The 56,974-nt window shown below is 65.7% G+C and carries 50 protein-coding genes, 1 tRNA gene and 1 pseudogene (1 of these 52 cut by a window edge); 41 read left to right on the top strand and 11 right to left on the bottom strand.

Going from position 1 to position 56,974, the window contains the following annotated elements:
• The 4 genes from ACW4E8_RS17785 to ACW4E8_RS17770 all read left to right on the top strand — a co-directional run.
• A protein-coding gene (locus ACW4E8_RS17785; RefSeq protein ID WP_456805712.1) for a DUF305 domain-containing protein crosses the window boundary here: on the top strand, positions 1-88 show its end. The gene continues 368 nt to the left of window position 1, outside the view; the window shows 88 of its 456 coding nt (coding positions 369-456); the start codon falls outside the window, past its left edge; its stop codon occupies positions 86-88.
• 15 nt (positions 89-103) lie between these two features.
• Positions 104-1,576: a YncE family protein gene (locus ACW4E8_RS17780; protein WP_456805711.1), complete on the top strand. Its 1,473-nt coding sequence runs from the start codon at positions 104-106 to the stop codon at positions 1,574-1,576.
• A gap of 103 nt (positions 1,577-1,679) precedes the next feature.
• Positions 1,680-2,201, top strand: a complete 522-nt coding sequence (locus tag ACW4E8_RS17775) for an RNA polymerase sigma factor (protein WP_456805820.1) — start codon at positions 1,680-1,682, stop codon at positions 2,199-2,201.
• Entirely contained in the window at positions 2,198-2,995 is a 798-nt protein-coding gene (locus ACW4E8_RS17770) for an anti-sigma factor family protein (protein WP_456805710.1), read from the top strand. Before ACW4E8_RS17775 ends, ACW4E8_RS17770 begins: the two co-directional genes overlap by 4 nt.
• Positions 2,996-3,207: 212 nt before the next feature.
• Here ACW4E8_RS17770 and ACW4E8_RS17765 read toward each other — a convergent pair whose 3' ends face one another.
• Together ACW4E8_RS17765 and ACW4E8_RS17760 are read right to left on the bottom strand one after the other, a co-directional pair.
• Positions 3,208-3,993: an alpha/beta fold hydrolase gene (locus tag ACW4E8_RS17765; RefSeq protein ID WP_456805709.1), complete on the bottom strand. Its 786-nt coding sequence runs from the start codon at positions 3,991-3,993 to the stop codon at positions 3,208-3,210.
• Positions 3,994-4,057: 64 nt separating this feature from the next.
• Positions 4,058-4,807 (bottom strand): alpha/beta hydrolase, encoded by a 750-nt coding sequence (locus tag ACW4E8_RS17760; RefSeq protein WP_456805708.1) that lies wholly within the window; start codon positions 4,805-4,807, stop codon positions 4,058-4,060.
• Between the two features lie 169 nt (positions 4,808-4,976).
• Here ACW4E8_RS17760 and ACW4E8_RS17755 point away from each other — a divergent pair, with 169 nt between their 5' ends.
• On the top strand, positions 4,977-6,533 hold the full coding sequence (locus ACW4E8_RS17755; RefSeq protein WP_456805707.1) for a winged helix-turn-helix domain-containing tetratricopeptide repeat protein: 1,557 nt from the start codon (positions 4,977-4,979) through the stop codon (positions 6,531-6,533).
• A 51-nt stretch (positions 6,534-6,584) separates the two neighbouring features.
• Here ACW4E8_RS17755 and ACW4E8_RS17750 read toward each other — a convergent pair whose 3' ends face one another.
• The 3 genes from ACW4E8_RS17750 to ACW4E8_RS17740 are packed head-to-tail and all read right to left on the bottom strand — an operon-like array spanning position 6,585 to position 25,367.
• The gene (locus tag ACW4E8_RS17750) at positions 6,585-6,902 is read right to left on the bottom strand and encodes a hypothetical protein (protein WP_456805706.1); all 318 of its coding nucleotides are present in this window, start codon (positions 6,900-6,902) and stop codon (positions 6,585-6,587) included.
• Positions 6,903-6,940: 38 nt separating this feature from the next.
• A complete protein-coding gene (locus ACW4E8_RS17745; protein WP_456805826.1) occupies positions 6,941-17,152 on the bottom strand; it encodes a Tc toxin subunit A-related protein in 10,212 nt (3,403 codons plus the stop codon).
• 49 nt (positions 17,153-17,201) lie between these two features.
• On the bottom strand, positions 17,202-25,367 hold the full coding sequence (locus tag ACW4E8_RS17740; RefSeq protein WP_456805705.1) for a SpvB/TcaC N-terminal domain-containing protein: 8,166 nt from the start codon (positions 25,365-25,367) through the stop codon (positions 17,202-17,204).
• 148 nt (positions 25,368-25,515) lie between these two features.
• Between ACW4E8_RS17740 and ACW4E8_RS17735 the strand changes: the two genes are divergently transcribed.
• Positions 25,516-25,626, top strand: coding sequence for a helix-turn-helix domain-containing protein (locus ACW4E8_RS17735; RefSeq protein WP_456805704.1), 111 nt, complete (start codon positions 25,516-25,518; stop codon positions 25,624-25,626).
• A 61-nt stretch (positions 25,627-25,687) separates the two neighbouring features.
• Positions 25,688-26,299, top strand: coding sequence for a DUF3016 domain-containing protein (locus tag ACW4E8_RS17730; RefSeq protein WP_456805703.1), 612 nt, complete (start codon positions 25,688-25,690; stop codon positions 26,297-26,299).
• Here ACW4E8_RS17730 and ACW4E8_RS17725 read toward each other — a convergent pair.
• Positions 26,229-26,957 (bottom strand): TetR/AcrR family transcriptional regulator, encoded by a 729-nt coding sequence (locus tag ACW4E8_RS17725; RefSeq protein WP_456805702.1) that lies wholly within the window; start codon positions 26,955-26,957, stop codon positions 26,229-26,231. The genes ACW4E8_RS17730 and ACW4E8_RS17725 overlap by 71 nt on opposite strands.
• A gap of 219 nt (positions 26,958-27,176) precedes the next feature.
• Between ACW4E8_RS17725 and ACW4E8_RS17720 the strand changes: the two genes are divergently transcribed.
• The 8 genes and pseudogenes from ACW4E8_RS17720 (at position 27,177) to ACW4E8_RS17685 (ending at position 37,943) form a co-directional block, all read left to right on the top strand.
• Complete coding sequence (locus ACW4E8_RS17720; RefSeq protein ID WP_456805701.1) at positions 27,177-29,066, top strand: FAD-dependent monooxygenase; 1,890 nt, start codon at positions 27,177-27,179, stop codon at positions 29,064-29,066.
• Positions 29,063-30,997 carry an FAD-dependent monooxygenase gene (locus tag ACW4E8_RS17715; RefSeq protein ID WP_456805700.1) on the top strand — a complete coding sequence of 645 codons (1,935 nt, stop codon included), beginning with the start codon at positions 29,063-29,065 and terminating at the stop codon, positions 30,995-30,997. Before ACW4E8_RS17720 ends, ACW4E8_RS17715 begins: the two co-directional genes overlap by 4 nt.
• Positions 30,994-31,590 carry a VOC family protein gene (locus tag ACW4E8_RS17710; protein ID WP_456805699.1) on the top strand — a complete coding sequence of 199 codons (597 nt, stop codon included), beginning with the start codon at positions 30,994-30,996 and terminating at the stop codon, positions 31,588-31,590. Before ACW4E8_RS17715 ends, ACW4E8_RS17710 begins: the two co-directional genes overlap by 4 nt.
• Before the next feature lie 13 nt (positions 31,591-31,603).
• Complete coding sequence (locus ACW4E8_RS17705) at positions 31,604-32,566, top strand: fumarylacetoacetate hydrolase family protein (protein ID WP_456805698.1); 963 nt, start codon at positions 31,604-31,606, stop codon at positions 32,564-32,566.
• Between the two features lie 71 nt (positions 32,567-32,637).
• Complete coding sequence (locus ACW4E8_RS17700; protein WP_456805697.1) at positions 32,638-33,963, top strand: OmpP1/FadL family transporter; 1,326 nt, start codon at positions 32,638-32,640, stop codon at positions 33,961-33,963.
• A 112-nt stretch (positions 33,964-34,075) separates the two neighbouring features.
• On the top strand, positions 34,076-37,537 hold the full coding sequence (locus tag ACW4E8_RS17695; protein ID WP_456805696.1) for an indolepyruvate ferredoxin oxidoreductase family protein: 3,462 nt from the start codon (positions 34,076-34,078) through the stop codon (positions 37,535-37,537).
• 36 nt (positions 37,538-37,573) lie between these two features.
• Positions 37,574-37,669 (top strand): annotated as a pseudogene (locus ACW4E8_RS17690) (3-keto-5-aminohexanoate cleavage protein); the annotation flags it as partial.
• A gap of 198 nt (positions 37,670-37,867) precedes the next feature.
• Positions 37,868-37,943: transfer RNA gene (locus tag ACW4E8_RS17685), tRNA-Met, on the top strand.
• Positions 37,944-38,024: 81 nt separating this feature from the next.
• On the opposite strand, the gene ACW4E8_RS17680 is transcribed toward ACW4E8_RS17685, so the two are convergent.
• Positions 38,025-38,171 carry a DUF3096 domain-containing protein gene (locus ACW4E8_RS17680; protein WP_078196252.1) on the bottom strand — a complete coding sequence of 49 codons (147 nt, stop codon included), beginning with the start codon at positions 38,169-38,171 and terminating at the stop codon, positions 38,025-38,027.
• Positions 38,172-38,461: 290 nt separating this feature from the next.
• Entirely contained in the window at positions 38,462-38,713 is a 252-nt protein-coding gene (locus ACW4E8_RS17675; RefSeq protein ID WP_456805695.1) for a hypothetical protein, read from the bottom strand.
• A 653-nt stretch (positions 38,714-39,366) separates the two neighbouring features.
• Between ACW4E8_RS17675 and ACW4E8_RS17670 the strand changes: the two genes are divergently transcribed.
• The 3 genes from ACW4E8_RS17670 (at position 39,367) to ACW4E8_RS17660 (ending at position 44,698) form a co-directional block, all read left to right on the top strand.
• Entirely contained in the window at positions 39,367-42,627 is a 3,261-nt protein-coding gene (locus ACW4E8_RS17670) for a BTAD domain-containing putative transcriptional regulator (protein ID WP_456805694.1), read from the top strand.
• A gap of 121 nt (positions 42,628-42,748) precedes the next feature.
• Positions 42,749-44,134: an FAD-binding oxidoreductase gene (locus tag ACW4E8_RS17665; protein ID WP_456805693.1), complete on the top strand. Its 1,386-nt coding sequence runs from the start codon at positions 42,749-42,751 to the stop codon at positions 44,132-44,134.
• A 210-nt stretch (positions 44,135-44,344) separates the two neighbouring features.
• Positions 44,345-44,698, top strand: a complete 354-nt coding sequence (locus ACW4E8_RS17660; RefSeq protein ID WP_456805692.1) for a hypothetical protein — start codon at positions 44,345-44,347, stop codon at positions 44,696-44,698.
• On the opposite strand, the gene ACW4E8_RS17655 is transcribed toward ACW4E8_RS17660, so the two are convergent.
• On the bottom strand, positions 44,646-45,053 hold the full coding sequence (locus ACW4E8_RS17655; RefSeq protein WP_456805691.1) for a DUF2889 domain-containing protein: 408 nt from the start codon (positions 45,051-45,053) through the stop codon (positions 44,646-44,648). The two genes, ACW4E8_RS17660 and ACW4E8_RS17655, sit on opposite strands and share 53 nt — an antisense overlap.
• A 180-nt stretch (positions 45,054-45,233) precedes the next feature.
• Positions 45,234-45,560 (bottom strand): helix-turn-helix domain-containing protein, encoded by a 327-nt coding sequence (locus ACW4E8_RS17650; RefSeq protein ID WP_456805690.1) that lies wholly within the window; start codon positions 45,558-45,560, stop codon positions 45,234-45,236.
• 239 nt (positions 45,561-45,799) lie between these two features.
• Here ACW4E8_RS17650 and ACW4E8_RS17645 point away from each other — a divergent pair, with 239 nt between their 5' ends.
• The 23 genes from ACW4E8_RS17645 to ACW4E8_RS17535 all read left to right on the top strand — a co-directional run bounded on the left by ACW4E8_RS17645 (position 45,800) and on the right by ACW4E8_RS17535 (position 56,095).
• Positions 45,800-46,150, top strand: coding sequence for a hypothetical protein (locus ACW4E8_RS17645; RefSeq protein ID WP_456805689.1), 351 nt, complete (start codon positions 45,800-45,802; stop codon positions 46,148-46,150).
• Positions 46,147-46,269, top strand: a complete 123-nt coding sequence (locus tag ACW4E8_RS17640) for a hypothetical protein (RefSeq protein WP_456805688.1) — start codon at positions 46,147-46,149, stop codon at positions 46,267-46,269. The genes ACW4E8_RS17645 and ACW4E8_RS17640 overlap by 4 nt, the downstream gene beginning before the upstream one ends.
• 3 nt (positions 46,270-46,272) lie before the next feature.
• Positions 46,273-46,449 (top strand): hypothetical protein, encoded by a 177-nt coding sequence (locus ACW4E8_RS17635; RefSeq protein ID WP_456805687.1) that lies wholly within the window; start codon positions 46,273-46,275, stop codon positions 46,447-46,449.
• Between the two features lie 2 nt (positions 46,450-46,451).
• A complete protein-coding gene (locus tag ACW4E8_RS17630) occupies positions 46,452-46,580 on the top strand; it encodes a hypothetical protein (RefSeq protein WP_456805686.1) in 129 nt (42 codons plus the stop codon).
• Positions 46,581-46,582: 2 nt separating this feature from the next.
• The gene (locus ACW4E8_RS17625; protein ID WP_456805685.1) at positions 46,583-46,750 is read left to right on the top strand and encodes a hypothetical protein; all 168 of its coding nucleotides are present in this window, start codon (positions 46,583-46,585) and stop codon (positions 46,748-46,750) included.
• 4 nt (positions 46,751-46,754) lie between these two features.
• Positions 46,755-48,764 carry a replication endonuclease gene (locus ACW4E8_RS17620; protein ID WP_456805684.1) on the top strand — a complete coding sequence of 670 codons (2,010 nt, stop codon included), beginning with the start codon at positions 46,755-46,757 and terminating at the stop codon, positions 48,762-48,764.
• Positions 48,761-48,895 (top strand): hypothetical protein, encoded by a 135-nt coding sequence (locus ACW4E8_RS17615; RefSeq protein ID WP_456805683.1) that lies wholly within the window; start codon positions 48,761-48,763, stop codon positions 48,893-48,895. Before ACW4E8_RS17620 ends, ACW4E8_RS17615 begins: the two co-directional genes overlap by 4 nt.
• Positions 48,892-49,170 carry a hypothetical protein gene (locus tag ACW4E8_RS17610; RefSeq protein WP_456805682.1) on the top strand — a complete coding sequence of 93 codons (279 nt, stop codon included), beginning with the start codon at positions 48,892-48,894 and terminating at the stop codon, positions 49,168-49,170. The genes ACW4E8_RS17615 and ACW4E8_RS17610 overlap by 4 nt, the downstream gene beginning before the upstream one ends.
• 4 nt (positions 49,171-49,174) lie before the next feature.
• Complete coding sequence (locus ACW4E8_RS17605) at positions 49,175-49,435, top strand: hypothetical protein (protein WP_456805681.1); 261 nt, start codon at positions 49,175-49,177, stop codon at positions 49,433-49,435.
• Positions 49,423-49,908, top strand: a complete 486-nt coding sequence (locus tag ACW4E8_RS17600; RefSeq protein ID WP_456805680.1) for a hypothetical protein — start codon at positions 49,423-49,425, stop codon at positions 49,906-49,908. The genes ACW4E8_RS17605 and ACW4E8_RS17600 overlap by 13 nt, the downstream gene beginning before the upstream one ends.
• A 1-nt stretch (position 49,909) precedes the next feature.
• Positions 49,910-50,656, top strand: a complete 747-nt coding sequence (locus tag ACW4E8_RS17595; RefSeq protein WP_456805679.1) for a hypothetical protein — start codon at positions 49,910-49,912, stop codon at positions 50,654-50,656.
• 343 nt (positions 50,657-50,999) lie between these two features.
• Positions 51,000-51,824, top strand: coding sequence for a major capsid protein P2 (locus tag ACW4E8_RS17590; protein WP_456805678.1), 825 nt, complete (start codon positions 51,000-51,002; stop codon positions 51,822-51,824).
• A 10-nt stretch (positions 51,825-51,834) separates the two neighbouring features.
• Positions 51,835-52,152, top strand: a complete 318-nt coding sequence (locus ACW4E8_RS17585; protein ID WP_456805677.1) for a hypothetical protein — start codon at positions 51,835-51,837, stop codon at positions 52,150-52,152.
• 24 nt (positions 52,153-52,176) lie between these two features.
• A complete protein-coding gene (locus ACW4E8_RS17580; RefSeq protein ID WP_456805676.1) occupies positions 52,177-52,485 on the top strand; it encodes a hypothetical protein in 309 nt (102 codons plus the stop codon).
• Entirely contained in the window at positions 52,482-52,886 is a 405-nt protein-coding gene (locus tag ACW4E8_RS17575; protein ID WP_456805675.1) for a hypothetical protein, read from the top strand. The genes ACW4E8_RS17580 and ACW4E8_RS17575 overlap by 4 nt, the downstream gene beginning before the upstream one ends.
• A complete protein-coding gene (locus ACW4E8_RS17570; RefSeq protein ID WP_456805674.1) occupies positions 52,883-53,356 on the top strand; it encodes a hypothetical protein in 474 nt (157 codons plus the stop codon). The genes ACW4E8_RS17575 and ACW4E8_RS17570 overlap by 4 nt, the downstream gene beginning before the upstream one ends.
• A gap of 2 nt (positions 53,357-53,358) precedes the next feature.
• The gene (locus ACW4E8_RS17565; protein ID WP_456805673.1) at positions 53,359-54,117 is read left to right on the top strand and encodes a hypothetical protein; all 759 of its coding nucleotides are present in this window, start codon (positions 53,359-53,361) and stop codon (positions 54,115-54,117) included.
• Positions 54,117-54,752, top strand: coding sequence for a glycoside hydrolase family 24 protein (locus ACW4E8_RS17560; RefSeq protein WP_456805672.1), 636 nt, complete (start codon positions 54,117-54,119; stop codon positions 54,750-54,752). Before ACW4E8_RS17565 ends, ACW4E8_RS17560 begins: the two co-directional genes overlap by 1 nt.
• Before the next feature lie 28 nt (positions 54,753-54,780).
• The gene (locus ACW4E8_RS17555; protein WP_456805671.1) at positions 54,781-55,191 is read left to right on the top strand and encodes a hypothetical protein; all 411 of its coding nucleotides are present in this window, start codon (positions 54,781-54,783) and stop codon (positions 55,189-55,191) included.
• Between the two features lie 4 nt (positions 55,192-55,195).
• The gene (locus tag ACW4E8_RS17550; protein ID WP_456805670.1) at positions 55,196-55,609 is read left to right on the top strand and encodes a hypothetical protein; all 414 of its coding nucleotides are present in this window, start codon (positions 55,196-55,198) and stop codon (positions 55,607-55,609) included.
• An 8-nt stretch (positions 55,610-55,617) separates the two neighbouring features.
• Positions 55,618-55,785, top strand: coding sequence for a hypothetical protein (locus ACW4E8_RS17545; protein WP_456805669.1), 168 nt, complete (start codon positions 55,618-55,620; stop codon positions 55,783-55,785).
• Entirely contained in the window at positions 55,785-55,922 is a 138-nt protein-coding gene (locus ACW4E8_RS17540) for a hypothetical protein (RefSeq protein ID WP_456805668.1), read from the top strand. Before ACW4E8_RS17545 ends, ACW4E8_RS17540 begins: the two co-directional genes overlap by 1 nt.
• Positions 55,919-56,095, top strand: a complete 177-nt coding sequence (locus ACW4E8_RS17535; protein WP_456805667.1) for a hypothetical protein — start codon at positions 55,919-55,921, stop codon at positions 56,093-56,095. The genes ACW4E8_RS17540 and ACW4E8_RS17535 overlap by 4 nt, the downstream gene beginning before the upstream one ends.
• A 275-nt stretch (positions 56,096-56,370) precedes the next feature.
• Here the strand turns inward: ACW4E8_RS17535 and ACW4E8_RS17530 are convergent, their stop codons facing one another.
• Positions 56,371-56,718 carry a hypothetical protein gene (locus ACW4E8_RS17530; RefSeq protein WP_456805666.1) on the bottom strand — a complete coding sequence of 116 codons (348 nt, stop codon included), beginning with the start codon at positions 56,716-56,718 and terminating at the stop codon, positions 56,371-56,373.
• Positions 56,719-56,974 lie beyond the last annotated feature (256 nt).

Here is a 56,974-nt window from a genome sequence, read left to right as displayed (position 1 = left end):
TTCCGAGCCGGCGCCTACTCAGGCAACTGGCTCCAGTCAATCCCTCCCGCAACCGGTCTCCCACGACCATTCCGCGCACACGCACTGACAGCAAGGCCAAGCCATGAATCGAAACCCTTTCAGAAATGCCCTGTACCTCACGCTCCTTCTCGGCGTGGCCGGGCCAACGTTCGCCGGGCAAGCGCCAGGCGCATTAAGCGCCCCGGATGTGCCCGTCAGCCACCGGGACCGCATCTATGCTGCCGAGCAATTCTCAAATACTGTTTCGGTCACGGATCCGGCTGACAACAAGCTCCTGGGCGTCATCCGGCTGGGCGACCCCGCGCCGGGCAATTTCAGCCCGCTGTACCGCGGCCAGGTCCTCGTCCATGGTATGGGCTTTTCGCCCGACCACCGGACTCTGGCGGTTGTGTCCATCGGGTCCAACTCAGTTTCCTTCATCGACACGGCCAGTAATGCCGTCAAGCATGTGACCTATGTGGGGCGCTCGCCCCATGAGGCGTTCTACACCCCGGATGGCAAGGAAGTCTGGGTAACGGTTCGCGGCGAGAACTACATTTCCGTCATTGACGCCAAGACCTTTGAGGAGAAGACTCGCATCACTGTTGCCGCGGGTCCAGGCATGCAGATCTTCTCGCCAGATGGCAAGTACGGCTACATCTGTTCGTCGTTCAACCCGGAAACATCCGTCGTGACCGTCGCCGACCACAAGGTCGTGGGCCTTGTGAAGCAGGAAAGCCCCTTCTGTCCCAATATCGCTGCCACGCCTGACGGCAAACAGGTATGGTTCACCCTTAAGGACATCGGCAAGGCCCAGGTTTTCGAAGCCCGGCCCCCGTTCCGCCTGATCAAGACCCTCGAAACCGGCCCTATTACCAACCATGTGAACTTTGCGCACACGGCAGCGGGCACGTTTGCTTACATCACTGTCGGAGGCTTAAATCAGGTCAAGGTCTTCCGTACGGATGATTTTTCGCAGGTCGCGACCATCCCTGTAGGAAGCCTGCCACATGGAGTCTGGCCCTCCGGCGACGGGACCCGTGTTTACGTCGGTCTTGAGAATGCGGACAACCTTGCCGCCATTGACACAGCCACCAACAAGGTGATTGCCAATGTACCGATAGGTCAAGCACCACAAGCCATTGCCTATGTTCCCAATGCTGTTCCCGAAGGGACGGGGACCCAAGGTCTTCAGCCGCTGGGTGTGGCGGGACAAACCACACAGTTGAAGCTGGTGCATGTTGCCGATGGCAAGCCAGTGGTCACAGACAACCCTCCAACGAGTGTTACGCTGTTTGATCAGGGCTTGCTCCAGGTGCTACAGGCGTCCGCTAGCGGGCTGCAACCTAAACAACCTTATGTGCTCGCGCTAAGCAGCCGGTCCGACGGTGCCAGCACGTTGGAGCCTCTCGCCACCTTCATGACGAACCCGGCGGGCTCGGCCATCGTCAATGCGATCGGCCCCATCCGGCAGATCGTACAAGGGGTTGCGAGCGCCGAATCGCGGCGCTACCTGGTCATCGCCCCGTCTGAGAACGGCAAGCCCGCGGCCCCCGTCCAGGTGCAGGCGTTGTAATCGATGGACCGTCCGCGCGGCAGGCTGCGAAGGTATGATGCGCGGACGCCGTATTGCCACCCGTTGGCTACACGTAACGGAAAAGGACATCGCAGTGAAGGACATGTTGCTCCAAGTCGAGCCGATGATCCCGGCGCTGCGCCGCTATGCGCGCGCACTGTTGCGCGACACGACCGCCGCCGATGATTTGGTGCAGGACTGCCTGGAGAGAGTCATCACCTACTGGAACAGCCGCCGCAACAACGATGACACGCGTAGTTGGGTCTTTGCCATCCTGCACAATCTGGCAATGACTGCCTTGCGCAAGCATGCCGGCACCCAGGGCATGCACGTCGCCATTGACGACGTGGCCGAATCCCAGATGGTCGCGCGCGCCACTCAGGAGGACGCGCTGCACTACCGTGACCTCATGAGCGCGCTCGACGCCCTTCCTGCGGAGCAGCGTAGCGTCCTGTTGCTGGTCTCGGTAGAAGACATGTCGTACGCGGATGCTGCCCGCGTGCTGGACATCCCCATTGGCACCGTGATGTCGCGCCTGTCGCGCGCGCGGGAAAAGCTTCTGAGAATCATGGCTGCCGGTGTGCCAGCGGCAGCCCCTATGTCAGTATTGCGGAGGGTCAAATGAGCGAGAATCGGCCCGTGCAGGAAGAAGACCTGCAGGCCTATGTGGACAACGCTCTGGACGACACACGTCGACGCGAGATCGAAGTCTACATGCGCCATCATCCGGACGTCGCTGGTCGCATCGAGGGCTATATCGCGCAGCGCGAACAATTGCGTGCGTCGCTTGCCCCGATCGTCCACGAGCCCATCCCGCCGGAACTGAACTTGCGCCACATGCTCGAGGCTCGCCGCACACGGTCCGGCGGCCCCTGGCGAATGGCAGCTTCCGTCCTTGTCGCCCTCTGCATAGGCGGCGTGGGCGGCTGGATCGGGCGCGGTGCAACCGAGCCAGCGCCCGGCGGCATCGCTGCCCTCGCGCGCGAAGCCACGGCCAGTTACCAGGTCTTCGCCTCTGACACTACCCGGCCAGTGGAGCTTAGCGCGGATGACAGCGCTGCGCTGGTCAGTTGGGTATCCACGCGCCTGCGGCGTCCGGTCTCCCTGCCGGATCTCAGTAAGGCTGGCTATCACTACATGGGTGGGCGCCTGGTGGCAACTGAGCATGGGCCGGCCGGCCTCTTCATGTATGACGACGGACACGGGACGCGACTGGCCATGCTGGTGCGCCCCATGCAGGTCGAACGGGACATGCCCATGAAGGCGCACGAACAGGCCGGCGTTGCGGGATACTCATGGGCAGACCAAGGGCTGGGCTACAGCCTGGTCGCATCCGCTTCCACCAGCGGGCTGCATCCACTGGCCGATGAAATGCGGCGGCAGATTGACCAACAGGCCGCAAAGGCGGCGCCTACCTGAGAAGGCGAATGGGAATATTGCGCGCAAGGTAGCGCGAATCGTCCGCATTCGTCAGGACACATTCTGTCGCCTGCATGTTTTCGCGCAGACGCCGATCAGAATGAGCGGGAACCTGCTTTCGTGAGGGAGCGATCGGACCCACCAGGCAAAACGCCCTTCAAGCCTGAGCTCGAAGGGCGTCATGCGCTTTGCATGACGCGCCTGGCAGGCGCTTAGTTCTTCGATGTGGCGGCCTTCTCGATGAGCGCCGCAACGGCAGCTGGCTTCGACTCATACACGGCATGGCTGCCCGGAGATTCCACTACCGTGGCGCCGGCACGCTTGGACATCGCGCGCTGGGCGTCCGGTGGAATCATCTTGTCGTTCTTGGCGACCAGGTACCAGCTCGGCTTCGCACGCCAGGCAGGGGAGGTGACTTCACCCGCCAGCGCTTCCACGCCCCATGGCACTTGTGCGTTCGCCAGGAAGGCGGCCCGTTCAGCTTTCACGTCGCCGGCGAAGGCCGCAGCAAACTTCGCCTTGTCCAGCATCAGGAAGCCATTGACCGGCGGCAGGATTGGCGGAACCGGAGCGCCAGGAGCGGGATTCGCGATGAGTTTTTGAACGGATTCGCCTTGGTCCGGGGCGAACGCCGCAATGTAGACCAGGCGCGAGACTTTGGCGTCGTTGCCGGCCTCCGTGATGACCACGCCCCCGTACGAATGACCCACCAGAACCACGGGGCCGTCTTGCGCGTCCACCACCGCTTTGGTGGCTGCCACGTCGGCCGCGAGCGACGTCGTGGGATTTTGAACGACGCTGACGTTGTAGCCCTTGGCCTTCATGAGCTTGTAAACGGCTTCCCAGCCACCACCGTCGACGAAGCCCCCGTGGACGAGCACCACATTGTTGACACGCTCAGCGGCTGCCGGGCTTGGCGTCATGACGCCGACGGTCAGCAGCGCAGCACCCAGCATGCCAAGAAGGGGACGCCAGGAAGAGAAGGAATTGGGTCGCATCTGATACCTCTTCAATAATGTGTGATGGAAGTGTGTTCTCGTCAGGCGATACGGCTGCCCGAAGTCATTCGCACGGCGGAATGCAGTTCCCGGAAGCCGTGACCGTTTCGGCGGCCACCTCGATCAGTTCGGCCACGCCGCCGGGCTGGGACACATAGATCGCATGGCTCCCCTCGAGCTCGACGGTGGTGGAACCCGCGCGCATTGACATGGCGCGCTGAGCGTCAGGCGGGATCATCCGATCGTCCTTGGCGACCAGATACCAGCTCGGCTTCGTCTTCCAGGCTGGAACCGTGACTGCGCCATTCAGTGCCTCCGGGCCCCACGGGACCTGGGAGTCGGCCATGAAGGCCGCCTTGGCAGGGTCGAGATCCGCAGCGAAGGCCTCGGCGAATTTCGCCTTGTCCAGCAGGAGAAATCCGTTCTGCTGCGGCTGAATCGGAGGAACTGGCGCACCAGGCGCGGGCTTGGCGATCAGCGTCGCGACGGATTCGCCGGCGTCCGGTGCGAACGCTGCGATGTAGACCAGTCCCGCCACCCTGGCATGGTTGCCAGCCTCCGTGATGACCACGCCGCCATAGGAATGGCCGACCAGGATCACCGGTTTCTCCAGCGCATCAATGGCGGCAAGGGTCGCCGCCACGTCGCCGGCGAGCGATTCGGTGGCATTCTGAACCACGCTGACCTCGTAGCCGTCCCGCTTCAGGACCTTGTAAACGCCTTCCCAGCCGGAGCCATCCACGAAGCCGCCATGCACGAGCACGATGGCCGTCTGGCCCGCGACTGACGGCGCGGGCGATGATAGGATTGTCATTTCGTCTGCCTCTCCTGTTCGTACGGCGGCCGGTTTTCAGCGGCTGCCAGACCGGACCAAAGGGACCGCGGCGTGGAGCAGTATCGCGACAGCAAGCGCCGGAGTATTGAAGGGCTGCCGAATAATGTCCGAATAATTCCCAAAATCGCATTGCAGCATGGAGGGTCATATGCAAGGACAGCGCTTCACCTTCGGTCCGTTCTTACTCAATCTCGATAACGGGACGCTGCAGCGGCAGGGGGAGCGCGTTGCGGTTGGGCGCCGGGGCATTCTGTTGCTGGCCGCGCTGCTCAAACGGCAGGGAGAGATTGTCACCAAGGCCGAACTCATGGACGCGGCCTGGCCCGGGACCGTGGTCGAGGAGAGCAATCTTTCGGTCCAGATTGCCCTGCTGCGAAAGGCGGTTGGCGTCGCGCCCGATGGCGAAGTGTGGATCACCACCATACCGCGCATTGGATATTGTTTTAAGTACGCTCTTAATACGTCTGAAGAAGCTGTCGACCCGTCTTCACCAAAGCCGTCGCTGGCCATCCTCCCGTTCGCCAATCTCAGCCACGATGCCGATCAGGACTTCTTCGCCGACGGGCTGGCGGACGAGATCATTACAACGTTGTCGAAGAGCCCGGGCCTGATAGTGATCGCCCGCAGCTCGAGCTTTGCCTACAAGGGCATGTCCATGGACGTGCGGCGCATCGCAAGCGAGCTCGGCGTCCGCTACATCGTCGAGGGGAGTATCCGGAAGAACGGCGACCGCATCCGCGTGGTCGCGCAATTGAGTGATGGGGCAAGCGGCAGCCATTTGTGGGCTGAACGATACGACCGGGAACTCCATGACATGTTCGCGGTGCAGGACGAGGTCGCTCGAAAGATCGTCGCCGAGCTAAGTGCCGCGTTAAGCCCGGTTGAGGTCGCCCTATGGCCCGGCGAGGCGTCCGCCGGAACGACGCATATGGAAGCCTACCAGTTCTTCCTGCGAGGCCGGGCGATGCAGCGGGGCGCAACGCAGAATGTTGCCGTTTTCAAGCGAACGAGCGACCTGTTCCGGCAGGCGATCGCGCTCGATCCCGACTATCCGGCCCCCTATGCGGCCCTGGGCATGGCCTTCGCCCATGCCTATTTCAACCGCTGGACCGACGATCCCGAACGCTCACTCGCCGAAGCCGAAGCGCTGGTAGACAAGGCGATCGAGCGCGACCCGGACGAGCCGTTCGCGCATGGCGTTGCCGCATTGGTCGCGATGTACCGGCAAGACTTCAGGCGTTGGGCTCACGAAGTCGATGAGGCGCTTTCGCTCAACCCGAACTTCGCCCCGGCACTGTCCCTGCGGGCAACGCTGAACATCTATACAGGGCACCCTCGGGTTGCCATCCGCGATCTGGAGCGGGCCATGCGGCTCGATCCCCATTACACCCAGGGATACCTGCATCATCTCGGCGTGGCCCATATCGTTGCCGGCGACTATGAAACAGCCATCGCGGTCCTGCGGGAGCGCATCCTCCTTGTCCCTCAGACAGACATGAGCCGGGCTTATCTTGCTGCCGCACTCGGGAACCTTGGTTATCTCGACGAAGCGCGCGGCGTCTGGGACGAGCTCATCGCCATCAACCCGGCCTACTCATTTGCAGACAACATCGCTCGTATGCCCTTCAGGAATGAGGATCTGGGGCGCATTGGGAAGGGTCTGGATAGGGCTGGATTGCATGCAAGCTCCCACATTGTTCCCTGAACATGGGCGATGCCCCGGTCGCGCGACGGCCATCGGGCGGGCGCAGCAACGCTATTCGGCCAGTGGTTTCTGCGGCAGCCGCGCCGGCGGGCGCGGCTCTTCTCCGGTAATGGCGGTGAACTCGCCGCGGGTAAGGTTCTGCTTGTCGCCATTCGACAGATGCAGGATTGCATAGACGTCGCCTTCCTCTTCCGACAGCACCCGCACGCTGACAATGTGGTCGGCGTTGAGAAAGAAGCCCGGCCTCAGCTCGATAAGATGGCCAGCCATGCTCTGCTGACGCGGCGGAGTCGTCGCCGCTCGCGCAGCGGACCCGTGCCCTCGGCGTGGGAGGTCTGTGTTTTCATCAGGTGGGGGCTTCTTCTCCATTTGCCAACTCCTGCAATGGCCCGGGCACGGGCACCATTTCAACAGACGGTCATGCAGTCGCCGTCGCAAGCGGGCAGCTTCGGCAAGCAGCGTTCCGGCGGACCGGCCTCGTACGAGCACACCAGATAGGCACGGTGTACCACGCCGGCGTCTTCCGGGAACAGGAAATCGCCGATCGCGACCGGTCGCTCGTCGCCCAGGAACGGGAACGGGTACTCGATCACGCCATGGAAGAGACACGGCCAATCCTCGCTGGCCACGCAGGTCAGGAAGAAGCGGTCGCAGCACGCTTCGCTGTCGTCCTCGCATGCGCAGTCGCGATCTGGCACGAACTCAATCTCATGGTTGCGCACGCCGCTGCAGCCTTGCGCCTCGAACCACAGTTCGACGCGGCGCATGCGCACCGGACGCTGGCCCGGCAGGTACGGGAACATGCCGCGGCTCATGCGCAGCGTGAGCGCGCGCGTGGAACCGGGCGGTTCGGCCGCTGGCACGGCTGCCTTGAACCGCTGCCACGCATCGGCGAAGTCCTGCTTCCAGTCGAAGAGGCGCAGCCCCGCGCCGGGGAGCAGGCAGGACGCGGCGGCCCAGCTTGCCTTGCGCAGCAGCGCTCCGCCTTCGCGAGCGGTGTAACTCAACTGGACGATCAGGTCGCTTACCGTGTCGATGTCGAACGCGTTGGTCTCGATGGGCAGCTCGATGCGCCAGCGGCTGACCGCCCCGGCGTATTCGAACGGCAGGTAGCGCTCGTCGCGGAAATTGAGCTCGAACAGCCCCGAGTCGTTCTGCCCGGTGGAAGTTGCGATCGCTTCGGTTGCGCCGTAGCGCTTCACGATGCGCGGATCATCCCTGGTCGCCTCGTAGCGCCGGCGCTCGCAGCAGCCGCAGGTGCATTCGCCAGGGCAGCAGTCTTCGACGTCGAGCAGCGTGGGCTCGATGCGTGTCGCGCTGCTCAGCAGCGTCAGCTTGCAGTGCACGCCCGTGTAAGGGCCCACGACCGAGGGGATGGTCAGGCTGACGCTCTTGACGCGGCGCAGGTAGTGTCCGGGGTATTCGCGGTCGAGGCGCCATTCGGGAATCTCGATCTCGCACGTGCCCGTTGCCTTCAGCTGCAGCAGCGCGAGCGGAAAATCAATCCGCAGCGACAGCCGCGTCACCAGCTCCTGCTCGCGCCGGTTCTGGTCGTAGTACGCCTTTTCCATCGCGCGCAGCGACGTCGACAGCCGCTCGCCGGCCAGCAGGCCTTCGTGCAGTCCGTCCCAGATATCCGGTGGCAGGTACGTCTGCGTGGTCAGCTCGCGTTCCAGCTGGAACGCGCGTTGTGCCTGGCGTGCCCAGCACCAGGCAATCTCGAACATCTGGTGGTGCAGCGCCGCCGTCTCCTGCTGCAGGAACAGGTAGAGCGCGTGATTGGTGAACTTGTCGCGCAGGAAGTCCTGCAGCTCCGCCGCCTGCTGCTTCTGCTGCACCAGGTTGTTCAACTGGCGCAGCGCCACGTCGCGGCGCCGCTCGGCGCCAAGGATCTGCCGTTCGATCTGCTGGATCTCGATGTCGAGCACAGTGACCTGGAAGATCCAGTCCGCCTCGCGGCGATCCCATCCACCCTCGGTCAGTGCCAGGCCAGCCTGCGTGCCGTTGATATCGGCAACCGTGTAGAGAATCCTGGCGGCCGCGGCGAACGCGTGGGCCAGCTTGGTGCCGATCGGCATCTGGAACACCGACACCGGGGTTGACGCGATGCCGGCAACGCCGGTCGTATTGTCCGGAATCAGGTTCATGACCTGGCCAACACCTTCCACGATGTTGCCGGCGGCGCGCGTGGTCATCGAAACGCCCGTCAGGTTCTGGTGGGCCTGCTCCTTCGGGATCAACCCATTGGCGATCAGGTCGCTGTAATACTGCCGCCGCGCCTGCGCCCCCTGCTTCGTCTTCTGCAGTGCCTGCACCTGCCAGTCCGCTTCGCGGAACTCCATGCGGCGGATCTCCTCGGTCAGGTTGAGCATCTGGCGTTCGTGCGCAGCACGCATTGCCGCGAGGAACTCGGCATCCCCTTTCTCGAATGCCGCCAGCAGCTCGGCGCCAAACGTGCGGACCTCGTTCGCCGTCTCCACGGCGCGCTGGATGAGGAAGGGGAAACGGTACGGGCTGGGCGGACAGCAGCAGCCGTCGTCGTCAAGGCAGTGCGCGGCCGCAGTCTTCCATCCGCGCCGCGCCGGATTGTCGCCCCAGTATGAGGTATCCAGATTGGGGACGCCGCCCGCCAGCCGCGCCTTCGTCAGGCAGCGGTGCAGCGCGTCCAGCTGGTCGGAGACGCGGTCGTAAATCTCCATCAGGCGCGGGTTGAGCGGGGCGAACCGCGGGATAAACGCGGTTACCGTCTGCGCTTGGGTGCCATCATCCTGGCCGAAGATCGTGCGCGGCCGCTCGCCGAGGAATCTCGAGAGCGTGTCGAGGCGCAGCCGCGCCATGGCGTAGCCCTCAGGGGAATGCCGGCACATCGCCGCCTGCGCATGCTGAAGCAGCGTTTCGAGATATGCTAGGACGACGCTTCGCTGCCGGGACGCAAGCTCCGTCTTCACCAGCGTGTCGCAGCAGGGATCCTGGTCGGTGCGCATGCCACCGCGCGTCGACACCGCCGCACGCGGCGTCGACGCTGCCGCAGTGCCACGGCCGACGGGCTGTGGGGGACTGGCCGGGGTGTTCGGACCTGGCACGTTCGGGCCACCCGGGACGTTCGTCCCGGGGACCGTCCCGGTCGACGGCGGCTGCGGCGTGCGGCAGGTCGCCCAGCGCAGGTCCTTGTCGCCAGGCGCGAAGTACAGCTCGTACCATTTCAGGGCTGCCTCGAAGCGGCAGTGGGCGCGCAGCGTTCCGGCGACGGTCATCGCGGTCGAGTAGAGCGATGGCTCAAGCGGCGCGCCGGAGGTGAAATAGACGAAGAACGGATACGCTGGCAGCAATGGAGCGAGCGGTGCCGGCGCGAAGGGCGTCGCGATCACCTCGGGCGTCACGACGGCGGTATCCGGAACGATGTCGTAGCGGAAGCCCCACGGCGACGGGTCCATATGGCCAGGCGGGAGCACCACCGCGTTCGTGATCCGGAACCGTAGTGAATCAACGTCGCGGCCTAGGAATTCGAGCTGTGGCTCGCCGCCCGCAGGATTGACATGCGCGCCGTCATCGGTGATGCGCGGGGTCTGGAATTCTCCGTTATGCACGCGGCACCATGCGAGCATCACCATGGGCCGCGGCGGCCAGGCCAGCAGCTGTGGCAGGCGGTTACGGCGATGCCAGTCAGAGGTCATGTCGGGCGGCACGACACCCCAGTCCGCGTCCTGGTACAAGGATGGATCTGCAGGATTCAGAACACCGGGATCGTAGTACTCAGCGTTCACCAGCCAGAAGTAGTACTCGTCCATGACCGGCGGATGCACGCGTCCGCACTCGGCACAGCACGCCGAGGCCGCTTTCTCCGGCGGCATGAACGAGGACGTAGCGGGCGGCTCCCCGGCAGCGGCAATGCGCAGGAATCGCGTGCCGAGGCGGACCGCCGCCTGGATCCAGAGTGGAAGCTGCGGCGAGGCAGCGCCGGGCGGCGTTCCGGTGGACGCGTTGGCAGGCACCGTAGCGGCGAGCATGGCGCGAGCGGCCCCCGGGACGTTGTTCGTCGTGCCCGGCGTCGGGCCGGCAGGCAACTGGAGCTGCGTCGGCGCCAGCCAGCTGAGTCTTGCGTGACGCTCTGGCCTCCCCATCAGCCCGAGGTTCTCGGGCTGTGGCACCTGCTTCAGATGCGACGGGTCGCGATGCTGCAGCGCGGTCAGTGACGGATGTGCCGGCCAGTATGGTCCGGGCCAGTACTCCATGCCGCCGGGTTGCGGCGCGGTCAGTGTCGCGCGCCGCAGCTCGGATTCGAGGAAGCGGAACGCTTCGGCCTGGATCGCGCGTTCGTGCTCGGTCCACTCGACGTAGTTTTCCTGGTACAGCGTGCGGCGGCGGCAGGCCTGCCAGATGTGGAAGGTCGCAAAGAGCTTGTCCCAAGCCGAGGCAAACGCCGGGGTCACCACGAACGTTGGCTCCTGCGCCAGGCGTGCGCGCTCCACGAACGACTGCACCGCCGTGACCGCCTCTTCAATGCGGCTCAGCTTCTGGCAAATGCCCGCATCGACATCGACCAGCAACAACGCGCTGAGATCCTTCGCCGACGTCGCAAACGCGCCTGGCACAAACGGAAGCGGGACCCGGTTCATTCCGGTGAGATATGCGACCAGCGCGGTGCGTCCCCGCTCGCGCAGCAGGTTGTTGAGGTGCTCGATGTCGGCGTAGCGCAGCGGGTTGCCGCGCTCGATCATGCCGTCGCGGTAGAACCTTGTCAGGTTCGCGTTGCCGGTGGCCATTGCCGCCGGCGCGCTCGCTGCCCAGACATCGGGCTGCGCCTGGGCGAGGTCGAGCGGAACGAAGGCCTTGAGCAGCCGCCGCACCCACGACGCGGCGTGCCAGACGCGGATAGCCCAGCGATCGTCCGAAAGCCTGGACCAGTCGACGGATACGCCGTCGTGGAAGTCGAGGACAAGCGCCGCATGATCCATGTCGACGCCCAGGTCTATCAACAGCGGCACGGGATCGGCGGGCTGCTGGTTCGAGGCCTCGACGAAGCAGAGCCAGACGAGGCGCTCAGCCTGGTGCCAGACCGCACGCCGCATCACCGTATAGTCGTAGCACCGCTCGAACCAGTCGAAGAGCGCCTGCCGTCGCTTGACGGACGGTGTCGCGCGCTGGTCGAGCGGCGCCGGCGGCTTGCGTTCCGGATCGCCGTTGTAGGTGTCGCCAATCGGCAGGAAATTGAAGTCCAGATACGCGCGGTGCGATGTAAACGGGGTGCCGGGAACGTAGGAGACGCCGGCGAACAGGCCTGGCGACGACTGCATGTACTCGATCTCGGAAACGTTTGCCCGCGCCACCAGACGCGCCGACAGACGCAGCCGGTGGCAGAACAGCAGCGCCTTGAATGCGCGCTGATAGGTGCGGCGGATGTCGCGCAGGCTGCTCGTGTACTGCAGGGCCAGATACGCCTTTGCCGATGGCACGACCGCCTGCGCGCTTTTCATCTCACCCGGCGAGACGTCGCGATACAGGCGCTCTGCCGGCAGCTCGGCAATGCAGTCATCGGTGTCCGGGCCCTGGTACTTCACCGTGAAGCCGGTGCGGGCGGGCGCGAGCTCCTGCTTCTCGTCGAACTCCGGTGGCGATTCCTCGAAGTCGATATCGATGAAATAGGCGCCGCGCTTCAGATGCAGCGGGCCGGACGCACGGTCCGGCGCCGGCTCGTCCGCCCACCGGTAGTTCAGCAGGCGGAACGTCTTCTGTCCGCGCCGCAGGTTGACGCGCCACTTGTTGTGGCTGCACGCCTCGAAATCGGGCGCATCGCAGTCCGGTGCCGGTGCACCGGCGAAGAATGTGTACGTGCCCGACTTCTCGACGATGAGCACGCCGGTCCAGCGTGCGGTGTAGCCTTCGGCGCCCGCCAGCGGCTGGCCGTCCGACTCACGGATCGCAAGGCCGTTGCGCAACACGGCGAACTTCAGTGCCGCCGGCGGCAGCGTGAAATCCAGGTCCGGCACGATCCCGGGAACCGGCGCATTCCAGGCATTGCCCGCCTGTGAGAACACCGTCATCGGTCCCCGCAGTTCGGGCCATGAGCTCCCGCTCGCGCCCTTCACCTCACCGAGCAGTCCGGTTCCGGTGAGGCCGGTCAGTGCAGCAAAGGCCCCGCCCGCCGGCAGCGGCCACGAGAAACCGGCTGGCGGCTTGCCGTTGTCCTGCTCCCACGCCGACGCTGCCTTGTTCTCGTCGCCGAGCAGGCGGCGAAGGATCAGCCACGCCAGATCGGTTTCCGCGTCGGCGCCGTCAGAGGCGTAGCCCACATGCGCGGCAAGATGTTCGGCGACGATGCGCGCGCGGCATGAGAACTCCACGAATGCGCGGCGGAAGTATTCCCAGCGCCGGGTCTCATCCGCTTCCTGGACCAGCGCTTGTTCCGCGGCGGCGAGGCTGGGGAACAGGAATGAGAACCGCGCGAGCTCGGCACGCGGGGCGAAGTACAACTGCTGCACCGCCTTGCGCTCGGCGTCCGTCAACTGCTCGATCGCATTGAGCTTGAACAGCACGTCCTGGTCGAGGAGCGGCAGAGACGTCGCCAGTTCCTTGGCGACGGCATCGTACTGGAACGGTCCGGGGTGCGGGTAGTTCCACATGCTCGCGACGGTGGCCCCGAGGGCTGAGCGATACTGACGCGCCTGCGGGCTGACCGGAAACCCCGCGTCAGCGAGCATCCCTGGGAAGAAATGCTCCCCAAGCTCGCGCAGGGGATCGGTGCCTGCCGCAGGCTCGTACCCGAAACCGGTCCGCATTGCGGTGACGAGGCCGGTCCAGGTCAGCGCGGTGATTTCCTCTTCTGTTGCGTGGACGTCCAGCAGCTTGCGCCGCAGGCACCACAGGTCGTACGGATGCCCTTCCTCCGGGAAGTCGAACGGCTGATCGAGCGCTTCGTTCTTGTCCTGCTGGCTGAACGGATCGTCTCCGTCGAGATGCTGGTCGACCGAGAACAGGTACAGCAGCTCGCCGGTGGTGAACCGCGAGCCGTAGACCTTGGCCAGGATTTCGGTGAAGCGCAGGGTGCCGGTCGGCTGCGCATTCCAAGGCCTCGCGACCGGATCGAAACCGCTCAGCAGTGACAGCGTGTCCAGGTTGTCGCGCAGGATCTTGATGAACTCGGGCGGCCGATGGCGGCGGTGGCTGCCCGGACGCCGGCCGGGCGCGTGCTCGCGCTCGGCGCGGTCCTCTATGCGCCCGAGCAGATGTTCCACGGCCCAGTCGAACGACGAGGCGGGCGCGGCGGCCCACAGGCCAAGCAGGCGTGTGCGTGCCGATCCGGTTGCATCCGGTGCCGCGTCCGGATCGGTGCCCAACGCCAGCCGCCAGTCGTCTCGCAGGATCTGGAAGGCGGCCAGCTGACGGATGAACTCCGGGTTGACGTTCGCACCCTGGAACAGGCCGAGCACCAGACAGATGTCACGCAGGTCCGCAAAGCTGTAGCCCGCGCCGGGCAGGCACTTGAGCGATCGCCACAGGCGGATGAAGACGATCAGCCGCCGCAGCGCATCTTCGGGCGCCGGCGGATTAATGAACTGGATGACGAGATCTTCCGGGCAGCACGGTTCGCAATCCGGGAATCCGGCATTCGGCGCCGCCCCCGTCGTCCGCCCGGCAGCGGTCCCTGGCGCGGTCGGTTGCCGTTCAAACTCGACCAACTTCGATTTCCAAAGCTCGAGGAACTCGCAGTAATCCAGCCCTGTGCGCTTGAGGAACTCCGGCACATGCACGACGATCGACTTCCAGTCGACCCCGTTGATCGTGGCCGACGGGAAGCCGTACATCTTGAGCAGGTCGGCCGGGCCGATCGGATCGACGTACAGGGTCTGGTACTCGGCCGGGGAGAGGCGCAGGGACTCGATCGCCAGCTCGATCCGCACCGGATATCGCCACAGATGCTTCTGGAAGTCGACGGCCTCCTGCTTCGCGTCGATCGCGAACTCGGTGATCTCTTCGCGGAACGCGCGCATGGTCGCGAACCGCGACGTTCCCATCCCGCACAGATACGTGCGCGAGATGTCGAGCGGCTGCGAGTAGGGCAGCAGCGGCGAGGAAAAATCGGCGGCGAGCTTCACATAGGCGCCGGGCTTCTTCACCGGCGTTGCCGGCGTCGAATGCTCCGGCAGCGCGGCGAACAGGGTATTCGGCGCGTGCCCCGTGCCGTCGTCAGCGTCGGCGGGTTTTAGCGCGTGCCCGCCCAGCGTCGTGGCGCTGGTGTCGTAGACGACGCCAGGGGCACCGTTGTCGGCGAGGTCCTCGAGGTTCTCATTGACAATGTCGATCAGCGGCAGCGTGGTGTGAACGTTCGCGGCCGTGGCGTGAAGGCTGCCGAGCGCACCGCGGCGCGGCGCGACCAGGTCTGCGAGCGTGGCGCCGGTTGCCGCCGGATGCTCGCATGTCGCGCCGATGCCGGTCGCGAGCAGATCCTGCAGATACTTCACCGGCCCGAGCGGCGACAGGTGCCATGGCGGGATGCAGTTGATGAGCAATCCGTCCGGATTGACTGGCGTGAACGGACCGGGAACGGCCGGCGGCACAGCGCCCGTCGCGCCGCCGGCGGCGGCCTGAATCGCCGCGGCAAACGGATAGGCAACCGTTCCCGTCAGCGCGTACTCGAACTCGGCGGCAGACAGCGCCTGAATCTGCGCCCGCGAGGTGAATCCGCGCGCGTAGAGCGCTTCAAGCAGGGAGAACTGCAGCGCCGCCGGCCCGACACCGGTGGTCGCGCGCAGCAGCTCATCGATGGTCTTGAGCGCGTCAAGCAGCCACGCCTGCGCGGCCGTATCGCCGGGAAACACGGCCTGCAGCGCGTTCACGATGGCGGGCGCGCCCCAGTTCGCCACCGGAAATGCAAAACCGGGGGCGGCCGCGAGGAACGCGGCGAAGGGGTCGCCGGCGGCGACCGGAATCGACAGCGCGTTTGCGATCGCGCCCGCAGGCGGCGCCGGCGCGATCGACAGCACTTCGAAATACTTGCGCAACTGGCGGACGAACGCCTCGACCCGCTCCGCAGGCGTGCCAGGGTTGGTGAAGTCCGGAAGCAGGCCAACGTTGGCGGGCAGGAAGAAGGCGTGCCACTGCTGGACTGTGCGTGCCTTGAGCTGCCCCACGTTGGCGACGGGGATGCCCTTGATCGCGGCGATCAGCGCGGCCGATGCCGGCGTGACCGTGGTCTGCTGCGTGATGACGGCGAGCACCAGGTCGAGGTGCCCGGGTACCAGCGCGGCCGGGAAGGGGCTCTGTTGCCAGAACGGGTCGATCGACGGCACCATCTGGGCGAGCCATGCCGTGACCAGCGCGTTCACGTTGGCGTTGAGCGGACAGAGCGGGGCGCGCTGCACGCGGCCCCGGCCGATTGCCACGAGCCGGCGCGCCGCGTTTTCGGGCGTCGTGGCCGGGGCGGCGATGATGTTGGCGTCAAGCGCCGCCTTGATGGAGGCAACGATGCGCGACTCGTCATCGTCGGTGGCCATCCGGTAGCGCTCCTGGGCGGTGACGTTCGTCGCCAGGACCGCCGAGAGCGCATAGAAGTATTCGGCGGGAACCTGGAAGTCGAGGAGCAGGCCGCCATCGTTCACGATCACGACGTCCGCCCGACGGAACGTTGCGCCCGGGGTCGGGGGAGGGCCGGGTTCGACCGGGAAGCGCAGGCCGACGCGTCCGGGGTTGGCGCTCTGCTGTCCGGCCCACACCGCGGCTGACGCGGCGAAGACGTACTGCGCCAGGCGATCCGCGTTGGCGTTCTGCAGTGCGTAGTACCCGAGCAGGCTGGCTTCATACTGCTTCCGATCCATGTCCGCCTTGTCGCGCTCGTCGGCGCTCCATGACGTGTCGGTCGGCGGGCGCGTGTACATGTCCTCGAGCCGGCGGTTGTTCGGCCGCTCAGGCGGAGGGGCGATCTGGCGGTTCCAGATGATCTCGCGCGAGACCTGGCGCGACTGCGCCGCGGTCAGCGGGCTCCGGTTGGCGAGCGTGGCGCCACCGCCCGGGTCCTGCGCCAGCACCTTGTTGATCGCATTGCGCAGCGGCACGAACTTGGGTGGCGTGCCGTCGGGCGGCAGCTCCACGAAGGCGGCATTCGGATCGAGCGCGACCCCGGGGTCCGGCAGCGTCAGCACGACTGCGGGGGGATCGACGCCAATGTAGGTCAGCGGATTGTTCGAGATCGGTGCGTTGGGCTCGACCTTCACGTTGAAGTCGAGCCGCTCGTAGGCAACGAGCTGCGTGCCCTGCTTGATCTCGAGGCGCAGATCGGTCGTGTTGAACTCCGCCGCGGGCGGGTTCAGCTCGATGATCGCCGTCGCCACCGCTTCAAGGCGCACGTCCGGGAATGGCGGCGCGGGCAATGGGTTCACCTGCACCGGATACACGGAGAAGTGCTGCACGATCCGCTGGTTGGCGGGATTGAACGCCGGGCCAACCGCATTGATGCCCGTATTCGGGATCCAGGCTCCTTGCGCCTGCCCAACCAGCGTGCCATCGGCGGAGTTGCCGAACGACAGGTCAAACGCGCGGATCGTCAGGTTGTTGAGATAGCTCTTGAAACTGGCGCCGCTGGTCGGCTTCATTGGCGCGAGGCGGACTAGGATGACTTGTGGCATGAGGCGTTCCCCCTATAACACTTCACCGAACCGCGTGTTTCGCAGAACGTCACGGCGCAGCCGTATTCGATTGGGGCTTGCTGCCCCACAGTATTTGCCAGGCGCGGTCGACCAGAGGCCCGGCAAGGGGCCCGGCAAGGCGCTCAGCAAGGGCCCTGAGTTGATGAGGCGGGCTTGGAGGGGGAGGCCAGACCTTTAACGCCGGACCCAGGCTAAGGTCCGGCAGCTCGGCTGATGGTCCAACAAATGGATCAACGAGGCCTGCCTTGGGGATGCTGCCCGGGTCTGAACCAATGAAGGTCTTGCCCGGTCCTACGCCGATGCCTGTCACCCCGGGCGGGACCCGGCCCGGGTTAATGTCCTTGAGGAATTCAAACCCTTCAGGCGTCCACTTCGTGACATCTGGAACCTCTGACTGGATGACAAGGTCGATGTCGCTCTTGCCCGGGCCCGATCCCTCGGGCCATTTGCCGGTGGTGTAAGCCTCCGCGCGACTACCCACGACATACATGCCTTCAGGAGGCTCGCCGAAGCGAGCCTCGAACACGTCCGCGATGTCGGCGGCGCGCCCAGGCCGCATACCTGGCACCCCGAAAACGTTCTGCCATCCGAAGCCGCCCGGTGGCGGTGTCGCCGGTCCTTTGAATACTCTCGACAACCCGCCAAACGCTCCTCCCAGCAGTCCGCCACCAAGCACGCCGCCCCCGGTACGGGACAAATATTCCCCGCCTGAGCTGAAATCGCCTCTGAACAGGTCTGAGACAAACAGATCGCCTGGCGCACCCACCAGCCCACCAAAAGCGCCCCCGCCCGATCCGGCAAGAACCTTGGACCCGGTGCCCAGCAAGATCTTGTCGCCTACGGCTCCGCCGGCAAACCACGATACGCCGACGACTGCTGTGCGGGCAGCGAACTCGGCATTTGAGATGCTGGGCTTGGCATTGCGTGCCTGCTCTTCATTCGCCGGGGCGTTAGCGTCACTGGTGATGGTGAGTGAGGCGATGGCAACAATCCCGATCACGGCGAACCAGATCACCCGTCCGTCGGGGTCAGCAGCCACAATGGGGCGACCCATGCAGTACTGATAAGTCTGATCCATCGATTGCCCCACACGCGCAGCAAGCAGGGCCGGATCGACACTAGTCCACCGCCCCAGCCACGACGCGCAATATCGCGCACCGTGGTAGTACAGCCCGCTCTCCTCATCGCGCTCTTTCCCCGTATACCGATACCGCTTCGCCGTCTCCGTCCGGCTGCGCGATGCCTGATAAGTCGAGCTGCCGTAAGGCGCGTATTCCTCGTAGGAAATGATCTGCGCATGTTCATCCAGCTCGAGGCTGGCCGAGCCAAGGTGGTTGCCGAACTGGTAGCGGATCAGCTGCCGTGGCGCCTGGTCGTCGCCCGCCGTGTCGAGCGTGCGCGTCTCAACCAGGGCGATGCGCTGCTTGTCGCCCATTACGTGCAGCGTCTCGCGCTCCAGCGTGGCGGTGTCGGCGCCGATGCAGCCACTGTGCTTGCGGAAGATCTCGAAGCCGCCAAGGTGGATGCGCTCTTCTATGAGGCCCGGCGCTTTCTCCCAGACCTTGCGCACGCGCTGGCCCGATGCGTCGTACACATAGAAGGCGATACCGCCGCCGCCCAGGTCGGCCTGGCGCAGCTGGTCCTTGCAGTTCCAGTGCATGTTCGCCCCGGGCAGTCCGCCGCCGAGGTGCGGCATGCGGACCATGTTGCCGTGGGCGTCGTGCAGATACATCTCCGCCTGTGGGGCGTTCCCTGTCGGGCCCAGCGTTGTGCGGGTCAGGCGGTTGCCCGTCTTGAGCGGCACGCTATCGTGGTCGTCTTCGGTCAGGCCAGGTTCCAGGTAGTCGTAGGCGCGTGTCCAGCCCGCATGGGCCGGATCGCAGCCGCGATGCTGCATCTGCAGAATGTTGCCAACGGCGTCGTATACATACCGCTCGGTGTATGTGCCCATGGCGTTGCCGTCGTCGGGGGCGAAGCGTCCGGCCGCGTCGGCGCTCAGCAGGCCGGCACGGCCGGCGTCGTTGTGTGAATGGGCGATCGGCGCGCCACCTTGCCCCAGGTGTTCGCGGCCCGTGGCCTGGAGCAGCCGGTAGAGCGCGTCATAGATGTAGTCGTTGCCCGGCTCGACGCGCTTGTTCCTGAAGTAGACGGTCTGCTGCGCATCGTCCTGGACATGGGTGATGTTGCCGGCCGGGTCATAGGTGTAGCGCAGGTTCTGCACCTGGTGGCCCGGCCACCCGGCGATGGGGGGCTGCGGATCATCACCGGGAAAGCCTGCCGCGATGCGCCGCGTGAGTGCTTGCGCAAGCCGGAAAGTGAGCGGGTCGTAGCTGTTGAGGGTGCTGGCGCCGTTCTTGTAGTCGATGCGCAGGCGTTGCCCCTTGGCATCGTAGTCGATGTTGGCAACGCCGACCGGGGATGGCGCCTCGTCGTCCGGGTCCAGCAGCGCAGCGGGAGCCGCCGCGCGCTCCAGCCATACGTCGACCCGCTCCAGCAGGTTGGCCTGGTTGAACACCGGCTGGATGACATTGCGCCTGGCGCGGGCCAGGCTGCTGTGTGGCGCAATCGACTGGATGGCGCGGTTGAGCGCGTCGTAGCGCGTGCTGCCCTCGAAGCACTCGGCGTCCAGTTGCGGGTCTGACTGCCAGTCGGGGAGGGCGGTGTAGTCGCAGACCAGGCGCCGCGTGCTGTGCAACAGATTGCCCTTGAAGTCGTAAGCCTCGGTCGGGTTGCCGTTGGCATCGAGCCGGCCATTGGTGACCACGCCCGCCGAATCGAAGTGGCGGTAGACGCGGGTGCGCAGGTTGAGCGCTTCGGCGTTGGCGATGCTTTCGCCGTATTCGATCCGATCAACGAGGATGTCGCGATCCAGTGTGCGTGGGTCGGAATCCGTAGTGCTGCCGCGCACCGTCTGCTCCGCCGGCCGGCGTAATGCGTCGTACGTGGTGATGAAGTCGTGCCCCCGGCTGTCCCAGGCACGGATGGGCTTGCCAGTCACGTCGTTGAGCATCCAGCGTGCGCCGGCGTCCATGCTGAGTTGGTGGATGCGGTTGCCGAGCATGTCGTAGGCATAGCGCATGACCACGCGGCCGAGCGGGTCGCCGGCCTGCTGGATGGCGTCGCGCACGGCACGCTGGTTGCCTTCGATGTCCAGCTCGACCCGGGTGGCAAAGGTGTCTTCCGTGCCGTCGAGGTCGTGGCCAGGGCAGGCAATCCGGTTGTGCGCGACGGTGAGGAAGGGGCGGCCGAGCGTGTCGAAATGGGCGATGGTGGGGGTGTCGGCATGCGCTTCGGCGCGCAAGGCAGCATTGCGCTGGTCTGGTCCGAGGGCGGCGCGGATGCGCTGTGCATGCCAGGTCTGCCAGGTGTCCGGCTGAATCTTGAAATACCCGGCGACGTAGCCCCCGATGTCCGGGTCGGAGCGCGGGTCGCCGGTCTGCGCACTGCGTGGGGCGCAGGTGTCGTTGACGTCGTAGGTGGCCTGCTGCCAGGGATTGAAGACCACCTTCTCGAACGTATGGTTCGGATGCAGCGTGGCGACGACGCGCCCGGCCGGGTCATAGAAGAGCACCGGGCTGACGCCGATGCGGACATCAAACTCGAAGCGGCTGGTATCGGTGAAGAACGGCTCGTATTGGCGGACGGGCTTGCCCTTGTTATTGAGAACGGTCCAGCCGTTGCCGACCCAGCGCGGGCATACGTCATTGGGTGTCATCTCAGGCACGCCATCCGCGCCCACGACGATCTTGCCGTTAGCGTCGCGCCGTGGGCCGGGGCCCGGTTCGGCCTGGATCTTCTTCTGGATCTCACGGCCGAGGCCGTCGGAGTAGGCAAAGCTGAGCAGGATCCTGAGGCCCTGTGGCGGCAGGGGCGCGCTGACGTGGGTTTCACGCGTGAGCGTCGCGGAACAGGCCGGCTGCCACGCGGCGGAGTCGTGCGGATTGGCCTGCCGGGTGCGGTGGAAGCGGTCGAGGTCGTAGACGATGCGTGTGGTCGCACCGTCCAGCAATGCCGCCGCGGCGGCATGCGGGTCCGCTGCATCGAAGAACGCATCGAGCTGGGCCTGCGTGAGGTCGGTGGCGAAGCCGCTGAGCGTGTCGCCTTCCACCGGCGCGGGATGCGGCTTGCCCATGACTGCGGTACCGGTCACCATGCCGAGCGTGTCGAAGGCGACTTCGGCCCGGTTGCCGTTCGGGTCGCTGACCAGGCGCGGCTGCAGGACCCGGTAGTCGTGGGCGTCCACCGTCACGCGGTTGCCGAGCGCATCGCGGGTTTCCGCAAACAGCAGGTCGTGGGCGTCGAAGTCCACGAAAGCTTGCTGGCCAAAGGCGTCGCGGTAGCGGCGGGGCAGGAAGAAGTGCTGCCGGGCCTGCTCCAGCTCGGCGGTTGCGTCGCCTGCGGGGTCCGTGCCGTAGAAGGACCGTCCCGAAGGAATCCACCAGTGGTCGTCCGGGTCGCTCGCGGGGAAGCGCCCGTCCACTTTGAGCGCCTGGCTCTGCAAGTAGCCGCCCTGGTCGCCGAGGACGGCCGCCGGACTGGGCAGCAGCGGCGCGGCCGGCTGCCCTTGGCGAGGGCGCTGGTAGACCTCGGTGAGCAGGCCAGGGGTGAGGGCGAGCTTGTAGCTTTCGCCCGGCAATGCAAGCGGTTGCAGCTTGCCGAGCGGCAACAGGCTGCCCAGGTCGTCGTGCAGGTAGAGGGTGCGCAGCCATTCGATGCGGCGGCGGCGCTGGCTGCCGGACGCTGTGGCCTCGTAAGCGACTTCCGGGGCGTTGAACTTATGGCGCAGACGGCCTGCTGCGCCAGGATCTGGTTCGACGAAGTCCGTGGCCTGGTAGCGGCCGGCCGGAGCGGTGGCTGGGTAGTCTGTCAGCTCGAAGGAAATTGCCTCGCAGGGCAGGGGGGTGCGATGGGCGTCGGCCGACTCGATGGCGTTGGTGACGCGGTTCTCGGTATAGGTAAGCAGTGGGGTGGTTTGCCGGGCCTGGTCGGCCGGATGGAGCCCGTCGAATCCGGGGTTCGGCCCCAGTTGCACATGCCCCTGCGCATCGACCACGCGAATCTGTGCGCGACGCCCGTAGCCAATCGCGGCTTGCTTGAGCACATTGCCGAAGGCGTCCACCTCCAGCGTCAATGCGTGCTGAATGCGCGGGTCGGCCGGGTTGCGCTCATAGTGGTAGCTAATGGTCTCGCGGGCATGTGTGAAGAAGACGGCGTGGCGGTTTCCGCCCCGGGGCTGCAAGGCGCGAATGGTGAAATTCTGCTCGGTGACGGAGTAGGGGGTGCGGGCACGCAGGAGCTGTCCTGGCGTTGCGCCGGAACCGGCATCGTCCGCGTAGATCTCCTGGCGCAGCATCGAGCCCTTGAGGGCGCGGCAGGCTTCGCGCTCTTCCTCCCGCGGCAGGCCGGCTGGCAGCACCGTGTCCGGCAGCAGCAGGGCCCGGGCCTCGGCGTCGGTCAGGCCAGGCTCGCGGAAGTATTCGCCCTGGTCGGTGGCGCTCAGCAGGCCGGCAAAGTAGTCGGAGACGTTTTCGCGCCCCAGATAGATGCCGGTGTGGAACCAGGTCTTGGTGTGCACCGGAGGCACATGGGTTGCGGCGGCGATGTTGTGCGCGGGGGCGTTTCCATCGGCAAGGGCAGCAAACGCCTCGGTATCCCATTGCTCCACCATGCCGAAGCCGCGGAACTCGCGCTCCTCGGGATCGAAATAGCCGTGGTGGTAGGCGTAGCGGGTGACGAAGCGGTTGCGGCTGATATGGTCGCAGGTTTCCACGCGCTCGACCACGTGGACCGGAAACGGCAGCCGGGTGATCCACGGCTTTCCGTCGCGCTTATCCTGCAGGTAGAACCTGGTGGAGGGGGCGTAGTCGACGCGGGTCTCTGCCCCGAGGTTGTTGAGGGTCCTGACCAGCAGATGCGGCTTGCGCCCGCCCATGAGGTTGACGTAGCGCATCGAACGCCGCGCGTCGCCCGGCAGCGCGGATGACCAGACCAGGCAGGCCGTGCCGTTGCCGAGCAGGTCGGTGGCCAGGATGCTCGCCAGGTCATCGATGCGGGGGAACACCTTCAGCGCGTGCGGCTGGCTCCAGCCGTTGCCGGACTGGTTGAAGTACAGCCGCACGCCATCGCGGTGCAGGTAGAGGATGTCGGTGGTGCCGCTGCCGTCAATGTCGGCCAGGCGGAGATAGCGATGGTCGAACTGGCCCGGATGGTCGAACCAGGGTGCGTTGTCCATCGTGATCTTGGCGCCGAAGCGGCCATAGCCCAGGTTTGGCCAGTAGCAGACTTCTCCGTTGCGGATGCGGACGATGTCGGTCAGGCCGTCGCCCGAGAAATCGGCCAGGTAGACCGACTGGGTGCCATCGGCGAAGATGACGCGCGGGCCTTGCTCTTCATCGAGCGCCTGCGCGACGTGCCGTGCCGGGCCGAAGCCGTCTTCGCCGAGCAAGGCATGCCAGACGAAGGCATTGTCTTCGGTGATCAACACGTCGGCACGGCCGTCGCCGTCGAGGTCCACGAACCTGAGGTTCGGATCGCGCAGATTGCGGTTCAGGCGCGCGGCGAAAGGACGGAAGGGTTGCCAGCCTTCGGCCTCGTCATGCTCGTACAGGCCGGGGGCGGCGCCTTCCATGACAACCACGTCTGGCTGGCCGTCGCCGGCGAGGTCCATGAACTCCGCGCCGCCGGACAAGCTGGCGCCGGGTTTCATGGCGACGGCTTCGAGCGGCGCGAACTTCGCCTTCACTGCCTCCTGGCCGTCCGGCAGCCTTTCCGGTATCGGGCTGAGATTGCGCTTGTAGTACCAGGCCCCAGCCTGCTCGGTGAGGATGCCGGCAAGGCCCTCGCCGTGCAGGTCGGTCCAGCGGTAGCTGCTGCCATCCAGGCCGATGGGTGCGGTCTCCAGGCTGGCCGGGTCCACTTCCTCCACGACGTCCTGCACCACGGGCGCGGTGTACTCGAACTCCAACGGCGGCAGGCTGCGCCGGTCGTAGCCGCCGTTGTGCCGACGGTAGCCGGTCTGGGTGACCGCGCGCAGGAACGCGTAGACCGGGTTGCGAACGTCAGTGGGGGCTCCGTCCGAATAACTGAAGTCCATGGAGCGCACCAGGCAATCGCGCTCTACACCCGCTTCGCCCGGGAAGTGGTGGAACATCAGGACACGCCGGCAGATCCGGTAGGTGCGCAACTCGAAGCCGGCGCGGTATGCGGAAAAAGGATCCTGGCGCGCGGGCCATGTGCCCGTCTCGGCGGGCGTCGGCGCGCGGGCGTCGTGCTCGCCGTAGTCGAAGACCACCTCGAAGTGCCAGGCGTTGCTTGCGTCGCGCGCGCAGGAATCCGTGGGCTCTGGCCAGGGCGCATCGTCCGTCAGTATCGGGAAGTAGGGCGAACGATGGCCGTAACGAATGCGCTTGAGGTAGCGCTGCGCGGAACGGGACGCATCCGTGCGGTTGCGCTCATGGGCCCTGGCAAGTCCGTTGCCGGCCGTGTCCTCAAGAATCCGCGCCGAGTCTTCGGGCTTGTAGCCATAGACAATGACGTTGCCCTTGTCATCGTGGCTCTGGCAGATCAGCCAACTGAAGACGCGGCTTGGGTCCGCGGGATCGGCAATGCGGCTCTCGGCCGTCCTGCCGTACCAGGTAGTGACGTTGCTCTCCGAGATGGAGCGCCAGAACACGTCGCTCGCATCGGCGAGGTTGGTCCAGCGCTCAATGCGAGCGAACAGGCCTTCGATGCGCGGCCGGAAACGGTCTACCCGGTACGTCAATCCGTTGACGGTGCGCGCGGGCAACTGCTCTCGCTCCCACTTCCCTTGCGCCTTCGTGAGCACCGGGACCAGGTCCTCGGTACCAGAGATCATGAAGACGTCGGGTGCGTCCGTGGGGTCGAGGTAGGTCGGAAGCCCCCGATCGGTCTTGCGAGTGATCGCAGGAAGCGACAGGTTCCAGCCGAAGCCGAACGGACCGTTGCCTGCGCCTGAATCGTAGCTCAGGGAAAGCTGGGGGCCGAAGCCCGAACGGCCCGGGCTGGTTGCGATCGGCACTGACATCGAAGCGGTGCCGGTGACCGGGTTGGCCCCGAACTTCTCGCCGAGGCCGCGGATCGCGCCGCCGCCCCTGGGCAGCGAGATCGACGGCGCAGCCTGACCCTGGGTCTCCTGATTGCCTGAGCCCTCGCTCGCTGCCGTGCCTGGAATCATGACAGGCGCTCCCGGTGTGCTGCTTTTGTTCTGGTTCCTGCGGGGGGACGCACGTGAAGGCGGCCCTTGCAATGGATGCAGCGTAGAAGACGCCGGTCAAAGTGCAACTGCGGGCCGTTTAACTCTGATCTGAAAATTCCCGGGTTCGATGGCGCCCAAGTACTCGAATGACCTTGCTGCTTTCGCAAGGATCGCCAGGGAGCCAAGCTTCACGCGTGCGACTGCAAAGCTGGGAGTGTCGCTGCCTGCACTCAGCTAGACGGTCAAGGAGATCGGGTCGGTCTAGAATCAAGGAGCGTACTACCGTCCTGGAGCTCGCCATGGCCAGATCCCTCCGTCTGCTGGCCGCCTGCGCGGCACCCCTCGCTTTGAGCGCCCTTGCGGCGCCGCCGGCCGGAACCCTGATCCTTACCTTTGATCACCCCGAGGCATACACCGATGCCGCCTATCGCAGTGCCTACGGCAGCGACAAGGAGAGGGCGCAGGTGATGAACGATATCCGCGCCCACTTCCACGAACTGGCCGTCCGCCACCTGCCGCCTGGCTATACGCTGAGCATCGAGGTGCTCGATGTCGACCTGGCCGGACATTTCGAACCGTGGCGTTTTCACGGCTATGACTTGCGCGTGGTGCGCGATGTCACCTGGCCGCACATGAAGCTGCTCTATGAACTACGCGGCAGCGATGGTGCCGTGATCGTCAGGGGCGAGCAGCGTATCGCCGACCAGGCCTTCAATCTGGGTGTCAACGTCCACAGTCCCACCGACAGGCTGCGCTATGAGAAAGCGATGATGGACCGTTGGTTCGACGAAGCCGTGACACGCAAAATCCCGGCGTCAGAGCGATCACGGCTGACCAGAACTAGACAGCGCCTGCCGCCCGCCGGCGGCCGGGCCTGCGGGCGGCCATGCCATGCATCAGGACATCGATGACCTGTTCCGCGTGCTGTTCTGCCTGGGCGGGTGTCATGGGCCCGACGCCATAAAGGCGCTTCAGCAAATGCGTGGCTGACTGCACGGCCGTAAGCATGGCCGTCATCGTGACACTGGCCCGTTCCGGTGGGTAAGGCTTGAGTAGTTGCGCTGCATGACACTCCGCGATCAGCGCATCGAGCTCGTCGTGAAACGGCTTCATGTAGTTGTCCACCAGCCAGTCCAGCCTTGGACCATCCTGCGCGACTTCCATCAGGACCAGGGAATGCGCCGCCGGATGCAGGACATTGCTCACCGCGAAGGCCTTTAGCGCTGCCTGCAGGCGGGCGAGCGGGTCGGAGCGGTCGAGGGCAGCCGCTGCTTGCCTGGACGCGGCCAGCAATCCCGCGTACGCGTTCTCCACTACCGCGCGCCAGAGCCCTTCCTTGTTGCCGAAATGGTAGTTCAGCAGCGGTTGCTTTACGCCCGCGCGGTTTGCGATCGACAGTACGGACGCCCCGTCGAATCCCTTTTGCGTGAACTCGATTTCGGCGGCGTCGATTAGGCGCTGACGCCCCGGCACCTCGGCGACGCGGGAGACCGGTGTCGGGGCAGCGGAGGCTTCGGTGGCGCGCTTTCGGGCAGGAGTCTTCGAGCGTTGGCTCTCAACAGTTGTCATGGTGGTTTGGGACGCGTTTCACACACGGTAGCGATCTCGCCATTCTCCCACATGGCCGCGACCTGACCCGGCTACATCCGGCGGCCGCGGCTTTGCCGGCCGCCCTGTCGCGCGTTCGCATCCTTATATAAATATAAATACCAGTGTGCGTTTGCCTTATACTTATATAAATTTCCGTTTCAAGGCGGCCATGCGGCGGCGAGCAACATTGGGGGCAGGATGCGCGAGTTGGAGGTTCCGGTATTAATCGTGGGCGCTGGCCCGGTTGGCATGCTGATGGCAGCGCTGCTGGCGGACCAGGGCATTGAATCGCTGCTGGTCGAACGTCGTGATGACCTGCATCTCGCGCCGCAGGCGCATGTCATCAACATCCGGACGCAGGAAATCCTGGCCGGTATCGGCGTCACCGACGAGGCACTGGCCGGTATCACGACCCATGGTGCCGATGCACGCTTCGTGACGTGGCGGCGCAACCTTGCCGAGGGCGACCTGGCTCGCATCGATATCGGCAGCCCCGGCTACCTTGCCGGCATGGCGGCCGCCAGCAGCAAGCGCACCGCGAACATCCCCCAGCATCATCTGGAGCGGCTGCTGCTCGCCCAGGTGTCGCGCCGGGTTCGCTGCCAGGCGCGCTTCGGCCATGCCTGGCAGGGCGCGGAGCACAACGAGCACAGCGTTGTGTCGTCCGTGCGCGATGCCGCGACTGGCGAGATCTACCGGGTGCGCAGCCAATGGCTGATCGCAGCCGACGGTGCCGGTAGCCCGGTACGGCGCAGCCTGGAGCTGCCCATGGTTGGGGAGACCAACCTGGCGCATCTCATCACCATCAACTTCGAGGCGGATATCCGGCATCTGGTCAAGGACAGTCCGTCGATCCTCTTCTGGGTCCTGTCGGCCGCGGCGCCCGGCACGTTCATCGTCCACGATTCGGCGCGCTACTCGGTGTTCATGACACCGTATTTTCCGCAGCATGAATCGCCGGCGGACTTCCCCCTGGAGCGCTGCGAGCGCCTGCTTCGGACCGCGCTCGGGGATCGCCATATGCCCTTGCGCATCACGTCGCTGTCGAACTGGACGATGCAGGCGCACATCGCCGCGTCCTACCGCAAGCGGCGCACCTTCCTCGTGGGCGATGCCGCGCATCGCTTTCCGCCCACAGGCGGACTCGGGCTGAACACAGGCGCTGCCGACGCGCACAACCTGGCATGGAAGCTGGCCTGCGTCATCAAGGGCAGGGCGAGTCCAGGGCTGCTCGATACCTATGGTGACGAGCGCAAGCCGGTGGCCGAGACCAACTGCGGCGTCAGCGTGGCGAACCACCGGAAGATGCGCGAGGTCACCGCGGCATTGGGTCTCGATGAGGACAAGTTGCCGACGCTGGCGCGATTGCGCGCCAGCGCACCGGCCCGCGCGCTGCCCGCTGCGCTGCGATCCGCCGTGAAGCGGATGCTGGTGGCGCCCGTCGACGCGCGGATCCGGCGCGTGCAACTGGCGGCAACGCCCCGGTTCGCGGCCATCCAGCGCAATGTGCAACAGGCTGCTGAAGCGCAGATGGAGCATTTCAACACGCTCGGGCTGGACCTGGGCTACATGTACCGGGGCGCGGCGGTTTGCGAAAGTGACGCGATGCCCTTGGAAGCGCCAATGGCGGCAAGTTCGGTACTGGAGCTGGCGCAGTCGTTCACCCCGGGCGGGCGCCTGCCGCATTTCCGGCTGCAGGACGCTTCCGGCGCGTCCGCCACTTCGCATGACCTGGTTGGCAACGGGCACTTCCTGCTCGCTGGCTTCGGCCGGCATGGCAAGGCATGCGCCGGGCTTGCCGCGTGCGCGAGCCAGCGGCTTGGCGGCCTGCCGGTGCACGGCGTGGACATTGGTGCAGCCATCCATTGCGCCGACAGGCAGCAACTGCCCCTATGGAACCGAGGCCTGCCGGACGGCGTCCTCCTGGTGCGTCCCGATGGCCACATTGCTTGGCGCCATGCTTCGGCCACGGACGTGCAGCCGGAGGACGTGCTCGCCGCCCTCTGCCGGGTGCTTCAGGTTCCCGTGCCGTCGCCGCTCGCCGCGGCGCAGCCACTTTTCAACACACTCGCGAAGGCTCACCAGTGACACACGATTCCGAAGCCGCGCCGCCGCGCCAGGATGGGCATTCCGTTCCGGTCCCGATTCCCGTGGCGATCATCGGCGCGGGCACGGCCGGCTCTGTGCTGGCCTTGCTCCTGGCCAGCCGCGGCATCCGCAGCGTGCTGGTCGAGCGTCAGGGCGACGCGGACACGCATCCGCGCGGACACGTCTGGTTCGCCCGCGCGATGGAGGTGATCCGCGCCATCGATGCCGAACTTGCCGAGCAACTGCGCGAGATCAGTTCGCCACCGCTCAAGCTGCGCTACATCACCTGGTGCACGTCGCTGGCGGGGGTCGACCTGGGCCGCTGCGTGCCGATCGGGAATGATCCCGCGCATACCGCCAGCCTGCTGGGTAGCGGCCCCTGCCGCCCGCTGCACTTGTCCCAGAACGTGACCGACCCAATCCTGCGGGAGCGCGTGGCACGCAACGCGCTGATCGAGTTCCTGCCGGGGTACGAACTGGAGTCGCTGTCGCAGGACCCGCATGCCTGCACGTTGACGCTGCGCGAACTGCGCAGCGGCATCAGCGTGCGGCGCACCGCGCGTTTCGTGGCGGGTGCCGATGGCGCGCAGAGCACGGTGCGGCGCCTGCTGGGCGTGCCATCTGTCCAGACGCCGCTGCAGGCGGTGGCGCAAATCCATTTTCGCGCGCAGTTGGGCAAGCTGGCCATAGCGAGGCCAAGCCCCTTGTATTGGATTTTCAATCCCAGGGTGGTGGGCACGCTCACCGCCCACACCGCCGATGAACAGGACTGGGTCCTGACGACCGCGGTGCTGCCTGCGCTCGAGCCTGCCGGCGGGATGCCGGCCGCGCAGGCGCTGTCGCTGGTGCAGGCCGCGATCGGCGACGACAGCGTTGACGTCAGCGTGCAGTCCGTCCGTCCCTGGTCCATGGCGCTGCGCCGCGCCGAGGTGGCTCGGGTCGGGCGCGTGCTGCTGCTTGGCGAAGCCGCTGCCGGCTTCTCCGCCATCGGCGGCTTCGGCATGAACCACGGCATCGAGGACGCGGCGAGCCTGGCGTGGCGGCTGCAGATCCTGCTGGGCAGCTTTGTCCGCGACGACCTTGCGCAGGCGCTGTTGTCCAGTTACGCCGAGGAAAGAGCGGCGAGCGCCCAGGCGCATGCCAGCCGTACGCAGCAACTGAGCGACCTGGCCGACCAGGTGCTGCGCGCCACCGGCGTGGATCCGGGCGGCTTCCAGGCCTTGTCCGCGCTCTCCCGGTCCCCCTGGGTCCGGCTGCTGCCCAGGCCTGCCGCGCGCAAGCTGTTCCGGGCCGCGACCGGCGCTGGCCTGAAGTCGCTGGGCCGGCTCGCGGACGCTGGCCAGGCAGGTGCCGACGTCCGTGCTCGCGTGCGCAGGGCGATCGACCGGCAGCGAGAAGTGTTCGTGACGCTGGGCACCGATCTTGGCTATGCGCATGCGGCGGGATTCCTCTGCCGCGAGCCCCATCCGCAGGCGAAATCGCCCCACGCGGGCACCGACTACTGGCCGGAGACCAGCCCCGGCGCGCTGGTTCCCCATCTGTGGAGTGACGCAGATGGAGGATCGCTGTCGACGCGCGACCTGGCCCGGCGTGCGCCCATGACGCTGCTGGTCCACGAACAGGAGCGCGTGCGCTGGCAGGCGGCGCTGGTGCAACTGCGCGCCGCCTGGGGTATCGACGTGGCGTGTCCCCAGGTCGGCACGGGCGACGATGCGCAGTTCCGTATCGGTGCGCCGGCGTTTGCCGAAGCCTTGCAGATCGACGTGTCCGGCGCGGTGCTGCTGCGCGGCGACGGCATCGTCGCCTGGCGCAGCCGGCGCCAGTGCGCCGATCCCGGCGCGGCGCTGCAGGCGGTGATGGCGCGCATGGTTTCCCAGTCAATCACGACCCGCGCCGCAAGCGCGGCACACCTCACCAAGGAGATGCAATGAGCGACAGCATGGACCAGTTCCCTATCCCCTGCCCAGACCCGGACGCGCGCCCGCCGCAAAAGCTCGCGCACATCGTGCTGGCCACGCGCCGCTTTGATGAAGCGATCCACTGGTGGAGCATCGTGCTGGGCGCGCGCGTGATGTATCGCAATGCCTTGCTCTGCTTCCTGTCCTTTGACGAGGAGCATCACCGCCTGGCGCTGATCAATGCCGCGAACTTCTCGCCCCGCCGGCGTGAGAGCACAGGCCTGGACCACGTGGCCTTCACCTACAGTTCGCTCGGCGACCTGCTCCACACCTATGAGCGGCTCAAGGGCCATGACGTCCGCCCGGAATGGTGCATCAACCACGGACCGACCACCTCGCTGTATTACCGAGACCCCGATGGCATCCAGGCGGAACTGCAAGTGGACAACTTCGAGACGCTGGAGGCACTGGATGTGTGGCTGCGTTCGGGAGCCTTCGCGGAGAACGCGATCGGGATCGAGTTCGATCCGGAGCATCTGCTCGAACGCTACAAGGCTGGCGAGCCGGAAGCCAGCCTGAAGCAGCCCGGCGCGGTGACCAGCCGCCAGTTCCTGAGCCTGCGCTGAAAGGGGAGAGCCCGTGAGATTGTGCACATTTTCCACCGCGCAGGTGAAGGGCCATGTCGGGCTGGGCCTGGCCGACGGCCGGGTGCTGGATGTGACCGCGACCTTCGCGGGAGATGCGTGCTTTGCCTGCCTGCTGACGCTCATCGAGCATCAGCATGACACGCTGCCGGCCTTGCGGACGTTGCTGGAAGACCGCAGCAGAGACGGCGCGCACCTGTACGCGCTGCGCTCGATTCAGCTCCAGGTCCCTTACCGTCCGCCGCAGATCCGTTGCTTCAGCGTCTACGAGCAGCATCTGCGCAATGCCTTCGGGCAGGTCATGGCCCATGGCGTGAGCCCGGCTACAGGCTTGCTGATGCGGGCGCTGGGTGCGGGCAGGGTGCCGAAGGCCTTCTACGAAACGCCGATGTACTACAAAGGGGCGCGTCTCAATCTGTCCGGCCACGGCAGCAAGGTGGCCCGGCCCGATCCCGGCAGCAAGCTGGATTACGAGGCCGAACTTGCTGTCGTGATTGGCCGCCCCGGCAAGAACATCGATCGCTCGATGGCGATGTCGCACATCTTCGGCTACGTGATCTTCAACGATTTCTCCGAACGCGCGCAGCTGATGAAGGAAATGCGCGCCCGCCCGAGTGCCGGCCCGGCCAAGGGCAAGGACTTCGACGGCAGCAATAGCCTCGGCGCCTGGATCGTCACTGCCGACGAAATCGCCGATCCACACGCGCTCGAGGTCACCGTGCGCGTCAACGGTGAGATGCGAGGGCAGGGCAGCACTGCGGGGATGACCCATCGCATCGACCGCATCGTCAGCTACGCCTCGTCCAACGAGACGCTGCACGGCGGCGAGCTGCTCGCCACCGGCTGCGTGCCGAACTGCGCCGGCATCGAGCAATGGCGCTTCCTGGAGGACGGCGACTGCGTCGATGTGGAGATCGCCGGGCTGGGCGTCCTGACTAACTCGATCGCCGGCCAATAGCCGTACCTCGGCTCCCACGCGAGGCGGCCCTAGACCTGCCCGCGGCAATAACAATGACATCGGAGACAGCAGTGAACCCGAAACAGTGGATGGTCCTATCCGCGGTAGCCCTGCGCCCGGCGCTTGGGCTGGCCGACAACGGCTACTTCCAGATCGGCTACGGTGCCGAAGCGCGTGGCGTGGCAGGTGCGGCTGCGGCGTCGACCCGCGACGCGTTCGGTGGTGCCAGCAACCCCGCCACCACGGTGTGGGCCGGCAACAGCTTCGAGGGCAACCTGATCGCGACCAACGGCCGCACCAGCATGAGCCGGGCCGCGGGCTTGCCGCCGCCGCTGAGCGGGGTTCTCGATACGCACACGGCCAGCGCAAGCCGCTGGGTGCCGCTCGCCGACATCGCGGTGAGCAAGATGGTCACGTCCGACTTGTCGCTGAGCGTCGTCGGCTACAGCAATGGCGCAGGCACCTACTTCCCGGATGGCACCACGACCTGCCTGGCCCCGCCGCCGGCGGGCGCGGGCACCACCTATCGCGGCAACCTGCTGTGCGGCAGCGGCAGGGCCACCACGACGATCCAGCAACTGACGATCGCGCCGACGGTGTCGGCGCGGGTCTCCCCGAGCTTCTCCGTGGGTTTCTCGGTGCTGCTTACCGGCCAGTTGTTCAGCGCCGAGGGCCTGCAGGCGCTGGCGCCGCAGTCGGCGGCGCCTGACCACCTGACCAACCAGGGCAGTGCGTCCTCGTTCGGCGTGGGCATGCGCATTGGGGCGTACTGGCGCGCCAGCGACGTGCTGGCTTTCGGTGCCGCCTACTCGCCCCGTATCCGGATGGGTCGGCTCAAGGAGTATGAGGGTCTGCTGGCGGATCAGGGCCGGCTGGATATTCCGGAGAACATGTTGCTGGGCTTGCAGTGGTCGCCCACGCAAGCGGTGTCCTTTCTCTTCGACTACCAGCGCATCAACTACTCGGGCACCTCCGGCCTGGGCAACCCATCCTTTGATGGCACCGCCTTGCGCGGCAGCAGTGGCGGTCCGGGCAACGGCTGGAAGGACATGAATGTGTTCAAGCTCGGCGTGCGCTACCAGGTGACGCCGGCCTTGAATATCTCGGGCGGCGTGTCGTTCAACAGCGCGGCCTATGCGGACGAGGACACGGCGAACAACGTCACGGCGCCCGCCACCTTCCGCCGGCACTACACCCTCGGGCTTGGCTACGCGACCGGGCCCAACAGCAAGTGGTCGGTCTTCTACTCATTGTCTCCGGGGCACACCACCACCGGCAGTTCGGCCATGGCATCGGCCGTTGCCACACAGCTTGCAGGCAGTCCCACCGTGGCGGGCCAGGAGTCCCTGGCCACGCGGCAGCAGAGCATCGGCGTGCAGTACTCGCAGCGCTTCTGACTGTCTTCGGCACTTATCTGACCTATCGGTTCATTCATCACGGAGTACATTCGATGCAGGCTTGTCATTTTCTGTACCACAGCGGTAACCGCATCATCACAGGCGATCAGGCATGAACGCACGTACGGCGCCATTGGCGTTGCAGTCGCCACGGCTGGACGACCGCTTCGAGCAGCTGGCCGGCAAGGTCTTTCTCACGGGGAACCAGGCCATCGTGCGTATCGCGCTGGACCAGCGCCGCATCGATAGCGCCCTGGGCAGGAATACCGGTGGCTTTATCTCCGGATATCGCGGCTCGCCGCTGGGCCGGCTCGATATGGAGCTGTGGCGGATCGCGCCGCTGCTACAGGCGGCCAACATCTGCTTCCAGCCTGGCGTGAACGAGGACCTGGCCGCCACCGCGATCTGGGGCACACAGTATGTCGGCACCTTTCCAGGGGCAACGGTGGAGGGCGTGTTCGGCATCTGGTACGGCAAGGGACCGGGTGTGGACCGCAGCGGCGACCCGTTCAAGCACGGCAACCTCGCCGGCACCAGCGCCGCCGGCGGCGTGCTGGTGCTGGCGGGCGATGACCATAGCGCGAAGTCCTCCACCACCGCGCACCAGTCGGATTTCTCGCTGATCGCGGCAGGCATCCCGGTGCTGTACCCGGCCAACGTCCAGGACATCATCGACTTCGGCCTGCGCGGCATCGAGATGTCGCGCCACAGCGGCTGCTGGGTGGGGATGAAGCTTGTGACCGACGTGGTGGAGTCGGCCAGCGAGGTCGACGTGGGCCAGCAGGCACCGGTCGGGGTCTTGCCCGCCGCCAATGGCGCCTTGCATATCCGCGCCTTCGAGATGGCGCCGGCCGCGGAGGAGCGCCTGTACGCGCACAAGCTGCCGGCGGCCGTACAGTTCGCCAGGGCGGCGGGGCTCAACCGCCTGACATGGCCCGCACCGGCAGCGAAGGTGGGCATTGTCACCGCCGGCAAATCCTATGCCGACACCATGCAGGCCTTGCAGCGGCTGGGGATCGACGCCGCCGGCCCGCACGGCGCCGCGCTGCGCATCCTCAAGATCGGCATGGTGTGGCCGCTCGAAGACGAGATCGTGCGCGCCTTTGCGCAAGGTCTCGATACCATCCTGGTGATCGAGGAAAAGCGGCCGCTGCTTGAGTCGCAACTGAAGTCCATCCTGTTCGATGCGCGCCTCGCGCGGCCGCCTGTGGTGCGTGGCAAGTTCGACGGCGCGACCGAATGGTCGGCGTCGCGCGGCACGCCGGTGCTGCCCATCTGCAACGAGTTGACGGTGCTCCAGGTCGCCGAAGCGATCCGGCGGCTGCTGGGCCTGCCGCCCGCGCCGGACGCGAACGCCCCGATCCCGTGCGAGGCGGGGCAGGGCGCGCCGCTGCGCCGCCCCAGCTTTTGCGCGGGCTGTCCGCACAACACGTCGACCCGGCTGCCGGATGGGAGCAGGGCGCTGGCCGGCATCGGCTGCCATACGATTGCCATGCTGAACGACCCGACCAAGACCCACACGGCTTCGCATATGGGTGGCGAGGGGGTGATGTGGATGGGGCAGGCGCCGTTCACGCGCGAGCCCCACGTCTTTGCCAATATGGGCGACGGCACCTACTTCCATTCCGGCTACCTGGCTATCCGCCAGGCGCAGGCGGCCAATCTGCGGATGACCTACAAGCTGCTCTTCAACGGCTTTGTCTCCATGACCGGCGGCCAGCCTGTGGACGGCGACCTGAGCGTGGACAAGGCGGTGGCCCAGCTGCAGGCGGAAGGGATCGGCAAGATCGTCGTGGTCACCGATGACGTGACCGCTTACGACGGGCCAAGGCGCGCGGCGCTGGGCGTGCCGGTGCACGACCGCGCGCAGCTGGAGACCGTACAGCGCGGGCTGCGCGAACATGCCGGGCTGTCGGTGCTGGTCTACGACCAGGCGTGTGCCACCGAGGCACGGCGCTTGCGCAAGCGCGGCAAGCTGCCCGACCCGCAGGTCCGCACCTATATCGACCCGGAAGTCTGCGAGGGCTGCGGCGATTGTGGTGAGCAGTCCGGATGCCTCGCCATCGAACCGCTGGAGACGCCGCTGGGCCGCAAACGGCAGATCAACCAGTCTTCGTGCAACAAGGACCTGTCGTGCGTGCGCGGCTTCTGCCCCAGCTTTGTCACGCTCGATGGCGCCAGGCCGCGCCGGCCTCAGCGCGGCAAGGACGGCGGCCTGACGATTCCCGCGCTGCCGGACGTTGAGATCCCGGCCGATTTCGCGCCGACGGCAATCCTGGTGGCGGGCATCGGCGGCACCGGCGTGGTCACCATTGGCGCGGTGCTGACCATGGCGGCGCACCTGGACGGCAAGGCCGGCAGCTCGCTCGACGTCACCGGGCTCTCGCAGAAGTATGGCGCGGTCGGCTCCCACATCCGCATTGCGCCGCGCGCGGAACTGCTGCACGCCGCGCGCATCGGCAGTGCGGAGGCCGATGTCCTGCTGGGATGCGACCTGATCGTCGCCGCGGGCGCGGACGCGCTGTCCCGACTGCGACCGGGACAGGCGCGCGCCTTCGTCAACACCGGGATCGTGCCCACCAGCGACTTCACCAGCCAGCCGGACTGGTCGGCGGATGAGGCAGGCCTGAGGCAGCGGTTGAGCGGGGCCCTGGGTGTGCGCGCCGAGTTTGTCGATGTGGCGGCGCTCGCGCAGCAGCTCCTTGGCGACGCCATCCTCTCCAACATGCTGTTGCTCGGCTATGCCTGGCAGAAGGGCGTGATCCCGGTGCGGCGCGCGGCGATGGAGAAGGCCATCGAACTCAACGGCGTGGCGACCGGCACCAACCACAAGGCATTCGCGCTGGGTCGATGGCTGGCGCACGACCATGCCGCAGTGCGGCGCCTGCTGGCGCCCGCGCAGGTGGTCCAGTTCCTGGAGAAGGCCGACGGCCCGCTGGCCGAACTGATCGAGGACCGGGCCCGGCGCCTCGTCGACTATCAGAACGCGGCACTGGCCAAGCGCTACCGCGCACGGATCGAGACAGTGCGCCGGATGCTGGCGGGCCGCAGCGATGCGCAGGCGCTGCTGCGGGAGGTGGCAACACAGTACTACCGCGTGCTGGCGGTCAAGGACGAGTTTGAGGTGGCGCGCCTCTATTCGCGCCCGGCGTTCATGCAGTCCTTGCGCGACGGCTTCGAGGGCGACTTCAAGGTCAGATTCCATCTCGCGGGCGGCCCCTTCGGCAAGCTGGACAAGGTAACCGGGAAGATCGGCAAGACCGCCGTCGGGGCGTGGATCCGGCCCGCGTTCCGCTTGCTGGCCGGTGCGCGTTTCCTGCGCGGCAGCCGGCTCGATCCGTTCGCGCGGGGCGCCGAAGCACAGCTCAATCGCCGCGTGCTGGCGGCCTATGAGGCAGACCTTGACCTGCTCGGCCACGCCGCGGCGCAGTGGCCGGCCGAACGCTTGCAGGCCTTGCTTGGCTGGCCAGCCAGCGTGCGCGGTTACGGCCACGTGCGCGAACGGCAGGCGCAGGCGGGCTTTGCCAGACGGGACCGGGCACGCGAGGAGGGGGGCGGCGATGCCGGCCGGTAGTGACAACGGCATCCGTGCGATGCCATCACCGAAAGTCTGCGCAGTGTGATTGAAGCGCTTTCGCTGGAAGTTGCCACGCCGGAAGAGGCGCCTACGTTGCTGAAGCTCAAGGGGCGGCAGAATGTTGGATTCCGAATGCAGGACGCCGGCGGGCAGGCAGCGCAGCGTATCGGCCTTGCAATCTGGACAGCGGCCGTGGCAACGCGCGAGAACACGCCTTCCGGGAGCCAGTGCCAAAAGCGCTCGGCCCGAGAAGACCTGCTCAGCAATCTGCACAGTTTTTTTGGGTAAGGGGTATCCATGTGCTGCCAATCAGCGTATATTTCGCCCCGCGGGGTGGAGCAGTTGGCAGCTCGTCGGGCTCATAACCCGAAGGTCGCAGGTTCAAGTCCTGCCCCCGCAACCACATTCGCCCAAGCCCCGCCGGAGCCATCCGCGCGGGGCTTTTGCTTTCGTGCCGGAAGGTGGTGGGCGGCCCCGCCGCCGCTCAGCGCAGGTGCCCGCCAAACAGTCCGAGCAGGCCGATGACAATGAGGTAAATGGCGACGATATAATTAAGCAGCCGCGGAATGACAAGAATAAGGATGCCGGCAATCAACGAGATTAGCGGGCCGGCGCTGGTAATGAAGTTCATGATGGGCCTGTGTGATTGGCGTTGATCTGGCGGCGGTTCTTTCGCTCCAGTGCTCGATGTATGAATTCAGCCTAGCTCAAAGCGGATGGGCTCGCGGTGCGACAGCGTACAGAGGCAGCGCAAGGCGAGCGTCGCGAATCGCAGAGCATCGTTGCGCGGCACCCATGGAGCGGCGCCGTTGCCGCTACTTGCCGACCTGATTGCCTGTGTCGAAACAATGTTGTCCCCACAGGCGCAAGAAGTCGGTTCGCTGGCGTACCGGGCGCCACGGTGGCGCAGAGAAGCAGAACTCAGCCGAACACGCGCGATCTCAGGTCGTCCTCGAAATCGACAGTCCATTGCGCACCCAGGTTTCCGTTGTATTGGCGGATTTCCCTCCCGAAGCCTACCGAGACGGTGCGCCCGCGTGCCGGCACAGCGCCTGCAGCGTCTTCAACCGCTGTTACGGTAAATCCGTCGGGTGCGACCCCGTTACGCAGACAGGTCTCGCGGAAAGCTTCCTGCTCCGGCGGAGGGAACTGATTCAGCATCGTCTCCAGCATGGGTGTCTCCTGATTCCTGTTGCTCAGCCTCTTGATAATCCGCCTTGACGTCGCCGTACGCCGCCTGCGTCTTGCCAAGGTCCTAAGAGTCCAATTGACATGATGCGCTCCTGGTTCTGAGAAAACATGCCTTGCGCTGATTCAGCCGGGCAGAGGACAGCCGTTCTAGCGGATCGCGTTGTCGATGGCCATGCCATGGAATCCTGCTGCTACATAGGTCACTGTGCTAGGGGAGGGCGAAATCCGAGAGCGCCCATCCGATGAAGTGCGCGTGACTTACGGGGTACTCTTACCTGGCATTTGCCTCCTCCATTCGCCGATCTATATGCAGAAGGCTAAGTGATCCTTTACCGTCCCGTTCCTGATGGGCTCTAGTTATTCGATCCTAGTACACGAAGAGCGCCACGCGCAGGAACGGGGCGGCCCAAGAGAAGTCTCCACCAGGAATTGGACGTCCCGGCTCCTGTGCTCTCACGGGAGTGAACTGCCCGTCCCGATGTTGGCCGGATGGGACGCGCCAACGCGAGTATAGTCACGGATGGCGCTCGCACGGGCTTGGGTGTTGGAGAGTTCCTGCGCGAGCGCTACCGCAGTGCGCACCGCACGCTGCCTACAGGAGCTACCCACCGCTTTGTGCCGCATTGCGCTCCAGCATGACTTCCCAGGCCCGCTACTCCGTCCGTCTGTTTGGCGAGTTCCAACTCGACGGCGCTGATGCGCCCCTGTTCAACGCAAACTCCCCCCGCTTGCAGGCGCTGCTCGCCTGCCTTGTCCTGCATCGCGATGCACCGCAGACGCGGCAGCAGCTCGCAGTACTATTCTGGCCTGATTCCTCCCAGACGCAGGCGCGCAATGCCCTGCGTCAACTGCTGTTTCAACTGCGCAAGACCTGGCCGGAGGCAGATCAGTTTGTCCATGCCGATGCGCAAACGGTGCGATGGCTGCCCGATTCGGCGCTCGACCTCGATGTTGCGCAGTTCCAGTCCGCGCTTGCAGCTGCGGCCAGGGCCTCGAGGCACGGCGACGCAGGCGCTGAAGAAGAGCAGCTGACGCATGCCGCGGATCTCTATCGCGGTGACCTGCTGGCCAACTGCCATGACGAGTGGATCCACCCCGAGCGCGAAAGGTTGCGCGAACAGTGCATCGCGGCGCTCGCGCGCCTCGGTCAACTGAGCGAGGACCGGCGCGACTATGCCAAGGCGTTGAAGTACACACAGCAGTTGCAGCGGCTCGACCCGTGCCGCGAACCCACCTGCATGGCGCTGATGCGCCTGCATGCGCTGAACCACGATCACGCATCGGCCGCGCGCGCCTATCGTAGCTGTGTGGAAACGCTCGCTCGCGAATTGGGCGTCCTGCCCGGCGAACCCATGCGCGAGGCCTATGCGCTGCTGGCTGGGCAGGCCGCGTCAATGCAGCGCCAACGCCCGCGGGATGCGATGCTGCCAATGATTGGCCGGCATGGCGAATGGCGCCGGCTTGTTGAAGTCTGGCAGCGTACCCAGCTGGGCGACAAGCAGTTTGTCCTGATCCTGGGCGAAGCCGGCATCGGCAAATCGCGCCTGGCGGAGGAACTGCTCGTCCATCTGGCCGAGCAAGGCATCGCCGTGGCGCATTCGCGCGCCTATGCGGCCGAGGGACAGCTCGCGTTTGCGCCGGTGACCGGTTGGCTGCGCAGCCCTGGCCTGAGTGGCGCGATCGGCAAGCTCGACAGACTGTGGCTGACCGAGGTCACGCGCCTGTTGCCCGAACTCCTCACGCAGCAATCCGGACTGTCGCCGCCGTCGCCGCTTACCGAATACTGGCAACGCCAACGGTTCTTCGAGGCGCTTGCGCGAGCGGTGCTTGCACAAGGCGGGCCGCTGTTGTTGTTGCTCGACGACCTGCAATGGTGCGACGGCGAGACGCTCGAATGGCTGCGCTTCCTGATGCGTTTCGACGTGGCGGCAAGGCTGATGGTGGTCGCAACGGCGCGCCCCGAGGAAATCATGCCGCTACACGCGGCTAACCGGCTGCTGGACGCACTGCGCCGCGACGACCAGTTCATCGAGATCTCATTGGGGACACTCGATGCCGCCGAAACGGCAAAGATAGCGGCCCAGATCCTGGACCGGCCGTTGGCCGACACGGAGGCAACCCGGCTGTTCGAAGAGAGCGAGGGTAACCCGCTGTTTGCGGTCGAAATGATGCGGGCCCGCTCCGACACCATGCCGGTCGGGGACGCACAGGGCGGCATGGCGTCGAAGTTGCCGCCCAAGGTTTACACCATCATCTCGAACCGGCTGGCGCAGCTTCCTCCGGGCGCCCGCGATATCGTCGGGGTTGCTGCGATCATCGGACGGGCGTTCACGACCGACATCCTCGCCCAGGCAAGCGACCTCGGCGAGGATGCCCTGGCAGGCGCGCTGGACGAGTTGTGGCAACGGCGCATCGTACGCCAGACCGACGGTAGCGGCCTGGCGTTTGACTTCAGCCATGACAAGATCCGCGACGTGGCATACGCCGACGTGAATCCGCTGCAGCGCCGCCGCCTGCATTTGCGCGTGGCGCGAGCGCTCGAGCAGGCGCCAGGCGATGCGCCCGACGCGGCAAGCGCGCAGATCGCCTCGCACTATGAGCGGGCGGGCCTGCCAGCCCAGGCGGCGGCATTCTATCGGCGCGCGGCTGGCGTTGCGCAGAGCGTGTACGCCTATGACGATGCCATTGCATGGCTGACGCGCGGGCTGGTGCAAGCGGAGCGGATTGCCGATCCGCAGGAGCGCGCCGGTCAATCGCTGGCGCTGCAACTCGACCTGGCGCCACCGATTCGCATCGCCCGAGGCTGGGCCGCCCCCGAACTGGAGGCGCCGCTGCGACGCGCGCTGGAACTGAGCCGGCTGGCGGGTGACGCCAATCAGCAAGCACTCGCCCAGGTCAGCCTTTCATTCTTCCTGGTGGTGAGGGCGGAACTTGCACAGGCACGTAGCCTGAGCGAGGAACTGATTGCGGGATTGGGGCCGCTGGGCTCCGGGACTTACTCGGTGATGGCATGGACCAGTGTCATGGGCAGTCTGGTCCAGCAAGGCGACTGGATGGCTGCCGAGCCCGCGTACCAACGCGCGCACGGCGCTTATGATGAGGCCCAGCATGCCGAGCATGCGTCCCTGATGGGCGGTAACTTCGGCGTGCTGGCCGCCGCGTGGTCGGCGCATGCATTGTGGTTCAGGGGGCTTGCCGATCAGGCCCTTCAGCGTGGACGCGAAGCGCTGGAGGTGGCGAACCGGGTAGCACACCCGTTCTCCCAGGCGCTCGCGATGTCATATCTCGCGACGCAGCACGCGCTACGACATGAGCACGGTCTCACGCTGCACTATGCCCGCCAGGCACACGAGATCGCCGAGCAGTACCACGTAGGCTACTACCTCGCCTGGGCAGACATCCTGCTCGCCTGGGCGAACGCCAAGCAGTCGCCCAGCGCCGACGCTGTGGTGGCGATGCAGGCGGCGATCGAGGGCTTTCACGCGACGGGCGCACGCCTGCGTCTGCCGCTCTATCTGGGCATGCTGGCTGAATGCCTGGGCGACGTAGGAGAGACCGAGGCTGCGTTGGCGGCTTTGGACCAGGCGTTCGAATGCGCCGGGCGCACTGGCGAGCACTGGGTGGACGCCGAGCTGTACCGTCTGCACGGTGAATTGCTGCTACGCAGCAGGGCAAACCTTGCCGAAGCCGAGTCATCGCTGATCAAGGCGATCGAGATCGCCACGGCCCAACGCGCGCTCCCGCTTGAACTGCGTGCCACCTTGTCATGGACAACGCTGCGAACGTCGCAGGGACGCGCCAATCCGCATCAGGTGGTCGAGGCGCCGCTTGCGCGATTCACCGAGGGCTTCGATCAGCCCGACATGGTCAAGGCGCGGGCGCTACTCGCGCGTTAGTTTCGGCTCGACCACCGTGCGTCGGTCGGGAGGCGGAATCCCCCATGTAACGGCTTGCCTAACGCTTTCGAAACGCCGAGGTTGCTAAAACTCCTGCATACCAACCGGACAGGAGACAACCATGGAAGCTTCGTTGAGCGAGCCCGTCGCAACCGCACTCAAGGCGAATTTTCGGGGACAACTGATTCAGCCGGGCGACGCGGCTTACGACCAGGCGCGTGCCGTGTACAACGGCATGATCGACAAGCGTCCTGCGATCATCGCGCGCTGCGTCGATGTGGCGGACGTTATCGCGGCGGTGAACGCCGCGCGCGACGGCGGGATGCTGCTGGCCGTGCGTGGCGGCGCGCACAATGGCGCCGGGCTCGGCACCTGCGATGGGGGACTGGTGATCGACCTGTCGCCCATGAAGGGCGTGTTTGTCGATGCCGGACGCAAGACGCTGCGGGTTGGCGGTGGCTGCACCTGGGGCGATGTGGATCACGCCGCCAGTGCCTACGGGCTGGCGACGCCGAGTGGCTTCATCTCGACCACTGGCGTGGGCGGACTGACGCTCGGCGGCGGCATCGGCTACCTCAGCCGCGCCTACGGCCTGACGATCGACAATCTGCTCAGCGCCGAGGTCGTTCTGGCCGACGGGCGCGTCGTCACCGCAAGCGACGACGAAAACGCCGACCTGTTCTGGGCGTTGCGCGGCGGCGGCGGCAACTTCGGCGTGGTGACGTCGTTCGAGTTCAAGGCTTATCCCGTTGCCACGGTCTATGGCGGCCCGATGTTGTGGCCGATGGAGCAGGCACGCGAGCTGATGAAATGGTGGCGCGACTTCATCCTGAGCGCGCCGCAGGACATCAATGGCTGGTTCGGTTTCGTCACGGTACCGCCCGCAGCGCCCTTCCCAGACGAAGTTCACCTGCAGAAGATGTGCGCAGTGGTGTGGTGCTACACCGGCCCGCTCGATCAGGCCGAAACGCATTTCCGTCCGATTCGCGAGGCCATGCCGCCAGCGGTGGACTTTGCCGGGCCAATCCCCTGGCCTGTCCTGCAGAGCCTGTTCGACGGACTGTATCCGGCGGGCTTGCAGTGGTACTGGAAAGCCGATTTCGTCAGCGACCTGAGCGACAAGGCCATAGATCTGCACATCAAGTACGGGCAGCAGTTGCCGTCGATGCACTCGACCATGCACCTGTATCCGATCAATGGCGCAGCGCATCGCGCCAGTTGCGACGACACGGCCTTCAGCTACCGCGATGCCAACTTTGCCAGCGTGATTGTCGGCGTGGATCCCGACCCGGCAAACAACGATCGCATCGTGCAGTGGGCGAAGGACTACTGGCTAGCCCTGCATCCGCACTCGGCTGGCGGCGGCTACATCAACATGATGATGGACGAGGGCAATGACAACGTGAAGGCGTCCTATCGCGATAACTATGCGCGACTGGCGGAGATCAAGCGCAAATACGACCCGGCCAACCTGTTCCGCGTGAATCAGAACATCAGGCCCGGCTGACGCAACACGATCGCGACATGGGGCGCAGGTACCCCTTATCCCGGAGTCCGGCGCGATGCCGCTGCCACGATCGGATGGCAGCCGGCCCGCACCAGGCAACGGCTTGCACGGCAGAGGCGATCCCGTGCGGGCCGTACCGTTCCGTAGCTGATCGCCTGCACGAGGAGTGCCGTCGCGGCAACGCCGCCGACACCCCTGTTGGAGATAGCAATGCATAAGACTCTTGCCAAGACCCTGCTTGCCGCTGCCGCACTTGCCGCCGGGCTCAGCCAGACCGCCCACGCCGGTGCCTATGCTGACGCGCTGATCGTTGCCGCGCCGGGACACAACGGCCAGCGCGACGCCTTTACCGATGGCGCGCACCGTCCAGCCACCGAGGCAACCATGCTGCCCGTGGTCGCGTATCAGGGCAGGTCAGTGTGTGCGGTCCGTGGCTTTGATCCGTACCGGGACGGCATGCGCAAGCCTGACCCCTACACCGATGGCGCCCGCATCAGCTCGCGCGATGGCTTCACCGACGGCGCGCGCACCGATGCGCGCGACAGCAGGGAATGCCTGTCCTGAGCAGGGCAGGGCAACGCGGCGGTTTGTCCGGGCCCGCTCCGTTGTCCGGGCGCTGGAATATGCGCCATCGCCCGGCGGGGCCCGGTCGAGACGGCTTGCGCGCGACGGCGCGCCGGGGTTCCGGCCAGAGCACCCTGATGGCTTCGCCGTCGATGCGGTGGGTGTGGCAGCTGTTGACCAGCGTCGGCATTGGCATCGGGCCTTGCTCGTCGGCCGACAGGCGGCCGCCGCGCTCGGTGCGCAGCAGGGCAAAGATGGTCTGCATGGCGGTGGTTGCCAGCACGCCGATCAGTTCCGTCAGGTGCGTGCAGCCATGCACGCCGCCCAGCCGTGCCTTGACCTCGCTAGCGGCCAAAAAAAAACGCCGAAACGGGCGTTTCGAAGCGAGAGGTGTTGGATTTGCTGGCTTGCTGCCGGTCAGCTCGGTGCGGGTTCCGGGCTTGTCTGGACTGGTCGCAGCGCTTGCTGTAGCAGGCGCCAGAAACGTCTACCATTTGACATAACACTTAATCCCATCCGGAAAAAGCTCTGCGGGCTAGGCCAGACGCGGGGTCTGGACTATCCGGAGGTGCTCGCAGAGCGTCTCAAAATTTAGGGCAAAACGGTCGGCCAGGGCGGCGAAGACATTGCGGGCTTCGGGCGTCTTGGTGCGTTCCGCATGGGCGGCCAGCAGCACGCAGGCCGGGTCAATGTCGAGGATCCGTGCAACGCGGATCGCGGTGTCATCATCGAAGCCCGACAGGCCATTCCGATAGCGGCTCACCGCCGCGCGCGTCAAGCCAAGTTCTTTGGCAATCGCATAGTCCGAGGCGCCGCCGAGCTTGGCGCGGACCGCTTCCAGAAATTCAAGAGTCGTTTTCATCACTACCCCTATTGAGTCTACCCAGGGCGAAGCCTAGTCAAATGTCAAGAAACATGCAACGTTACAGAGTGCTCAACGTAACATAGTGCTTGACGGTTACAGGGTCGGTGACTATATTCCGTCACAGACGCGCCGCCGCCTGGAACCCTACCCGCCAGGGCCGGCTTAGCTAGCTGGCAGGCGGCGCGCTCTCCCAAACGGGAGCTTCCGCAACAGGGTAGGGATAGAGGGGTGGTCACATGTCGTTACAAATTTCCACGTTCGTGATGCCGGACAACGAGGCGCACGGCATCGTCAGCGTGCGCGGCGAGGTGCGGGGCGAGGCGCGCAACGCAGACTTCTATTTCAATCCGTGGACCGGGACGCGCGCCGATGCTGAGCGCCAGGCGCGCGAGTTCGTCGCGGTTGTCGATCTGCTGCTCGCCCTGAAGCGCTACGTTGCGATGGACGTCCAGCAAGACAAAGAAAACGGAGTCAACACGCTGCGCAACAGCGATCTGTACCGCAAGGCAGTTGCCGCCATCGCCAAAGCCGAGGGCGGCGCCGCCACGGCTACCGCCGTCATGACGCTGGGCAGGGGCCACGCATGAAGCCCGCCCGCGTCCACCGCACCGCCCTGGGCGGTTTCACCATCGACGGCCCGTACTACACGCGCCGCTCGCCGCTGGCCGTTCTGGCCGATCGCTTCTTCCACTGGCTGGGGGCCTGACCCATGTACACCGTCCAACAGTGCAATTCCCAGACTTGCATCAAGCGCAGCACGTGCGCCGTGCACGCAAAGCGGCCGGAGCAGGGCGGCAGCGACTTTTCGGCGGGGCAGAAGCTGCCGGAAGGCTGCTGCATGCACTACGCCGAGGCGGTACGCGAAGAACAGCGCCAGGGGGTCTGAGCATGAAAGAAATTCGTTTCTGGCTGGCGCTGGCGGGCCTGTCCATGTTCATGCTGCTGGTGGTCGGCGACGACCGCGAGTGGTTCCGGGCGTTTTGGTACGCCATTGGCGGCAAGTCCTGGGGGCTGTAACCATGGGCAAGTCGTCAGCCGCAAACGAAGCGCTGGCCGCGTGCCGCGCCATCCTGAAGCAACCGACGAAGGCCAGCCAGGTGCCGGATTGGCAGTTGGCCGGCAAGCGCGTGGTGATGGTGCCGTGGATCAACGGCACCTTCCGCGCCGTCACCATGCGCGTCTGGTAAGCGCATGGCTTGGATATACACCCGCGACCGTAGCACGACGCTGCCCGCGCTTCCGGAAATGCAGGAAGCGCGGGCTCGCGTGCCGATGCGGTGGTATAACCGCGCACTCAAAGCCGCCGACAAGGCCGGGCGCGACAGCGCGGCCCGCCTGGACCGGCCCGATATGTTCGACCTGGGCGCCGCCGCTGGCGCCGTCGCCGCGTTCCTCGCTGAGCATGCACCGCAGGGCCTGCCGGTGCGACCGGACGCCACGGACTACGAAATCTGCATGAAGGCGCGCAAGATCGCCGCTGACGTGCTGTTGCGCACCACCGGCCTGGACACCGCAGACGCGCTGGTGGTCTGCCTCGCGGAGTGCGAGCGCCAGGGCACCGAGCCGCCAAAGGTGACGGCGCCAAAAGAGAGCACGGACCCAGAAGCGCACAAGGCAGCAGGCATCGTCGCCCGCGTCCGGTGTGAACTGTGGTGGCGGCGCAGGCTGCGCGCGGCCCATATCCGCCGGCTGGAACACTCGAATATCCGGCTGCATTACGTCCACTATCGCAGCGACCCGTACGCCAGTAATGACGCGGTGCGCCGCCGTCAAGCGCAGAACCGCCGCAACGCCGCCACGCTGGCCGCCACCACGCTGGAAAACGAGAACGGCCAACGCTTCACGCTGGCCGAACTGGCCGAAAAATCCGTCGCCAATAAGGCGCTACGCCGCGGCGAACTGATGACGCGCCTGAAGGGTGCCGAGGATCTGGCCGACGCCGCGGACTTTCCCGGAATGATGGTAAGCCTGACGTGCCCGAGCCGGTTTCACGCCGTGAAGCAGGCCGGCAAGAACGCCAAGTTTCGCGCCAACCCGAAATATGAGGGCGACGCGCCGCGCGACGCGCAGCAGCACCTGTGCACGGTATGGGCGCGCATTCGCGCCGAGCTTGCGCGGCGGGGGCTGGTGTACTTCGGGATGCGCGTAGCCGAGCCGCACCATGATGCTTGCCCGCACTGGCACATGCTGATGTTTCATGAGCCGGCATGGCCGGGGCAGGCAAAGCGCGCGGCCGGGCCGCGCATTCGCGCCATCATCCGCCGCTATGCGCTGGGCAAGGGTGAGCGCGAGGCGCCGACCGTGGGCAAGGTGCTGGCCGGCATAGTGGCGACGCGCCGCACGCCGTGGCGCTTCAAGTATCAGGCAGAGTCCGCGCTGTTGCCGGAGGCCGTGCGCTTCGTGCGCGAGTGGCCGATTAAGGAGCGCCAGCGCCAGAACGCCGAGCCGGGCGCCAAGCGCCACCGCTGCGACTTCACGCTGATTGACCGCGCCAAGGGTTCCGCCGTGGCCTACGTGGCGAAATACATCAGCAAGAACATCGACGGCCACGCCGTGGGCGAGCATAAGACCGCCGAGGGCTACACCGTGCAAGCCGATTGGCTGGGTGATGACGTGATTACGCCGAGCCAGCGTGTGGAAGCCTGGGCGGCCACATGGGGCATTCGCCAGTTTCAAGCCTTTGGCGGGGCGCCGGTGGGCGTCTGGCGCGAACTGCGCCGCGTGAAAGCCGCCGACTTGCCGGCCGCCGACGAAAGCCAGTGCATCCGCGATGCCTGGGCGGCCGCGCAGAAAACCGAGGACAAGCCAGCAAGCTGGGCCGACTATGCGCGCGCCATGGGCGGCGTGGCGGGGGAGGGCAAGCGAATTGCCATCCGCTACACCGAGCGCATGGAGCCGGGCCGATACGGCCTGACGCTGCGCAAGGTGCCGCACGGTGTAGAGGCCATGGGCCGCGCGCACATCATCGATGGCATTGCCGACTACTGGCGCACCGTCCCGATTTTCGTCCCGGCGACGCGGTACGAATGGCGGGAGGTTTCGCGCAGCGGCGCAGCCGCGAGCACTCGGACTCGTGTCAATAACTGTACGCGCCCCAGCGGCGCGGCAAGCGCCGGCCAGAAGCGGCCGGCATGGATGAATGGGCTCGAAGGGGCCGAAACCGCGCCCGATGGGGCGCCACCGAGAGGGGAAACACCGTGAGCCAAGCCAGTTTTCTGGACCGCGCAAATAAGGCGCTGTTCGTCTATGGGGCAATCCTGCCCGCCGATATCCGCCAGCTTTTGAAAGACATGGCGGCGGCCATCGATCAACTGAGGGAGCAAAAGCAATGAACATGAATGCAGAACTGACCGCGCTGGTGGAGGGCATCGACAGCCTGCGCCTGCACGTGCGCGACACCGGCGACACGATCTATGGAGCCGTGCGCCACCAGGCCGAAATGGTGCTGGGCATGGCCGATGCCCAGCTGTCGCCGCCGACCGAGCCGACCGATGCCATGAAGGCCGCGGGCGTCACGGCGCTGGCGAACCTGCCGCCCGACACCACGGCGGCGGCAATGGTCGACGCCATCCTGGGCGCGGCGCTGGTAGCCGGGCAGGGGGCCTGACGCCATGAGCGGCAAGTGCACCTGCCCGGTGTGCGGCCAGGGCGCGCGCTGGAAACCCATGGTCAACGGGCGGGTGTGCTTGACGTGCACCGCGCCGGGCTGTGGCATCCAGCTATTCGCCCGGTCGGACGATGCCGACGAGAAAATCCGCGACCGCTTCATCCTGGGCGACGGCGCGGCCCAACGTAACGAACGTAACGTAACGGGCGAGCCGCCCGAACGTAACGAACTGCCGCAGGGAGGGCTGATGGCATGGGAGGCCTGATCGAGCTTGACGCGCTGGATACGCTCAAGCGCAAGGCACACGCATTCGAGAGCCAGGCGGGGGCGGACCTGCCGCCGCTGCCGGGAGAGCCGGAGCCGGTTGACCCGGCTGTCGAATGGGAAATGTCCATCGCGCTGCTGGTGACAGTGCTGTCGCCCGCGCTGCCCTACCTGCCGACCATCTACACGCCAGACACCATCAAGGCGCTGGCCGGCGCCATCGTGCCGGTGGCGGACAAGTACGGCCTGAGCGTGGGCGGGATCATGTCCGGGCCGGAAATAGGCCTGCTGCTTGTCGCCGGCCCACTCGCGCTGTCCACGTACGTGGCGCACCGGGCGTGGCGCGAACAGCAGGACGCCGAACGTACGTTGGAAGCGGCGCCGCCGCCAGACGTGGTGCCGCCGCAGTCGCGGTCGCACCTGGGCGAGCACATGGAAGACACTGGCGGGCGCCTGCCCGCCATCAGGGGGTGATATGGAGGAAAGGGAAATTGCCGTCGCTGCGGCGTCGGCGGTAGCTGGAAGCCAGAATATCGCGCGCATCATCGGCGTGATTGGGGCATCGGGCAGCGGCAAAAGCCGCTGGCTAAAGGATGGGCTGCGCCGCATGCGCCCGCCGCGCCTGCTGATCTGGGATCCGCAGGACGAATATAGCGAGTTCGGCCATGTCGTGACCGACATGCGCGAACTGGTGCAGATGCTGGGGGAGAAGGGGCCTGGTGATGGATTCCGGATCGTCTATCAGCCCGGCGACGACATGAGCACCTACCGGTGGAAGTTCGACCTGTTCTGCGAAATCGCCTACCAGATCGAGCGCCTGTGCTTGGTGGTGGAGGAAGTCGCGGACGTGACCACGGCCAGCCACGCGCCGCCGTATTGGTCGCGCCTGTCGCGCAAGGGCCGGCATCGCGCCATGACGCTGTTTGCGGTGACGCAGCGCCCGGCAGTGATCGACAAAACGTTCCTGGGCAACTGCACGCTGATTCACTGCTGCCGCCTGAACGACAAGAACGATATCGCGGTGATGGCGGCCATCCTTGGCGTGCCGGTCGATGACGTGCGAAACCTGCGTGCCGACCCGGACAGCGGCGTTTTCGAGTTCATCGAACGGCAGATGCAAACGGGACAGACCGGCATGGGCCGGCTCGATTCGCGCGGAAGCCACACCGCGAAGCCCGTACGTAACGTACGTACGTTGGAGGGGCCAGACGCCGCAACGTAACGTAACGGCGACGCCTTGCCGTTGGCACATGCCGTTGCCCATAGTGAGAACCAAGCGGGGTCGATCCCCGATTTTGCACACGCATCTTTCGGGGAGAAAACCATGGGCGTGAAGGAAATTGGCAAGGCCGTGGCGATGACCGCCATTGCGCTGGTCATCATCAACCAGGGCAAGAAGTTCCTGCCCGACTCGTTCGCCAAGCTGCTGGGCTAACCGCCATGAGCGATATCAAGAACGCAATCAAGACCACGGCGCTGGTGCTGGCCGTGATCTACGTAGCCCGGCGCCTGCCGGTGACTGACCAAATCGTCGCCACCGCACTGGTGGGCTGAGAGGAAAACGCATGTCCATCATTCAACAACTGCCGCCGTTCCTGAACGTGGTTGCCAGCGGCGTTGCCACGCTGCAAATCCCGCGCTACGCCAACACGCTGAATCGCGTTGTGCTGGCGCTGGGCGGCACTGCGCTGACCAAGGCCATGATCACCGATATCAAGGTGAAGATCGGCGCGCGCACCGTGTACAACACGAGCGGTACCCGCCTGGACGCGATCAACAAGTACAAGGGCATCTACGACGATGCCAACTTCCTGACGATCGATTTCACCGAGCGAGACGCGCCGAGCATCGACGGCAAGGAAGTGGGCGGCTACGACATGACCGCGTGGCCGGATAATCTGAATCTGGAAATCACCCTCGCGGGCGCTACGGCCCCGACGCTGGCCGGCTACATGATCCTGACGCCGCCGCAAGGCCAGGGCGCGGGTGAGCTGATCCACAAGCTGCTGTATTTTCCGGCATCGACTTCGGTCGCCGGCAAGTTCCCGATCAACTTTTCGGCCAAGGGCGCTCTCATCAAGCGCGTCCACATGTTCTACAGCGGTACCGACTGGACGTCGACCACCGACGGCAACGTCAACCGCGTCGAGGTCAAGAAGAACGGCCTGATCGTGTGGGACGCAACCAGCCGCGTGCAGCGCTTCATTGAGCAAGAGCAACGCAAGGTGCCGCAGGCCAAGCATTACTGCGTGGACTTCGTGTATGACAACAACCAGTCCGGCGCATTGAAAACCGCCGACGCCGCGGCGCTGGAATTCAATGCGTTCCTGACTGCTGCCGATGGCATCGACGTGTATGTCGAGGTGATCGACCTGCCGTTCAACCTGTAAGGGGCGCGCCATGGGTGATTGGACCGACAGCGTACAGCCGCAGTCGTATTTTTCGGACCCGATGACCAGCACGGCGGCGGACGCGAGCGACTTGAACCCGCTGGCGCAAACCGGCGCCGACCTGCTGCGCATGGGCTTTTCGCGTCTGATGGACGTGCAGACCGTGCGCGCGCTGCAAGGCACCAATACCGCCGCCGTGCTGCAATCCAACGGCATGACCATTACCACGGCGCCGCGCGGCGCCACCCCGGCGTTCGCGCTGTTCGGTGGCGGCATGGTGCCGCTGCTGGTGGCGGGCGCGGTGATCTGGCTACTGGCGGGGAAGTAAATGTCGCCATACGGTCAGGCGGGCATGAGCGCGGGCATGGGCCTAATGGCCTCCAATCCGTGGACGGCCGGCATCATGGCCGTTGGGTCGGTGGTCGGCCAGACCATGGGCGGGCCGGACCCAAGCAATACCGCGATGTCCGGCCAGGGCATGTTCGACCAGCATTTCGACGGCTCCGGCTGGGTGGTGGCAACGGGTGGCAGTGAGGCGAGAGCCTTGCCAACCGTCACCAGCGCAGTGCAGGCGACGGCAGGCCAGGCGCTGGGCCTGCTGCAAAACCCAATGGTGCTGATTGCCGGTGTGTTGATCGCCTACGTGATGGTAAAGCGATGATCGAAATCAAGCCCGAAGCCTGGACCGATGCGCACGACGCGGAGGTCAATGCGGCCTTCGCTGGGCACGCCAAGAGCGACACCAGCGGCGGGCTGCTGAGGCCGACCGAGTATCGGCGCGAGCATGGCACCTTTTGCCGCGTCTGGCGCGATGGCGAGGCGGTAGCGTGGTATGTGCTAATGGCACATCTGCATGCCGAAACGACCGAGGTAGAGATTGCGCTTGCGCATGGCCGGGCGGATTTTGACCTGGTGGCCGAGGTGCTGCCGCTGATCGAGTACCAGTGCCGGGAGGCGGACGCTATCCGAATCACGACCTGCCGGCCAGGGCTGATCAAAAAGCTAAGGCGCCTGGGCTATCGAAGCGAGGCCGTAGTGCTACGCAAGCGAGGAAAACAATGAGCAGCATTGGCGGGCCGAGCGCATCGCGGCAATCACAGTCGAGCAACATAAGCACGACCACCAGCACGACCAACAACACCGACAACCGCATGGTGAATGACGGTGGTGTCGGCGTCAGTGGTTCTGGAAACAACGTGTACGCCAGCGTCACCGACGGCGGCGCCATCAATGCCGCGTTCGACTTTGCCAAGTCGAGCACGGAAACGACGTACAAGAGCACGGCGGACGCAATCGGGCTTGCGCGCGACGGGCTCAAGCTGAATCTGGATCAATCGGCCATCAATGCCAAGGGCTTTCTGGACAGCATGGGCAAGCTGCTGGATACGGCAAAGAGCGTCAACGAGAACGCCACGGCGAACGTGGCGGCGGCATACAGCAACGTGCAGGAAATCGGCACGGGGCAAAAATTCCTTGTGGCCGGCGCGCTGGCAATCGCCGGCATTGTGGCCGTGTCGAAAATGAAGGGGTGAGCGTGGGCATCATCGAATCGGTACAGCAGTACGACCTGAATATCCCGGCTGGCGGTGCGCAAAACATCGACGTGGCCGGGGATCGCGTTCAGTTCCTGTCCGCCACGGACCCGTTTGCGCAGATCGAGATTCGCCCGAACTACGCGCAGGGCAATATCAGTCTGAAGCCGGGGCAGGGCTTCCGTTTTAGCGAGCAGGTAACGCGCTGGGTGGTGTTCAACCGTGGAAGCGTGCCGCTGAGTGGCTACCTGATGATCGGGTCGGGCGACTTCTTCGACCAACGCGTCAACGGTGAAGTCAATGTCATCGACAGCGGCAAGAGCAGCACGTTGGCGGGTAGCTGCTTCTCCGGTGGGATGGGCATCAACGGAACGGCGGCACAGTACAACCACATCATTCTGCGCAACCCGGCTGGCAGCGCAAAGCGGGTCATTGTCGATGAGATATGCGGGCAGGTCGCAACGCGCGACTACCTCATCACCTATAGCGGAACGGGCGCGTACGGCTCGCTGGTGCGCAACGCAGGCAACAAGCTCGCGGGCGGCGCTGTGTCGACGGCTGAGATTCGCCAGAACGTGAACGCGGCGGCCTACAGTGCCGGCGCCGAAATGTACACCACGAAGCCAGCCGCCGACGTGTTTGTCAAGATCACGCCGAAGCGGCCCATCGTGCTGCTGCCGGATAGCTTCGTGCTGGTGCGAAGCGGGAGCGTCAACGTAGAAATGACAGCCTATTTCGACTTCTACGAGGAAGCGCTCTGATGCTGTCGCGCTATGAGTTCGCGTTGCTGGCACTTGCCGCCGTGGGCTATGTGGTATGGCGCGACTGGCAGCGCAGCGAAGAGCCGGGCGCGCAGGCGCCGGACTTCATTGACCAGGCCGAAAACCTGTTTTATGACGCTACCGAAGGCAACTTCGGCGGCACCGAGGAAACCGACATGGGCCAAGCACAGCAGAACCGCGCCGCCTTCCTGATGATGATTCGCACGGCAGAGGGCACGGCGGGCGCCGATGGATATCACACGCTCTTTGGCGGCGGGCTGTTCCAGTCCTTCGCGGACCATCCGCGCCAGGTGGTGACGGCCATGTCCAACGGCAAGCCGATCAGCAGCAGCGCGGCAGGCGCCTACCAGTTCCTTCGCCGAACGTGGGATGGGCTCGCGTCGCGGCTGGGCCTGACGGACTTTTCGCCGGCCAGCCAGGACGCCGCCGCCATCCAACTGATTGCCGACGCGGGCGCGCTGCGCGACGTGGACGCGGGGCGATTCGCGCTGGCGGTGCGCAAGGTCAAGAACATTTGGGCGAGCATGCCCGGCGCCGGCTACGGCCAGCCGGAAGTGGCGCTGAACCGATTGCAAGCCGCATACGAAGCGGCGGGGGGTGTGGTGTATGGCTAAGGCAGCGGCAGGGGGCGGAGGCCCGGATTTGCTTCTGATTGCAGCGGTGGGCGCCATGGCGTTCCTCGCGCTGCGTTCGCGTGCGGCCACGGCTGCAACGGGCGTGCCGGCTGCGACGGCGGCGCAGCTGCGACCGGACTACACGGCGCAGCGGAACATCGCCTACACGCAGGCGGGCATGGGCTTGCTGGGCACCATTGCCGGCATGTTCGGCGCGGGCTCCCCGGATTCCGTGCTGAGTGGCGGCAAGGTGTCGGGCGTGTTCGGCGGCGGCAACTCCAACGCGCTGGAATACAACGCCTTCAATGGCTACTTGGGGCAACTCGGGATGGATGCCACGGACGGATTCACGCCGTCCGAGTTCGGCAGTCTGAACGGCGCCTACACGTTCGGCTCGCCGGTGGAAGCGCCGAGCCTGGGCAATTACATGTCGTGGTGACGCGATGAAAGACAGCACGGCAAAGCTACTGCTGGCCGCTGGCGCCATCGCCGCGATCGCGTTCGTCGTAAAAAAAAACGGCGGACTACAGGGTGTGGCTGCGGGTGCAGCAAGCGCGCTGGTCGGGGCGGTGGGGGATGCGGCGAGCGGAGCCGTGCTGGGGATCGGTGACGTGCTGGGCGTGCCGCGTACCGACATGACCGAGTGCGAGCGCGCGCTCGCAGAGGGGCGCACCTGGGATGCGTCATTCACCTGCCCGGCTGGGACGTTCGTAGGCTCGCTGGTGGGTTCCGATCGCATACCCGACTATGCCGTCGGCGCATTCACCGGAACATATGCGAGCGGGCCTATCACGCCATGGACTGTCACCGAAAACGCGGGCGGTGCAGCCTTTCTCTATCCGCGAGTCAAAAGGTAAGGGGTCGTATGAAATTTCTGCAACGTTTGCGCGAGCCGTCCACCATGGCCGGCCTATCGGGTCTGGCGGTGATCGTCGGCGCCAACCCAACCAAGGTCAATGCCGTGTCGGCAGCGATTGCCGCGGTGCTGTCGGCGCTGGCGGTGTTCCTGCCGGAAAAGGGAAAGGCCGAGTAATGGGCACGGCGGAAGCGGTGGCGCTCGCCTGTGGCGTCGTGAATCTGCTGGGCGTGCCGTTATTCGGCTTCCGCTACGTGGTGCGCCTGGAAACCCGCCTCGCGCGGATCGAGGCCAAGCTGGGAATCGGGGAATGAGCATCAAGGCAATTATTCCGACGCCGGCTGAGATTGGCCGGGAAACGCTGATTGTGATCGGGGGCGTCATCTGCGCCGCCGTCATCCTGTCGCGCTTTCCGGGGCTCAAGACATGGATTGCGGATCAAGGGACGGTCACGCTGAAAGACCAGCAGGGCCGGGTATTGTGGTGACAACAGGAGAGAGCATGGCAACCAAACGACGCACGCCGCCGCGCAAGGCCAACGGCCAGTTTCGCAAGCGCAAAAAGCGCTGATCGCGCTGCACAGAGAAAAGCCCCGGTCAAGAGCCGGGGCTTTTTTCGTTACACTGGCGCCTTCAACGAAGAGGAGCCAGGAATGGACCTGCTGTATTGCTTCCTAATTTCGGCTGTGATCGTGGGTGCGGCATTCGCCGGGCTGATCGCCTACGGATTGCGTGATCTGAGGTCCTTGGGAAAGGGCAAGGACTAGGCCTGCATCTGGCCGGGTTCCGGCAGCGGCGTCACGGTGGCCGGCTTGGCTGGCGTAGCCGCGGGATCTGGACGCCGGCGGGCGCGAAACTCGATCACGTCGCCGCTCACAATCCCCAGCTTCGGTAGCAGGTGCGCGTAGCCCATCTGGCGGGCCATCTCGTCGCGTTCGAGCTTGTCCAGGCGCAGCACGTGCACGGCCCACCAGGGCGCCGGACGCTTGCCGGACTGCCAGGCGCGTGCGGTGGCCGGTGAGCAACGCAGGTAGCGCGCCAGGTGTTCAGGTGGGATGCTGCGCGCCCAGTGCTGGAATTCGGAGGGGATTGCGTATTTTTGTTTGAACATTATTGACCCATGACGAAAAAAACCCCACGGTGCCGGGTGACACGTGGGGGATAAATTGTCGGCGCACTCAGAAATACGTGCTTAGGTGCCCGGAGAGCCGCGCCAGCATTGGGTTGCAGAGTTCCGGATGGGATTTGACATAACACTTATTATGCGAACCTGATATGTAGCGGCAAAGTTGTAATGTCCGGTTTCAGCAAAGTTGAAATGTCCGCCTGAGGCGCCCTTTGTGGTATTCAGCCTGCCCGGTTGAATG

This window comes from Cupriavidus sp. CP313, assembly GCF_054072015.1.
This window is presented reverse-complemented; position numbering and strand designations above follow the sequence as displayed.

What these genes read in the sequence shown, in the direction of transcription:
- ACW4E8_RS17780 (WP_456805711.1), top strand. Translation starts at nt 104, where the DNA reads ATGAATCGAAACCCTTTCAGAAATGCCCTGTACCTCACGCTCCTTCTC.
- ACW4E8_RS17775 (WP_456805820.1), top strand. Translation starts at nt 1,680, where the DNA reads ATGTTGCTCCAAGTCGAGCCGATGATCCCGGCGCTGCGCCGCTATGCG.
- ACW4E8_RS17770 (WP_456805710.1), top strand. Translation starts at nt 2,198, where the DNA reads ATGAGCGAGAATCGGCCCGTGCAGGAAGAAGACCTGCAGGCCTATGTG.
- ACW4E8_RS17765 (WP_456805709.1), bottom strand. Translation starts at nt 3,993, where the DNA reads ATGCGACCCAATTCCTTCTCTTCCTGGCGTCCCCTTCTTGGCATGCTG.
- ACW4E8_RS17760 (WP_456805708.1), bottom strand. Translation starts at nt 4,807, where the DNA reads ATGACAATCCTATCATCGCCCGCGCCGTCAGTCGCGGGCCAGACGGCC.
- ACW4E8_RS17755 (WP_456805707.1), top strand. Translation starts at nt 4,977, where the DNA reads ATGCAAGGACAGCGCTTCACCTTCGGTCCGTTCTTACTCAATCTCGAT.
- ACW4E8_RS17750 (WP_456805706.1), bottom strand. Translation starts at nt 6,902, where the DNA reads ATGGAGAAGAAGCCCCCACCTGATGAAAACACAGACCTCCCACGCCGA.
- ACW4E8_RS17745 (WP_456805826.1), bottom strand. Translation starts at nt 17,152, where the DNA reads ATGCCACAAGTCATCCTAGTCCGCCTCGCGCCAATGAAGCCGACCAGC.
- ACW4E8_RS17740 (WP_456805705.1), bottom strand. Translation starts at nt 25,367, where the DNA reads ATGATTCCAGGCACGGCAGCGAGCGAGGGCTCAGGCAATCAGGAGACC.
- ACW4E8_RS17735 (WP_456805704.1), top strand. Translation starts at nt 25,516, where the DNA reads ATGGCGCCCAAGTACTCGAATGACCTTGCTGCTTTCGCAAGGATCGCC.
- ACW4E8_RS17730 (WP_456805703.1), top strand. Translation starts at nt 25,688, where the DNA reads ATGGCCAGATCCCTCCGTCTGCTGGCCGCCTGCGCGGCACCCCTCGCT.
- ACW4E8_RS17725 (WP_456805702.1), bottom strand. Translation starts at nt 26,957, where the DNA reads ATGACAACTGTTGAGAGCCAACGCTCGAAGACTCCTGCCCGAAAGCGC.
- ACW4E8_RS17720 (WP_456805701.1), top strand. Translation starts at nt 27,177, where the DNA reads ATGCGCGAGTTGGAGGTTCCGGTATTAATCGTGGGCGCTGGCCCGGTT.
- ACW4E8_RS17710 (WP_456805699.1), top strand. Translation starts at nt 30,994, where the DNA reads ATGAGCGACAGCATGGACCAGTTCCCTATCCCCTGCCCAGACCCGGAC.
- ACW4E8_RS17695 (WP_456805696.1), top strand. Translation starts at nt 34,076, where the DNA reads ATGAACGCACGTACGGCGCCATTGGCGTTGCAGTCGCCACGGCTGGAC.
- ACW4E8_RS17680 (WP_078196252.1), bottom strand. Translation starts at nt 38,171, where the DNA reads ATGAACTTCATTACCAGCGCCGGCCCGCTAATCTCGTTGATTGCCGGC.
- ACW4E8_RS17675 (WP_456805695.1), bottom strand. Translation starts at nt 38,713, where the DNA reads ATGCTGGAGACGATGCTGAATCAGTTCCCTCCGCCGGAGCAGGAAGCT.
- ACW4E8_RS17670 (WP_456805694.1), top strand. Translation starts at nt 39,367, where the DNA reads ATGACTTCCCAGGCCCGCTACTCCGTCCGTCTGTTTGGCGAGTTCCAA.
- ACW4E8_RS17665 (WP_456805693.1), top strand. Translation starts at nt 42,749, where the DNA reads ATGGAAGCTTCGTTGAGCGAGCCCGTCGCAACCGCACTCAAGGCGAAT.
- ACW4E8_RS17660 (WP_456805692.1), top strand. Translation starts at nt 44,345, where the DNA reads ATGCATAAGACTCTTGCCAAGACCCTGCTTGCCGCTGCCGCACTTGCC.
- ACW4E8_RS17650 (WP_456805690.1), bottom strand. Translation starts at nt 45,560, where the DNA reads ATGAAAACGACTCTTGAATTTCTGGAAGCGGTCCGCGCCAAGCTCGGC.
- ACW4E8_RS17645 (WP_456805689.1), top strand. Translation starts at nt 45,800, where the DNA reads ATGTCGTTACAAATTTCCACGTTCGTGATGCCGGACAACGAGGCGCAC.
- ACW4E8_RS17640 (WP_456805688.1), top strand. Translation starts at nt 46,147, where the DNA reads ATGAAGCCCGCCCGCGTCCACCGCACCGCCCTGGGCGGTTTCACCATC.
- ACW4E8_RS17635 (WP_456805687.1), top strand. Translation starts at nt 46,273, where the DNA reads ATGTACACCGTCCAACAGTGCAATTCCCAGACTTGCATCAAGCGCAGC.
- ACW4E8_RS17630 (WP_456805686.1), top strand. Translation starts at nt 46,452, where the DNA reads ATGAAAGAAATTCGTTTCTGGCTGGCGCTGGCGGGCCTGTCCATGTTC.
- ACW4E8_RS17625 (WP_456805685.1), top strand. Translation starts at nt 46,583, where the DNA reads ATGGGCAAGTCGTCAGCCGCAAACGAAGCGCTGGCCGCGTGCCGCGCC.
- ACW4E8_RS17620 (WP_456805684.1), top strand. Translation starts at nt 46,755, where the DNA reads ATGGCTTGGATATACACCCGCGACCGTAGCACGACGCTGCCCGCGCTT.
- ACW4E8_RS17610 (WP_456805682.1), top strand. Translation starts at nt 48,892, where the DNA reads ATGAACATGAATGCAGAACTGACCGCGCTGGTGGAGGGCATCGACAGC.
- ACW4E8_RS17605 (WP_456805681.1), top strand. Translation starts at nt 49,175, where the DNA reads ATGAGCGGCAAGTGCACCTGCCCGGTGTGCGGCCAGGGCGCGCGCTGG.
- ACW4E8_RS17600 (WP_456805680.1), top strand. Translation starts at nt 49,423, where the DNA reads ATGGGAGGCCTGATCGAGCTTGACGCGCTGGATACGCTCAAGCGCAAG.
- ACW4E8_RS17595 (WP_456805679.1), top strand. Translation starts at nt 49,910, where the DNA reads ATGGAGGAAAGGGAAATTGCCGTCGCTGCGGCGTCGGCGGTAGCTGGA.
- ACW4E8_RS17590 (WP_456805678.1), top strand. Translation starts at nt 51,000, where the DNA reads ATGTCCATCATTCAACAACTGCCGCCGTTCCTGAACGTGGTTGCCAGC.
- ACW4E8_RS17585 (WP_456805677.1), top strand. Translation starts at nt 51,835, where the DNA reads ATGGGTGATTGGACCGACAGCGTACAGCCGCAGTCGTATTTTTCGGAC.
- ACW4E8_RS17580 (WP_456805676.1), top strand. Translation starts at nt 52,177, where the DNA reads ATGAGCGCGGGCATGGGCCTAATGGCCTCCAATCCGTGGACGGCCGGC.
- ACW4E8_RS17575 (WP_456805675.1), top strand. Translation starts at nt 52,482, where the DNA reads ATGATCGAAATCAAGCCCGAAGCCTGGACCGATGCGCACGACGCGGAG.
- ACW4E8_RS17570 (WP_456805674.1), top strand. Translation starts at nt 52,883, where the DNA reads ATGAGCAGCATTGGCGGGCCGAGCGCATCGCGGCAATCACAGTCGAGC.
- ACW4E8_RS17560 (WP_456805672.1), top strand. Translation starts at nt 54,117, where the DNA reads ATGCTGTCGCGCTATGAGTTCGCGTTGCTGGCACTTGCCGCCGTGGGC.
- ACW4E8_RS17550 (WP_456805670.1), top strand. Translation starts at nt 55,196, where the DNA reads ATGAAAGACAGCACGGCAAAGCTACTGCTGGCCGCTGGCGCCATCGCC.
- ACW4E8_RS17545 (WP_456805669.1), top strand. Translation starts at nt 55,618, where the DNA reads ATGAAATTTCTGCAACGTTTGCGCGAGCCGTCCACCATGGCCGGCCTA.
- ACW4E8_RS17540 (WP_456805668.1), top strand. Translation starts at nt 55,785, where the DNA reads ATGGGCACGGCGGAAGCGGTGGCGCTCGCCTGTGGCGTCGTGAATCTG.
- ACW4E8_RS17535 (WP_456805667.1), top strand. Translation starts at nt 55,919, where the DNA reads ATGAGCATCAAGGCAATTATTCCGACGCCGGCTGAGATTGGCCGGGAA.
- ACW4E8_RS17530 (WP_456805666.1), bottom strand. Translation starts at nt 56,718, where the DNA reads ATGTTCAAACAAAAATACGCAATCCCCTCCGAATTCCAGCACTGGGCG.